The sequence below is a fragment of the Mucilaginibacter sp. OK098 genome, from assembly GCF_900142915.1.
Classification (GTDB): Bacteria; Bacteroidota; Bacteroidia; order Sphingobacteriales; family Sphingobacteriaceae; genus Mucilaginibacter.
Map to the genome: position 1 here is coordinate 57,672 of NZ_FRCM01000011.1, position 57,671 is coordinate 115,342.

The 57,671-nt window shown below is 41.7% G+C and carries 57 protein-coding genes (2 of these 57 cut by a window edge); 29 read left to right on the forward strand and 28 right to left on the reverse strand.

Going from position 1 to position 57,671, the window contains the following annotated elements; all coding sequences use genetic code 11:
• Positions 1–1,160: the 3' portion of an MFS transporter gene (locus tag BUE31_RS28370; RefSeq protein ID WP_073407253.1), read on the forward strand. The gene continues 223 nt to the left of window position 1, outside the view; 1,160 of the gene's 1,383 nt are visible here — the last part of the coding sequence; its start codon lies off the left edge, out of view; it ends in the stop codon at positions 1,158–1,160.
• Between the two features lie 59 nt (positions 1,161–1,219).
• Here the strand turns inward: BUE31_RS28370 and BUE31_RS28375 are convergent, their stop codons facing one another.
• Positions 1,220–2,374, reverse strand: a complete 1,155-nt coding sequence (locus BUE31_RS28375) for an alpha/beta hydrolase (protein WP_073407254.1) — start codon at positions 2,372–2,374, stop codon at positions 1,220–1,222.
• A 256-nt stretch (positions 2,375–2,630) separates the two neighbouring features.
• On the opposite strand from BUE31_RS28375, the gene BUE31_RS28380 reads away from it, so the two are divergent.
• Entirely contained in the window at positions 2,631–3,221 is a 591-nt protein-coding gene (locus tag BUE31_RS28380) for a TetR/AcrR family transcriptional regulator (protein WP_073407255.1), read from the forward strand.
• A 21-nt stretch (positions 3,222–3,242) separates the two neighbouring features.
• Positions 3,243–5,354 (forward strand): beta-N-acetylhexosaminidase, encoded by a 2,112-nt coding sequence (locus BUE31_RS28385; RefSeq protein ID WP_073407256.1) that lies wholly within the window; start codon positions 3,243–3,245, stop codon positions 5,352–5,354.
• A 78-nt stretch (positions 5,355–5,432) separates the two neighbouring features.
• Here BUE31_RS28385 and BUE31_RS28390 read toward each other — a convergent pair whose 3' ends face one another.
• Positions 5,433–6,308 (reverse strand): TIM barrel protein, encoded by an 876-nt coding sequence (locus BUE31_RS28390; RefSeq protein ID WP_073407257.1) that lies wholly within the window; start codon positions 6,306–6,308, stop codon positions 5,433–5,435.
• A 311-nt stretch (positions 6,309–6,619) separates the two neighbouring features.
• Here BUE31_RS28390 and BUE31_RS28395 point away from each other — a divergent pair, with 311 nt between their 5' ends.
• Positions 6,620–6,952 carry an MGMT family protein gene (locus BUE31_RS28395; RefSeq protein ID WP_073407258.1) on the forward strand — a complete coding sequence of 111 codons (333 nt, stop codon included), beginning with the start codon at positions 6,620–6,622 and terminating at the stop codon, positions 6,950–6,952.
• 6 nt (positions 6,953–6,958) lie between these two features.
• On the opposite strand, the gene BUE31_RS28400 is transcribed toward BUE31_RS28395, so the two are convergent.
• The 3 genes from BUE31_RS28400 to BUE31_RS28410 form a co-directional block, all read right to left on the reverse strand.
• Positions 6,959–7,327: a hypothetical protein gene (locus BUE31_RS28400; RefSeq protein WP_073407259.1), complete on the reverse strand. Its 369-nt coding sequence runs from the start codon at positions 7,325–7,327 to the stop codon at positions 6,959–6,961.
• A 61-nt stretch (positions 7,328–7,388) separates the two neighbouring features.
• Positions 7,389–7,757, reverse strand: coding sequence for a VOC family protein (locus BUE31_RS28405; RefSeq protein ID WP_073407260.1), 369 nt, complete (start codon positions 7,755–7,757; stop codon positions 7,389–7,391).
• Positions 7,757–8,134 (reverse strand): VOC family protein, encoded by a 378-nt coding sequence (locus BUE31_RS28410; RefSeq protein ID WP_073407261.1) that lies wholly within the window; start codon positions 8,132–8,134, stop codon positions 7,757–7,759. Before BUE31_RS28410 ends, BUE31_RS28405 begins: the two co-directional genes overlap by 1 nt.
• A 192-nt stretch (positions 8,135–8,326) precedes the next feature.
• Between BUE31_RS28410 and BUE31_RS28415 the strand changes: the two genes are divergently transcribed.
• The 17 genes from BUE31_RS28415 to BUE31_RS28495 all read left to right on the forward strand — a co-directional run bounded on the left by BUE31_RS28415 (position 8,327) and on the right by BUE31_RS28495 (position 26,882).
• Complete coding sequence (locus tag BUE31_RS28415) at positions 8,327–8,674, forward strand: carboxymuconolactone decarboxylase family protein (protein ID WP_073407262.1); 348 nt, start codon at positions 8,327–8,329, stop codon at positions 8,672–8,674.
• Between the two features lie 43 nt (positions 8,675–8,717).
• A complete protein-coding gene (locus BUE31_RS28420; RefSeq protein ID WP_073407263.1) occupies positions 8,718–9,329 on the forward strand; it encodes an ExbD/TolR family protein in 612 nt (203 codons plus the stop codon).
• The gene (locus BUE31_RS28425; protein WP_073407264.1) at positions 9,329–9,883 is read left to right on the forward strand and encodes a DNA-3-methyladenine glycosylase I; all 555 of its coding nucleotides are present in this window, start codon (positions 9,329–9,331) and stop codon (positions 9,881–9,883) included. The genes BUE31_RS28420 and BUE31_RS28425 overlap by 1 nt, the downstream gene beginning before the upstream one ends.
• Before the next feature lie 194 nt (positions 9,884–10,077).
• Positions 10,078–12,888, forward strand: coding sequence for a DNA polymerase I (polA, locus tag BUE31_RS28430; RefSeq protein WP_073407265.1), 2,811 nt, complete (start codon positions 10,078–10,080; stop codon positions 12,886–12,888).
• A 104-nt stretch (positions 12,889–12,992) separates the two neighbouring features.
• Positions 12,993–13,544: a Uma2 family endonuclease gene (locus tag BUE31_RS28435; RefSeq protein ID WP_073407266.1), complete on the forward strand. Its 552-nt coding sequence runs from the start codon at positions 12,993–12,995 to the stop codon at positions 13,542–13,544.
• 300 nt (positions 13,545–13,844) lie between these two features.
• Entirely contained in the window at positions 13,845–15,266 is a 1,422-nt protein-coding gene (locus tag BUE31_RS28440) for a glycogen synthase (protein ID WP_073407267.1), read from the forward strand.
• On the forward strand, positions 15,263–16,525 hold the full coding sequence (locus BUE31_RS28445; protein ID WP_073407268.1) for a glucose-1-phosphate adenylyltransferase: 1,263 nt from the start codon (positions 15,263–15,265) through the stop codon (positions 16,523–16,525). Before BUE31_RS28440 ends, BUE31_RS28445 begins: the two co-directional genes overlap by 4 nt.
• A gap of 217 nt (positions 16,526–16,742) precedes the next feature.
• Positions 16,743–17,759, forward strand: coding sequence for an LLM class flavin-dependent oxidoreductase (locus BUE31_RS28450; protein WP_073407269.1), 1,017 nt, complete (start codon positions 16,743–16,745; stop codon positions 17,757–17,759).
• A gap of 146 nt (positions 17,760–17,905) precedes the next feature.
• Positions 17,906–18,781 carry a YicC/YloC family endoribonuclease gene (locus tag BUE31_RS28455; protein ID WP_234997928.1) on the forward strand — a complete coding sequence of 292 codons (876 nt, stop codon included), beginning with the start codon at positions 17,906–17,908 and terminating at the stop codon, positions 18,779–18,781.
• An 84-nt stretch (positions 18,782–18,865) separates the two neighbouring features.
• Positions 18,866–19,438, forward strand: coding sequence for a guanylate kinase (gene gmk, locus BUE31_RS28460; protein ID WP_073407271.1), 573 nt, complete (start codon positions 18,866–18,868; stop codon positions 19,436–19,438).
• Between the two features lie 61 nt (positions 19,439–19,499).
• Positions 19,500–20,075 carry a nicotinate (nicotinamide) nucleotide adenylyltransferase gene (gene nadD, locus BUE31_RS28465; protein ID WP_073407272.1) on the forward strand — a complete coding sequence of 192 codons (576 nt, stop codon included), beginning with the start codon at positions 19,500–19,502 and terminating at the stop codon, positions 20,073–20,075.
• 154 nt (positions 20,076–20,229) lie between these two features.
• The gene (locus BUE31_RS28470) at positions 20,230–20,829 is read left to right on the forward strand and encodes a MiaE family protein (RefSeq protein ID WP_200802000.1); all 600 of its coding nucleotides are present in this window, start codon (positions 20,230–20,232) and stop codon (positions 20,827–20,829) included.
• A gap of 665 nt (positions 20,830–21,494) precedes the next feature.
• Positions 21,495–22,682, forward strand: a complete 1,188-nt coding sequence (locus BUE31_RS28475) for a sensor histidine kinase (RefSeq protein WP_073407273.1) — start codon at positions 21,495–21,497, stop codon at positions 22,680–22,682.
• The gene (locus tag BUE31_RS28480) at positions 22,682–23,386 is read left to right on the forward strand and encodes a LytR/AlgR family response regulator transcription factor (protein ID WP_073407274.1); all 705 of its coding nucleotides are present in this window, start codon (positions 22,682–22,684) and stop codon (positions 23,384–23,386) included. The genes BUE31_RS28475 and BUE31_RS28480 overlap by 1 nt, the downstream gene beginning before the upstream one ends.
• A gap of 118 nt (positions 23,387–23,504) precedes the next feature.
• Positions 23,505–24,254: a dioxygenase family protein gene (locus BUE31_RS28485; RefSeq protein WP_073407275.1), complete on the forward strand. Its 750-nt coding sequence runs from the start codon at positions 23,505–23,507 to the stop codon at positions 24,252–24,254.
• Between the two features lie 79 nt (positions 24,255–24,333).
• Positions 24,334–24,873 (forward strand): hypothetical protein, encoded by a 540-nt coding sequence (locus tag BUE31_RS28490; protein WP_073407276.1) that lies wholly within the window; start codon positions 24,334–24,336, stop codon positions 24,871–24,873.
• Between the two features lie 92 nt (positions 24,874–24,965).
• Positions 24,966–26,882 (forward strand): T9SS type B sorting domain-containing protein, encoded by a 1,917-nt coding sequence (locus tag BUE31_RS28495; protein WP_073407277.1) that lies wholly within the window; start codon positions 24,966–24,968, stop codon positions 26,880–26,882.
• A 67-nt stretch (positions 26,883–26,949) separates the two neighbouring features.
• Here BUE31_RS28495 and BUE31_RS28500 read toward each other — a convergent pair whose 3' ends face one another.
• A complete protein-coding gene (locus BUE31_RS28500) occupies positions 26,950–28,554 on the reverse strand; it encodes an FAD-dependent monooxygenase (protein WP_083620473.1) in 1,605 nt (534 codons plus the stop codon).
• Entirely contained in the window at positions 28,555–29,268 is a 714-nt protein-coding gene (locus BUE31_RS28505; RefSeq protein WP_073407278.1) for an SAM-dependent methyltransferase, read from the reverse strand.
• A gap of 203 nt (positions 29,269–29,471) precedes the next feature.
• Between BUE31_RS28505 and BUE31_RS28510 the strand changes: the two genes are divergently transcribed.
• Positions 29,472–30,188 carry a hypothetical protein gene (locus BUE31_RS28510; protein ID WP_073407279.1) on the forward strand — a complete coding sequence of 239 codons (717 nt, stop codon included), beginning with the start codon at positions 29,472–29,474 and terminating at the stop codon, positions 30,186–30,188.
• A 141-nt stretch (positions 30,189–30,329) separates the two neighbouring features.
• On the opposite strand, the gene BUE31_RS28515 is transcribed toward BUE31_RS28510, so the two are convergent.
• Together BUE31_RS28515 and BUE31_RS28520 are read right to left on the reverse strand one after the other, a co-directional pair.
• Positions 30,330–31,382, reverse strand: a complete 1,053-nt coding sequence (locus BUE31_RS28515; protein ID WP_073407280.1) for a cobalamin-independent methionine synthase II family protein — start codon at positions 31,380–31,382, stop codon at positions 30,330–30,332.
• 112 nt (positions 31,383–31,494) lie between these two features.
• Positions 31,495–32,391, reverse strand: a complete 897-nt coding sequence (locus BUE31_RS28520) for a transglutaminase-like domain-containing protein (protein ID WP_083620475.1) — start codon at positions 32,389–32,391, stop codon at positions 31,495–31,497.
• Between the two features lie 43 nt (positions 32,392–32,434).
• Here BUE31_RS28520 and BUE31_RS28525 point away from each other — a divergent pair, with 43 nt between their 5' ends.
• Complete coding sequence (locus BUE31_RS28525; protein WP_073407281.1) at positions 32,435–33,220, forward strand: O-methyltransferase; 786 nt, start codon at positions 32,435–32,437, stop codon at positions 33,218–33,220.
• A gap of 86 nt (positions 33,221–33,306) precedes the next feature.
• Positions 33,307–33,789: an exonuclease domain-containing protein gene (locus BUE31_RS28530; RefSeq protein WP_073407282.1), complete on the forward strand. Its 483-nt coding sequence runs from the start codon at positions 33,307–33,309 to the stop codon at positions 33,787–33,789.
• A 41-nt stretch (positions 33,790–33,830) separates the two neighbouring features.
• Here the strand turns inward: BUE31_RS28530 and BUE31_RS28535 are convergent, their stop codons facing one another.
• Positions 33,831–34,970, reverse strand: coding sequence for a BamA/TamA family outer membrane protein (locus BUE31_RS28535; protein ID WP_073407329.1), 1,140 nt, complete (start codon positions 34,968–34,970; stop codon positions 33,831–33,833).
• 251 nt (positions 34,971–35,221) lie between these two features.
• Between BUE31_RS28535 and BUE31_RS28540 the strand changes: the two genes are divergently transcribed.
• The 3 genes from BUE31_RS28540 (at position 35,222) to BUE31_RS28550 (ending at position 38,103) form a co-directional block, all read left to right on the forward strand.
• On the forward strand, positions 35,222–36,202 hold the full coding sequence (locus BUE31_RS28540; protein WP_073407283.1) for a deoxyhypusine synthase family protein: 981 nt from the start codon (positions 35,222–35,224) through the stop codon (positions 36,200–36,202).
• 155 nt (positions 36,203–36,357) lie between these two features.
• Positions 36,358–37,200, forward strand: a complete 843-nt coding sequence (gene dinD / locus BUE31_RS28545; RefSeq protein ID WP_073407284.1) for a DNA damage-inducible protein D — start codon at positions 36,358–36,360, stop codon at positions 37,198–37,200.
• A 69-nt stretch (positions 37,201–37,269) separates the two neighbouring features.
• Entirely contained in the window at positions 37,270–38,103 is an 834-nt protein-coding gene (locus tag BUE31_RS28550; RefSeq protein WP_073407285.1) for an N-acetylmuramoyl-L-alanine amidase, read from the forward strand.
• A 68-nt stretch (positions 38,104–38,171) separates the two neighbouring features.
• Here BUE31_RS28550 and BUE31_RS28555 read toward each other — a convergent pair whose 3' ends face one another.
• The 14 genes from BUE31_RS28555 to BUE31_RS28625 all read right to left on the reverse strand — a co-directional run bounded on the left by BUE31_RS28555 (position 38,172) and on the right by BUE31_RS28625 (position 52,284).
• Positions 38,172–38,696 (reverse strand): hypothetical protein, encoded by a 525-nt coding sequence (locus BUE31_RS28555; RefSeq protein WP_143167297.1) that lies wholly within the window; start codon positions 38,694–38,696, stop codon positions 38,172–38,174.
• Between the two features lie 140 nt (positions 38,697–38,836).
• On the reverse strand, positions 38,837–40,495 hold the full coding sequence (locus BUE31_RS28560) for a glutamine--tRNA ligase/YqeY domain fusion protein (protein WP_073407287.1): 1,659 nt from the start codon (positions 40,493–40,495) through the stop codon (positions 38,837–38,839).
• Between the two features lie 238 nt (positions 40,496–40,733).
• Positions 40,734–42,947 carry a transferrin receptor-like dimerization domain-containing protein gene (locus BUE31_RS28565; protein ID WP_073407288.1) on the reverse strand — a complete coding sequence of 738 codons (2,214 nt, stop codon included), beginning with the start codon at positions 42,945–42,947 and terminating at the stop codon, positions 40,734–40,736.
• A gap of 175 nt (positions 42,948–43,122) precedes the next feature.
• Positions 43,123–43,905 carry an indole-3-glycerol phosphate synthase TrpC gene (gene trpC / locus BUE31_RS28570; RefSeq protein ID WP_073407289.1) on the reverse strand — a complete coding sequence of 261 codons (783 nt, stop codon included), beginning with the start codon at positions 43,903–43,905 and terminating at the stop codon, positions 43,123–43,125.
• Between the two features lie 348 nt (positions 43,906–44,253).
• On the reverse strand, positions 44,254–44,826 hold the full coding sequence (locus tag BUE31_RS28580) for an anthranilate synthase component II (RefSeq protein ID WP_073407291.1): 573 nt from the start codon (positions 44,824–44,826) through the stop codon (positions 44,254–44,256).
• Positions 44,827–44,990: 164 nt separating this feature from the next.
• Positions 44,991–46,400 carry an anthranilate synthase component I family protein gene (locus BUE31_RS28585; protein ID WP_073407292.1) on the reverse strand — a complete coding sequence of 470 codons (1,410 nt, stop codon included), beginning with the start codon at positions 46,398–46,400 and terminating at the stop codon, positions 44,991–44,993.
• 218 nt (positions 46,401–46,618) lie between these two features.
• The gene (locus tag BUE31_RS28590) at positions 46,619–47,059 is read right to left on the reverse strand and encodes a cytochrome B (RefSeq protein WP_073407293.1); all 441 of its coding nucleotides are present in this window, start codon (positions 47,057–47,059) and stop codon (positions 46,619–46,621) included.
• A 104-nt stretch (positions 47,060–47,163) separates the two neighbouring features.
• A complete protein-coding gene (locus BUE31_RS28595) occupies positions 47,164–47,610 on the reverse strand; it encodes a hypothetical protein (RefSeq protein WP_234997929.1) in 447 nt (148 codons plus the stop codon).
• Positions 47,611–47,620: 10 nt separating this feature from the next.
• Complete coding sequence (locus tag BUE31_RS28600) at positions 47,621–47,968, reverse strand: phage holin family protein (RefSeq protein WP_073407294.1); 348 nt, start codon at positions 47,966–47,968, stop codon at positions 47,621–47,623.
• Between the two features lie 84 nt (positions 47,969–48,052).
• Positions 48,053–48,319, reverse strand: a complete 267-nt coding sequence (locus BUE31_RS28605) for a YtxH domain-containing protein (RefSeq protein ID WP_073407295.1) — start codon at positions 48,317–48,319, stop codon at positions 48,053–48,055.
• Between the two features lie 210 nt (positions 48,320–48,529).
• Entirely contained in the window at positions 48,530–49,573 is a 1,044-nt protein-coding gene (locus BUE31_RS28610) for an AI-2E family transporter (RefSeq protein WP_073407296.1), read from the reverse strand.
• A gap of 205 nt (positions 49,574–49,778) precedes the next feature.
• Positions 49,779–50,003, reverse strand: a complete 225-nt coding sequence (locus BUE31_RS28615) for a hypothetical protein (RefSeq protein ID WP_073407297.1) — start codon at positions 50,001–50,003, stop codon at positions 49,779–49,781.
• Position 50,004: 1 nt separating this feature from the next.
• Positions 50,005–51,411, reverse strand: coding sequence for a sigma-54-dependent transcriptional regulator (locus BUE31_RS28620; RefSeq protein ID WP_073407298.1), 1,407 nt, complete (start codon positions 51,409–51,411; stop codon positions 50,005–50,007).
• Between the two features lie 276 nt (positions 51,412–51,687).
• Positions 51,688–52,284 carry an outer membrane beta-barrel protein gene (locus BUE31_RS28625; RefSeq protein WP_073407299.1) on the reverse strand — a complete coding sequence of 199 codons (597 nt, stop codon included), beginning with the start codon at positions 52,282–52,284 and terminating at the stop codon, positions 51,688–51,690.
• 259 nt (positions 52,285–52,543) lie between these two features.
• On the opposite strand from BUE31_RS28625, the gene BUE31_RS28630 reads away from it, so the two are divergent.
• Positions 52,544–52,963 carry a hypothetical protein gene (locus BUE31_RS28630; RefSeq protein ID WP_073407300.1) on the forward strand — a complete coding sequence of 140 codons (420 nt, stop codon included), beginning with the start codon at positions 52,544–52,546 and terminating at the stop codon, positions 52,961–52,963.
• A 141-nt stretch (positions 52,964–53,104) separates the two neighbouring features.
• On the opposite strand, the gene BUE31_RS28635 is transcribed toward BUE31_RS28630, so the two are convergent.
• From BUE31_RS28635 to pgi, 3 genes are all read right to left on the reverse strand, one after another.
• Entirely contained in the window at positions 53,105–53,887 is a 783-nt protein-coding gene (locus BUE31_RS28635; protein ID WP_073407301.1) for an enoyl-CoA hydratase/isomerase family protein, read from the reverse strand.
• Positions 53,888–53,898: 11 nt separating this feature from the next.
• On the reverse strand, positions 53,899–54,318 hold the full coding sequence (locus BUE31_RS28640; protein WP_073407302.1) for a cobalamin B12-binding domain-containing protein: 420 nt from the start codon (positions 54,316–54,318) through the stop codon (positions 53,899–53,901).
• A gap of 224 nt (positions 54,319–54,542) precedes the next feature.
• Positions 54,543–56,189, reverse strand: a complete 1,647-nt coding sequence (gene pgi, locus BUE31_RS28645) for a glucose-6-phosphate isomerase (RefSeq protein WP_073407303.1) — start codon at positions 56,187–56,189, stop codon at positions 54,543–54,545.
• Positions 56,190–56,475: 286 nt separating this feature from the next.
• Between pgi and BUE31_RS28650 the strand changes: the two genes are divergently transcribed.
• A complete protein-coding gene (locus BUE31_RS28650) occupies positions 56,476–56,913 on the forward strand; it encodes a hypothetical protein (protein ID WP_073407304.1) in 438 nt (145 codons plus the stop codon).
• A gap of 176 nt (positions 56,914–57,089) precedes the next feature.
• Here the strand turns inward: BUE31_RS28650 and BUE31_RS28655 are convergent, their stop codons facing one another.
• Positions 57,090–57,671, reverse strand: partial view of a LutB/LldF family L-lactate oxidation iron-sulfur protein gene (locus BUE31_RS28655; RefSeq protein ID WP_073407305.1) — the end only. 804 nt of this gene lie beyond the right edge of the window; the window shows 582 of its 1,386 coding nt (coding positions 805–1,386); its start codon lies off the right edge, out of view; it ends in the stop codon at positions 57,090–57,092.

Sequence of the window (57,671 nt, forward strand, 5' to 3'; positions counted from 1 at the left end):
ACCCGTTTATTGCTTCGCTAAGCGATAAAAGCCACAACCCCAAAGGGCGCCGGATCCCCTTTATGAAATGGGCTATATTGCCGGCCATTATTTTTTGCGGACTTACGTTTTGTCCGCTGGTTAAAGCAGAAAGCACGTACAACGCGATATGGCTAACGTTTACGCTTATCTTCTTTTTTATGAGTGTAACCGCTTATATCATTCCTTATAATGCATTATTACCTGAACTTACCAGTACATCTGCCGAAAAAGTTAAGCTTTCTTCTTTACAGCAGGTTGGCTTTGTAATAGGTATTGTAATAGGGGCCCTTGTAAATAACTTTGCCGATCTTGTACAAAGCTCCTTTCATATAACCAACCGCGATACGGCAGTGCAGGACACCATTTGGGGGCTTTGCGCTTTTGCCGGCTTAATTATGTTGGTGCCGGTATTTGCTATCGACGAAAAAAAATATTCTGAAAGCAAACCATCACATTTACCCATATTCCCGGCTATCCGTAAAACATTTAGTCAACGGAATTTTAAATACTATTTGATCTCTGATTTTTCGTTTTATATGGCGCTCAGCATCATATCAAGTGGCTTATTGTTTTTTATTACCGTATTGCTGCCCCTGCCCAAATCAATGGGCGGGTTATTAATGGGTGTAATGGTAATGGTTTCGCTGTTGTTTTATCCGCTGATCAATTATTTATCAAAAAAGATAGGCAAGAAACCAATTGTGTTGTTTTCATTCGCATTGCTCAGCCTGATATTTGCTATGATCTACTTCTTAGGAAAATTCCCGTTTTTACCCGAAGTGCAGGTTTATACATTGGTGATTTGCGCCGCATTCCCGCTTGCCTCTTTAGGGATCTTGCCAAATGCCATACTTGCCGAAATTGCTGAAAAAGACGCCATCGACACCGGCGAAAATAACGAAGGGATGTTTTTTGCCGTTAAATACCTGTTTGTAAAGCTTGGGCAAACATTAGGCATTGCCTTATTTGCCTTCCTTACCGTTTATGGAATAGATGCGGGCCATGACTTTGGCCTGCGCCTTAACGGAATTTGCGGATTTGCGCTTTGCATGGTTGCATTTATTTTCTTTACCCGCTTTAGAGAGAAGAAACCAGGGATGGGGAAAGTACATGATCAATCGTCAGCAGAACATACATAGTAAATCATCAGGCAGTCAGCATAAATTAGGATAGATAATGGCTGTTTTGCAAACAACTCCTACTTTCTTACTTCCCCTTTAGGGGCCAGGGGGCAAACTGTATTTAAAAAAACATCCACAGCGTAGGTTGATAGTTGCCCGCCGGGACCGTTTAAATTAAAATCGAAACCGTGGGTTGCCCAGGGTAATTTCAGCCAGTAATGTTTTATCCCGTTTTGCTGTAGTTTTAAATTGAGGCGGCGGCTGTGCTCCGGCGAAACCAGCACATCGTTATTACCATGGATAATGAGTGTAGGGACAGCTTGTTTATTTACAAATTCTATTGGTGAACAGTCAGCGTATTTTTTTGGTGCCTGGCTGTATGAACCGCCAATATAATTTCTCATTACCTTCCTCGAATCCATTATCAATGGATTTGATGGAACAGAATATCCCCAAACCATATCCGCCGGTCCATAAAAATCAATCACACCCTTTAATGCCGGTTCATGGATAGTATATGCTGCCAGTAAGGCTATCTGCGCACCCGCCGAGCGGCCTAGTAAGACAAAACTATTGGTGTCAAGATGTAATTCCCGGGCATGTAGTTTTAAATATGATATAGCAGCCCGGAGGTCTTCAATGGGTGCCGGGGTTTGATATTTCGGGGCCATGCGGTAATTAATGGAGGCAATATTATAGCCTTTTGCAGCGAGGTAACTATTCAATTCAGGCAGTTGCCGGCTATCGCCCCCTGCCCACGAGCCTCCATGAATTATTATAACACATGGCCTGTTTCCTTTCAATTGCGATGGATAAAAATCAAGCGCCATTGAAGTATCCGGGTACTTTACATAGGTATAGGTTTTATAAGGCACCTCTTTCGTGCTTTTGAATAGGTTCCAAAAGCTGAAAGGCTGCCTGCTAGCCGGGAAATTAACAGGTGATCCGGATAATGATTGGGCCATGTCCTGCTTAACATCCTTTGCTGCCCAATATGCCCTAACAACGGGCGAAAGAAAAATTACCAGCGTAACAAGCCCCAGGATTGTGCCTGCCAGTTGATATTTCTGTACCCAAAAACCTGTTGCAGCTAACAACGCAGTAATTCCGGCAAATAACAATGGAAATTCAGTTACGCCAACTGCCAGTAACCATAAATAATAAGCAGGCGCCCTTAAAAAGCTTAACAGTGAAATAAGGAAGAAAATAAGAATAAAGTAAAAACGGATCATATAAATGTTATTTTGCCTGTACTTTTATGTTGCTAAGTATAGTAAAAGAAAGCTGTATAGCGGGTATTAAACCGGGAATTAATTTATTTCTCATTATGTAACATACGATGAATTAGTTGAATAGAGATTTATTCTAATTAATCTATGTTCAGCTATTGCCTGTGGATCTGTTAGTTGATATTGGAAAATATTTTACAATAAATATTTTCCAATATCAACGGGAAAATTATATTTGTAAAATATTTTCCTATCGTAAATGAAAGAAAAACTTATTGAATCATCCTTACAGCAGTTTTTAGCTAATGGCATTCGTAATATCACCATGCAAAAACTTGTACAAACGCTGGGCATCTCTACAAAAACCATGTACAGGTATTTTAATAATAAGGAAGAATTACTGGAGGCCTGTATCAATTTACACTATAAGGAATCTGATAAACAGGTGAAACAATTACTGGATGGTTCGCCAAATGTGGTTGTTTCGCTTTACCGCATTTATTCCAAATCCATCGAGCTTGATTTTGGCACCAATCACCTCTTTTATCATGATCTGAATTATTATTATCCTGCGCTGCAGGATAAAGTAATTAAACAATATACCAAAGGCGTAATGGAAACTTTAACCGGAATAATAAAAACCGGAATTGCCGAAGGACTGTTTTTAGCCCACCTGCATCCTGGTGTTGTATTGGAGGCGTTTTCTGTTTTATATACATCCATAACACGAAATGATACTTATAAAAAATTCGGCCTTACGCCGGATGAAATAGTTAATAACACCATTAATATTTATTTAATAGGCATATGCACCCATAAGGGGATGCAGCTATTAAATCAACTGAGTTAATTATCAATTAAACCTAAAGTTATGCATAAATTATTTACACTGTTGCTAATTTTTACAGGTATTTTATCAGCAAATGCCCAGTCGACAGATTCAATTTCCCTAATGCCCTGGCCGCAATCGGTTAAGCTTCAAAGCGGCCGGTTTGTATTTACTGACAAATTTACGGTAGGCCTTAACGGACCTGTAAGCGAAAAATTAACAGGTAGCATTAACCGGTTTTATCAGCAAGTGGGTAAACGCACCGGGCTTTATCTTCCGCAGGAATATATTACTGTAGCGGATAACAATACCAATGCACAGCTTGTAATCAACTTTAAAAAAACGATTTTACCGGCAATTGGTGTTGATGAAAGCTACACTTTAAGCGTTTCATCAGCAAAAATAACTATATCAGCGGCGACAGACCTTGGCGCTATGCACGGATTGGAAACTCTTTACCAGCTGGTGATGCCAGGTAAAACCGGGTATTACTGCCCTGTTATTGAAATAGCCGACTCGCCCCGGTTTAAATGGAGGGGATTGATGATAGATGTTGCCCGGCACTTTATCCCGCTTGAAGTTTTGAAAAGGAACATTGATGCAATGGCAATTGTGAAAATGAACGTACTTCACCTACACCTTTCGGACGATGAGGGCTTCCGGGTTGAATCAATGGTTTACCCAAAGCTTCAACAAAAAGGTTCAAACGGATTATACTATACACAGCAACAAATAAAAGAACTGGTTAATTATGCGCATAACCGGGGGATAATAATTGTACCGGAGTTTGATCTTCCCGGCCATTGCTCGGGTATCCTGGCCGCATATCCTTTTTTAGCCAGTTATCCTGCCGATTATAAACCTGCCAAACGGTATAACCTGGATACTGTAAAAAATCTGAATATAATGAAGGTGATGAGGCTGATAAACGAGGTGCAAACCCCAACTATCGACCCATCAAAAGAAAGCACCTATACGTTTTTCGACAAGTTTATTAAGGAAATGAGCGGTTTGTTCCCGGATGCCTACCTGCATGTGGGCGCCGATGAAAATAACGGTGTTGCCTGGAAGCAAGACCCGGCCATAACAGCGTTTATGAAAGCAAAAGGCTTTAAAAGCACGGATGAATTGCAGGCTTATTTTGTTAAAAGGATGTATGCCATCGGCAAAAAGTATAATAAGCGGCTGATAGGTTGGGAGGAAGCGTTTAATCCATCGTTACCCGAAGATGTGATCATACAAAAATGGAAGCCTGCCCCTATTGATAGCTTATCAAACAAAATAATTCGGCACAACAACCAGTTGATAATTTCCAGCGGTTATTATCTCGATCTTTATTTTCCGGCTTATATTCATTACTTAAACGACCCGGTTTCTGCCGGGATAAGCCCAGCCGATGCAGATAAAGGCATATTAGGTGCCGAAGCTGCCATGTGGAGCGAAATGGTGAACGATGAAAATGAAGAGATCAGGGTGTGGCCCCGCGCGGCTGCCATTGCTGAAAGACTCTGGTCGGCAGCAACGGTAAATAATGTTGACGATATGTACAGGCGGTTATCAAAAACAAATTTTGAACTGAATGACCGTGGTTTGCTGGAGAGCAGGAATTATATTAATATGCTGTCGCGATGGGTTAACGGAGCAAACGCGGGAGCAATAAAAACGCTTGCTGATGTTTATACGCCAATAAAAGGATATAGACGGCTAATGGCGGGTATGTTTACGCCTGTTGCCGTGCATCCAACCCTTTCAAGCCCCATGGTTAACATTGCCGATGCGGTAAGATGCGATTCGGAGCCACACCTGCATTTCAGGAAATTAGTTGCCGCCTACCTTTCAAAGCATGATACAGCCTGCCTTGCCCAAATAAAATGGCAATTGCTGCAATGGCAAAACAATAAGGTGAAGTTTGATGAGCTGGCTACAAATTCCCCTTACCTGCAAACAATAACAGACCTCTCAAATCAACTTACAGATGCAGCTGCCATTGGCTTGCAGGCATTAAACGGAGGCGGCAATAAGGATGATCAATTAAAGCAACTGCAAAAAGCAGGAATGCCTTTGCATGAAGTCCAGTTAGCTATCCTGCCAGAGATTGAGGCTTTAATTACCGGTAAGCTAAAAGATGAGCCAGCATCATACCCGTTGTTTTAAATCGTAAAAAATCAACCCATAAAAAAGCCAGACCTTCAGTTGAAGGCCCGGCCTGAGTTGATTGATTTATTAAGGTCTTTAAACTAAGTTACTTTTTATGTATGTAATGCTTTGGGTAATGCTGTCATAAGGGTTACCAGGGCAAATATCCTGTTCAACAAAGAAATATTTCATGCCTGCTTTATTTGCATGCTTAAATATATTTTTGAAATCAATTATGCCGTTACCCACCTCGGTAAACATGCGTTTTTCTGTTTTGTCCATATCCTTAACATGCCATAGCGGGAAACGGCCCGGATGCTCATTGATCAGCGCGATAGGGTCTTGTTTGGCCTTGGTTACCCAATAAAGGTCCATTTCCATTTTTACCAGGTTTTTGTCTGTAGTACCCAGCAAGGTTTCGTACGGATACTTGCCATCTTCTTGTATAAACTCAAAATCGTGATTATGGTAGCAAAGCTGGATGCCTGCTTTTTTGCAGATCTCGCCCGCTGTGTTCAGGTCTGCACCTATTTTTTTGTAGTGATCAAGATTTCCGCGTTCGGCAGGCGACAGCCATGCGCATACCATATATTTTACGCCAACGGCAGCTGCATCATCAACAGCTTTTTGCCAGTCGTTTAATATGGTGCCTTTCATCTCCTTGCCATCTTCGCCTAAACGGTAATGGCTGCTCGGCATTATCAAACCGTTATCTTTTAAAAGCTTTGCGAATTTTGCGGCATCCATGCCGTAAAACTTCTCGCTGCCTGTATAGGTAGCTCCTTCAACAGAGGTATAGCCTATTTGCGCAACCTTAGCCAAAGCTGCTACCGGATCAGCCCCCATAGCATCCCTAACCGTGTACAATTGTAGCCCGATGTATTTTTTGTCGTAAGCAAATAACTGTGGGGCAACTAATAAACCGGCTGAAAGAACAGCCGAAGTTTTAAGAAATGATCTCCTGGTACTCATTGGTTTTTAAATTGGTGAGGTAAATATAGTGTATTATCTACACTAAACAAGTAGGTAACAAATTTGAAACAATTATTTTTTTTGAACCAGCATTAGGACTTAAAGGCTGGTAATTGGTTTAAAAAATAATGTGTTTTATAAATATGAAAAGCAAAGGTTGTGCAGCTTCTGCCCCTGGGGATATGAGGGGTACATTTTTTAGGGTTACAGTCATTCCATGCCTAATAACAACACCAAAATGTTTTATACATTTGCTACAAGGGATCAATCTTTTACTGGCACATAAAAAAGTAAAGTAATTTTAGTAAATCATGGCCGAGCCTAATTTTTACGATAGTGTTTATGAAGTTGCAAGGCTGATCCCTAAAGGCAGGGTAACTTCTTATGGTGCAATAGCTGCTTATCTTGGTACAAAAGGATCATCCCGAATGGTGGGCTATGCTATGCAGGCTGCAGGCAGGGCGCATCCGCCTGTTCCGGCACACAGGGTAGTTAACCGGCAGGGGGTGTTAACCGCAAAATTTCATTTCGGCGGAAACCTCATGGAAACACTATTAGAAAACGAGGGTGTAAAAGTTATAGACGACCAGGTGCAGGATTTTAAAACCGTATTTTGGGACCCATCCATTGAGCTGGCTTTATAAAAAAGCTTATAGCTTAGCTAAGCTGTGTACGCTATCGCCTTTATAATCGGTAACCAGCCAGGTTAATAATAAACAGTTACCTAATATCACATAGTATAACTTACCATCAGCATTGTTATTGAAAAGCGTGTAGGCCAACACAATTAAGGCTACGGCAACAATAAACTCAACCAGCTCGTGAATGCTAACCGGGATGATCTTTACCAGGCCCATATTAAAATCGGTTAAAACAGTAAGCGCCAGGTGCGCTGCGCCCAATGCATAGGTAAATACAGCAAGTGTACCTGTAAAACCAAATATCAGCGGCGATGCCAGCAGAAATACAACTACAAGAATATCAATGATTCCGTGAACTTTTGGCGACATGAATTTCATAACTGTATTTTTTTAAGGAGTTTTAGACTAACTAAATTACAATTTATTTTTAATTACAAGGCTACAAATCAACCATTTGCAATAATTCCATCCTGTTGCCAAAAGGGTCAATAAAAGCAAGCCTTTTGCGGCCCGGAATTACAGGCTCTTCCATTAGTTCTACGTTATGTTTTTCAAAAAGTTTCAGTGCGATATCAACATTTTTTATTTCAAAAGCAATGTGCCGCACAGAGCGGGGCATCTGTGGTTCAACACCTATATGCAGCTCGATATCCCCAATATCAAACCAGTAGCCGGGGGTTGAAAACAGGTGGTCGGGGCGTTCAATTTGCTGCAGTCCGATAACATCGGCATAAAATCTGAGCGCTTCCTCCAGCCGTTCGGGAGGTACGCAAATATTTATATGGTCGGCGCGGATAAACTCAATCATTATTCATCTTCGGCAAAGGTAAGCACGTAGTTATTGTTATCCAATATAGAGAATTCGGTAGCCCCATAAAAAGTAGTTTCCAGGCCCTTTAACACTTTTACTTTATCCTTTATCAGCTCAAAAAATTCTCTTATTTTTTTTAGTTTGATATAAAGCAGCTGCGATGCGCCATTTTGCCGGCTAATCTCGGGCAGCTCTTCACCCAAACTGGCAAAAGTTTGGAACATAAAAGTAACATTGCCATTCATCATCATGGCCCAAATTAAATCGGGGCCGGTTTCGGGAACGGTAACTACCAGCTGAAACCCTATCGATTTATAAAAGGCGATGGTTTCATCCATACTGGTAACAAAAATATTAGGCGATAAGCTTTCCATAAGTTTTTTTATTTCGGAATTCGGATGTTCGATTTCGGATTTGGTAAATATTTAATTATTGAAAGAGGAAAATTACAAAAATGAATTTAATCTGATTGTAACTTGCACTTTAAATAATCACATTTACTTTTTAATTCCGAAATCGAACATCCGAATTCGAAAATTCACTAACTCGCTAAATCACTAATTAAAATGTCACTAATAGAAGATTTTGAAAGCTATCGTACAAAAATGAACGCCAGGATAATGGAGTCGTCCAATACCAATATAAAGCGTTTTTTTGCATTGGATACCACCACTTATGCCGATGGCGCACTTGATGTAAAAACCAAGGAAATGCTTGGCCTGGTAGCATCAATGGTTTTACGCTGTGACGATTGTATAAAATATCATTTAGGTAAATGCCATGAAGCAGGTGTAAAACATGATGAAATGAACGAGGTGTTTATGATAGCAAATTTGGTTGGGGGATCTATTGTGATTCCACACTATAGGAGAGCCGTGGAATATTGGGATGAGTTGAATGGTGTTGGTTTGTAGATTGAGACAATTAAACTGTAAATTTATGCTTTAACCCAAAGCCATGTATAACGGAAAATTACGGCGAAAAACTTTATCAGTTGATATGACAGCCATGTGCGATGTCGGTTTCCTGATATTGATATTTTTAATGTTGTTTTCGAAGCCTAAAATATTAACGCCTTATCAAATTGAAAGACCAAAGGCCAATGGAGTTGCGGTATATGATCCAAGTGGTGACGAGGTTATTATTACAATAGTGCAGGGACGGGTTATGTATGAAATCCCGACTGAAGAAGACCGGGCATTGATATTGGCAAAAATAGGCGCCAGGCATCATATTAACTTTACACCAGAAGAACTTAAGAAATTTAAAAAAATTAGCGTTATTGGTGTCCCCATTGATAATTTAAAGCAGTTTATCGACAGTTATTACAATGATGAAACATTTGCCAATCAACCAGGGATGCATGTAAACCACACACATAATGAACTGGTTGAATGGATAAAAGCAACACGGGCTGTTTCTATGGAAAACCATGGGAGGGATGTGCCTTTCATCATAAACGCTGATAAAAAAACACTTTACCCAATTGTTGAAACGGTTATGAACATATTGGGGAGCCAAAAGATATTTAAGATGAGCCTGTATTACGACGTAAAACATAAAATTTAATGACCAAACAATTACACCGCTGCCGCTGGGCAGGGACTGACGAGCTTTACATTAAGTACCACGATGAAGAATGGGGGAAAGAAGTTCATGATGACCATACTCTATTCGAATTCCTCATACTAGAATCCGCACAAGCTGGCCTAAGCTGGATAACCATACTGCGCCGCCGGGAAGGTTATAGAAATGCATTCGCCAATTTTGATGTAAAAAAGGTAGCCGCCTTTACTGATGCAGATGTTGAACGTTTAATGCAGGATGCCGGGATTATCCGCAACCGTTTAAAAATACTGGCCGCGATAAGTAATGCAAAGCTGTTTATCGGGCTCCAAAAGGAGTTTGGCTCATTTGATAAATATCTTTACAGCTTTATGCCCGATGGTAAACCAATCAACAACCATTCAGGCCTGACACCAGCAAGCACCCCTATTTCCGATACTATCAGCAAGGATATGAAAAAACGGGGCTTCAAGTTTTTTGGGACAACTATTTGTTACGCCCACATGCAGGCCACCGGCATGGTAAATGATCATGTGCCTGAGTGCAGTTTTAAATAAAATGAAGCACTAATTTTCACGAATTTATTCGAATTTCACGAATTGAGGTGGGTGTAAATTTTTCGAATTAAATAGAATTTCGAGAATTAAACTATCCCGTTAATAATTCTATTTTTGCATATAATCATTTGCATCAGAACCTTAAAAAAGAATTCGTGAAATTCGAATAAATTCGTGCAATTAGTGTAAATATCATGAAAAAACTATTTCTTCTGGATGGCATGGCCCTTATATACCGGGCGCATTTTGCATTGAGCAAAAGTCCGCGGTTTACATCGGGCGGGTTAAATACATCAGCCATAATGGGCTTTACCAACACCCTGCTAGAGGTATTGCGAAAGGAAAGACCTACACATATGGCTGTGGTATTTGATACCGAAGCGCCAACAGAACGCCATACTGAATTTGAAGCATATAAGGCGCATCGCGAAAGCATGCCCGAAGACCTTTCCAAGGCATTGCCCTACATATTTAAGGTTGTGCTTGGCTTTAATATCCCATTGATCACCTCCGATGGTTACGAGGCTGATGACATCATCGGTACGCTTGCCAAAAAGGCGGAAGCTCAAGGCTACCAGGTTTACTGTATGACCCCTGATAAGGACTTTGCACAGTTGGTATCTCCTAACATTTTTGTTTATAAACCCGCCCGCATGGGGAATGAAATGGAGATCATGGGTGTAAAAGAAGTGCTGGAGAAATGGGAAATTGAACGCGTTGAGCAGGTTATTGATATTTTAGGCTTATGGGGCGATGCGGTTGATAACATCCCCGGAATCCCGGGCATTGGCGAGAAAACAGCCAAAGCGCTTATTAAGCAGTATGGCTCGATGGAAGAGATCATCAGCCATAGTCACGAGTTAAAAGGCAAGCAGCGCGAAAATGTGGAAGCTTTTGCCGAGCAGGGATTACTTTCAAAAAGACTGGCCACCATAAACCTGAATGTACCGGTTGAGCTTGATGAAGCCGGACTGGAAATGTGTGCGCCAAGCAAAGACTTGCTGGAACCTTTATTTGCCGAATTGGAATTCCGTACTTTAGGGAGACGTGTTTTTGGTGATGATTTCAGTATTACAGAAACAAGAGCCGTATCCATCCAAACGGACCTTTTTGGGAACCCTGTTGCCGAAAGCCGCACTACGATGACCGTTGATGTAGAAGACATTTACGAGCCACCAACGCCGGCTGAAATAAAGAACATCCACACCGTTCCGCACGAATATCATTTAGCTGATACTTTCGGGAAACGCAGTGAACTTATTAGCCTGTTAAAACAACAAAAAAGCATTTGCTTTGATACCGAAACCACCGGCACAGATGCTAATCTTTGCGAGCTGGTAGGTTTATCATTTGCGATAAAAGCAGGAGAGGCTTGGTATGTGCCTGTACCTGTTGCCGATGAAGAGATCAGGAAGGTAGTTAATGAATTTAAACCTGTTCTTGAAGATGCTGCAATAGGCAAAACAGGACAGAATTTAAAATTCGATATCCTGATGCTGAAATGGTATGATGTTGAAGTAAAAGGCGACCTGTTTGATACCATGATGGCGCATTATATTATCGACCCGGATACCCGCCACAATATGGATATCCTGTCTGAGAATTATCTAAGCTACAAACCCGTTTCCATTACGGAACTTATTGGCGCTAAAGGCAAAAACCAGGGTAGCATGCGCGATGTGGAGATAGAAAAAATAAAGGAATACGCTGCAGAGGATGCCGACATTACCCTGCAGTTAAAAACAATATTTGAACCAAAGCTTAAGGAAGTAGAAAGCGAAAAACTGATCCACGAAATTGAGCACCCGTTGATCTACGTACTGGCCGATATTGAATACGAGGGTGTAAAAATTGACCATGATACGCTGAAAGAGTTTTCCAAAGAACTGGAAACTGATATAGCCAAGCTGGAGAAAATAGTTTACGAAAAAGCGGGAGTTCGCTTCAATATTGCATCACCTAAACAACTAGGCGAAGTGCTTTTTGAAAAGTTGATGCTGGACCCTAAAGCAAAAAAAACCAAAACCGGCCAATACCAAACCGGTGAGGATGTGTTGCTTTCCCTTGCTGCAAAAAGTGATATCGTGCGCGATATTTTAGATTACCGTCAGCTGCAAAAGCTAAAATCAACCTATGTTGACGCTTTGCCAACCATGGTAAACCCTAAAACGGGGCGTGTGCATACCTCCTATAACCAGGCGGTGGCTGCTACCGGGCGCTTAAGCTCAACTAACCCCAACCTGCAGAACATCCCTATAAAGACGGAACGGGGTCGGGAAGTACGCAAAGCTTTTATTCCGCGGGATAGCGGGCATACTATTGTATCTGCGGATTATTCGCAGATAGAGCTGCGTATTATAGCCGAGATCAGCAAGGATGCCAACATGATGGATGCCTTTGTTAAGAACCTTGATATCCATACGGCAACCGCTGCCAATGTTTACGGCATCGGTTTAGAAGAAGTAACCAGCGAACAGCGCCGCAATGCCAAAGCAGTAAACTTTGGCATTATTTACGGGCAGTCGGCATTTGGTTTATCACAAAGTTTGGGCATCCCCCGTAAGGAAGCTGCAGAAATTATAGAAAACTATTTTGCTCAATTCCCCGGTATAAAAAATTACATGAGCGATACCATGAACTTCGCCCGTGAGAACGGTTATGTATGCACGCTGATGGGTAGGCGCAGGTACCTGCGTGATATTAACTCCGCCAATCAAACTGTGCGTGGCTTTGCTGAACGAAATGCCATTAACGCTCCTATCCAGGGCTCGGCAGCTGATATGATCAAGATCGCAATGATCAACATCCACCGCGAATTTAAAGCCCGCAACCTTGATGCCCGCATGACCATGCAGGTGCATGATGAGTTGGTGTTTGATGTTCCGCACCACGAGGTGGAAATTGTAAAACCAATTATCATGGAGAACATGAAGAACGCCATAAAAACCACCGTGCCCATTATGGTTGAGATTGGGACTGGGGTAAACTGGTTAGAGGCGCATTGATCGTTTTGGTGAGTGGTTGATTAGGTTGGATTAAGTTGCTTTTTGTACAATAATTTTTAAATTGTATAAGTTATATTTGTATTGAAAGGTGCTAATGTAGTGATATGAACGATCAGCATAAATATAAAAATTTTATATCTGAAATCCCTTCAACGGCGGTAGAGGTTTACCGTATGTTACCGGAAGGTACCCGTTGTGAAGTTATTTTTAACGAATTGATTATGTCGCCATCACCGTCAAGGGAGCATCAGCTTGTCTTAATTAAGTTAACAACCCTGCTTTTCCAGTTTTTAGAAGATAAGCAAACCGGAACATTGCTTAGCGCACCTTTTGATGTGTATTTTGACGAGGAGCAATCAGTTGTTCAGCCTGATCTTTTTGTGGTGTTAAAAGACGATGAACAAATAATACAAAAGAATGGAGTACATGGAGTACCAGCTTTAATTATTGAGGTTGTATCCACTAACCGAGCTTATGATACCAAACGCAAAAGGGCTCTTTATGAAAAGGCCGGTGTTAAAGAGTACTTTATGATAGACCCGGAAAATAAAACAACAACACTGCTTACCTTAAATAATTCCGGGGCATATGAGCAAACCTATGAAGAAACAGGTGTGCTTACCTCTGCAATATTATCCTGCAAAATAATATTCTGAGAGATCTCCTTTTGGAGGCTCCGGCAGGAGCTTCCTGTTTATAGAAAAATCCTTTCCGCTTTCCTGGCTCCGTAGGCCTCTTTCTTTATCCATTCAATTATCATTTTCTTAAAAGCAATATTATAAACCATTCAAAAAATGCCATTATTATAAAAAACAAGGTTTAAGTTTTTTATTTTATAAATTAATAGCCGTATCGGCTAAACAAATAATAAAAATTGTTTTTTTAAACAGATTATGGGCCTTAGGGTTCTATATTTAAACAATTGTTTGCTTAAATTGAGCCAATAAATTCCCCCTATGAGAGTTTTTCACCTAAGTGCCGAGTGTTACCCGGTTGCCAAAGTTGGCGGCCTGGCAGATGTTGTTGGGGCATTGCCTAAATATCAAAACCAGGCAGGCTTACAGGCGGCGGTGGTAATGCCATACTATAACCGCAAATTTGTACAGGAAAACGAGTTCGATACCGTTTTTCAAAGTTCAACGCTGCTTGGAACGCGCCGGCTTTACTTCGAGATCTTAAAAGAAAAAACAGATAAGCTTGGCTTCGAACTATTTTTAGTAAAGATCCCCGGCCTGATTGACCGTGAAGAAATTTATAGCTACCCGGATGAAACGGAACAATTCATAGCCTTTCAGATAGCTTTTTTAGACTGGATCAGCTACTCACAACAAACGCCTGATCTGATCCACTGCCATGATCACCACTCAGGCCTGGTGCCATTTTTACTACAGCATTCAAAATTGTATACCCGGCTTGCGGCAACGCCAACCTTATTTACTATCCATAACGGGCAATATCATGGCGCTTTTGGTTGGGATAAACTTTCTTACCTGCCCGAGATTGATCTTTCAAAAACCGGCTTGCTTGATTGGGCGGGAGCTATAAACCCACTGGCATGCGCTGTAAAATGTTGCTGGCGATATACAACTGTTTCGCCAACCTATTTGGAAGAGCTTACTATTAACTCAAACGGGCTTGAGTATTTATTTTACCTGGAGAAAGCAAAAGGCGTTGGCATAATTAACGGAATAGATACTTCCATTTGGGATCCGAATAAAGATCCGATGATTACTCAAAAGTTTTCAATAAAATCGTTACCAAAAAAACAGGGTAATAAGGAAGCTTTATGTGCCAGGTTTAGCCTTGACCCTGAAAAACCACTAATTGCATTTATAGGTCGCCTGGTAATTGAAAAGGGGGCCGACTTGATAGCTACTGCCATGGAGGAGAGCTTTAACGAGCATCCGGGCCAGTTTAACTTTTTAGTTTTAGGCGCAGGTGAGAAAGAGACAGAAAAAGAGCTGATCCAGCTCCGTGATTTTTACCCGGAACAGTGCAATGTGTTTATAGGTTATGATGAAGCCCTTGCACATTTAATTTATGCAGGATCTGATTTTTTGCTGATGCCTTCGCGGGTAGAGCCATGCGGTCTTAACCAGCTGTATTCCCTGCGTTACGGAACTTTGCCAATGGTACGAAACACCGGAGGTTTACATGATACCGTTATTGATTTTGGCGATGAAGGTGGTTATGGCATCCGGTATAATAACGCCAGCGTTGAAGATATTTGTATTGCTATAAGCCGTGCCCTGCAATTGTATGCTAATGATAAACACCTGCAAACCCTGCGTAAATTAATGATGGCGCTAGATTTTTCGTGGGATCGGTCGGCCAAAGAATATATTACCCTTTATGAAAGTTTAAATCCAACTATATGACCTCTAAAGTAATTTGCATTGTTCTTGGCGGTGGCCAGGGTAGCCGTTTGGCTCCGTTAACCACAACCCGTTCAAAACCGGCTGTACCAATTGCCGGTAAATATCGCCTGGTTGATATTCCCATTTCAAACTGCCTGCATTCGGGCATTCACCGCATTTATGTGCTAACGCAGTTTAATTCGGCATCGTTAAATAAGCATATAAAAAACACCTATCATTTCAGCAATTTCAGCGAAGCTTTTGTTGATATCCTGGCTGCCGAGCAAACGCCAACAAATGTGGGCTGGTACCAGGGAACTGCCGACGCCGTTAGGCAAAGCCTTCACCATTTGGCCGTACATGATTTTGAGTATGTGCTGATCCTCTCAGGAGATCAGTTATACCAGATGGACTTTGAGCATATGATTGAGCAGCATATTGCTGCAAATGCTGATATCTCCATAGCTACCATACCTGTACATGCCAATGATGTACCGGGTTTTGGGATCTTAAAGACCGATGCAAACAGCATGGTTTCGGCCTTTATTGAAAAGCCTAAAACCAATTTCGAAAGCTGGGCATCAGAGGTAAGTCCGCAAATGGAAGCCGAAGGAAGGTTTTACCTGGCATCGATGGGGATCTATATCTTCAACAAGAAACTTTTATATGAACTGCTTGAAGGTAATGACCATACGGACTTTGGTAAAGAGATCATCCCGCAATCCATAACTGATCATAAAGTGTTAAGCTACCAGTACGAGGGCTACTGGACTGATATCGGTACTATTCCGTCATTTTTTGAGGCAAATATTGGCTTAACTGATGATATTCCTCAATTTAACCTTTTTGATAAGCACCCTATTTATACCCGTGCAAGGATGTTGCCTCCATCAAAAATGTCGGGCACACATGTTGATAAGGTTATTATTTCTGATGGCTGCATAATTAACGCCAGCCAGATAACCCGCTCCATTATAGGCATCCGTACCCGGATTGGTTTTGAATCTATTATTGAAAACTGTTACGTAATGGGGAGCGATAACTACCAAACATTAGAGCAAATTGCAGAATCGCACGAAAGCCAGGCGCCTATTATGGGTATTGGCGACAGATGCCATATTAAAAATGCCATTATTGATAAAAACTCCAGTATTGGCGATGATGTACAGATAAATTGCGGCGAAAAGCTTGAAAATGGCGATTACGGCGCATATGTTGTTCAGGATGGAATTGTGATAATAAAAAAGAGGGCTGTAATTCCTAATGGCACTATAATTTAAGTGGTTTAGTTTTTCATTATTTTCTATGCATCTGTTCTGGTTACAACGCAACAGGACATTAGGAAAAGGATGAAATAAAAGCCCCGGAAAATAAGAAAAGCATCTTTTTGAGATGCTTTTCTTATTTAATAACCACTTCTGAGCTTCTGACAATAGCCTATGCGTCTATTTACAATCACCTTACAATCCCTTCCGTACTTTTGTGTTTTATAACACTATGAACATAAACAAAATCCGCTTAAGCGTATTGGATCAATCGCCGGTACGCAAGGGCGTTACTGCCGAGCAAGCCGTTCAGGAAACTATTGAGCTCGCAAAATATACCGATCAGTTGGGATATACCCGTTTTTGGGTATCGGAACATCATAATACCGGCAGCCTGGCTGGTTCAACACCCGAGGTATTGCTGGCCTACCTGGCATCGCAAACAAAAGAGATCCGCATTGGATCAGGCGGGGTAATGATGCCGAATCACAGTGCTTTAAAGGTTGCGGAAAATTTCAGAATGCTGGAAGCTTTAGCCCCCGGTCGTATTGATTTGGGGATGGGCCGTGCGCCGGGGACTGACAGGATCACTGCCTCTATGCTAAATCCATCAAACCAGTTTCGCGAGCAGGATTTTATTGAACAGCTTTATGAGCTCAATAATTATTTTCATGACCGGGGCGAACCCGGTACTCCGCAGTTAAAGATTCGCGCAATTCCGCAGGTACAAACTACCCCTGATATGTGGTTGCTAAGTTCAAGCGGACAAAGCGGTTTATTTGCAGCTCATTTTGGAATGGGTTTATCTTTCGCTCATTTTATAAACCCTTTTGGCGGCCCCGAAGCCGTTGCCCTATACAGGCAGAAATTTCAGCCATCTGAAGATATGGCGGAAGAACATGCAAACGTTGCCATATTTGTTTTTTGCTCGGAAGATGAAGAAAAGATCCGCCAGCACCAGGCATTAATGGATTACCGTTTTAACCAGTTTGAAAAAGGCGGAGGTCTTAGTCCGGTTGGTTACGAGGATATAAAGGACGTTGAATATTCACCGGGAGAGCTGGACCGGATCAAGTACAACCGCGCAAGGGTAATAACCGGCACGCCTTCTCAAATAAAGCTAAAGCTTACCTGGCTGGCCGAAGATTATAAGGTTGATGAAATAATTGCCGTTACCATTACTGAAAGCTTTGAGGACAGGCTGACATCGTATAGGCTGCTTGCGGAGCAATTTGGGTTGAGAGATTAGTGGTTAGAGACCAGAGATTAGTTAAGAAACGTTTAATTACTTCAACACATTTTAACTAATCTCTAGTCTCCAGTCTCTAATCAACTGCCTTAAAAAAACCTAACCTCTAACCTCTGATCTCTAATCTCTAATTCCTATCTTTGCGCATGATAAAATCCATGACAGGCTATGGAATTGCCAGTGTCGACTCCGATGGAACAAAATATACGGTTGAAATAAAATCACTCAACAGTAAATTCCTTGAGCTGTCACTTCGCCTGCCCAAAACTTTTGCCGAGAAAGAATTTCAGCTGCGTAATGATTGCAGCAAGCAAATTGAACGCGGTAAAGTAAACCTTTCTATAAACGTTGAAAAGGCAAGTACCAAAGTAAATGCTGCCGGTATTGATAAGGAACTGCTTAAGCATTATTTTGAGCAGTTAAAAGCCGTTAGCGTTGATTTGAATGAGCCCACCAGCAATTTATTACAGCTTGCATTGGGCCTGCCCGAAGTTGTAAAATACGAAGAGGAAACGGCATCAGAAGAAGAGTGGAAGATGGCCGAAAAGGCTTACCAACAGGCACTAGCTGCATTTCAGCAATTCAGGAGTGATGAAGGTAACGTGCTGGAGCAGGATGTAAAATACAGGATCGGCATTATCCTTAAAAACCTGGAACTGGTTGAAATTGAAGAACCAAAACGTGTTCCCCTGATAAGGGAGCGGCTTAACCAGTTTTTAAGCGAAGCTGTCGGCAAAGAAAATATAGACCAAAACCGGTTTGAACAGGAGTTGATCTATTTTATCGACAAGCTGGATATTACGGAAGAAAAGATCCGCCTGAGAACACATTGCGACTATTTCATCGAAACATTGAAAAACGCTGATGCCAACGGTAAAAAGCTAAGCTTTATATCACAGGAGATCGGTCGCGAGGTAAATACACTCGGCTCGAAAGCAAATGATGCCAACATGCAAAAACTTGTGGTAGGCATGAAAGAAGAGCTTGAAAAAATAAAAGAACAGTTATTAAATGTTTTATAGCCATTAGTCATTATGTCATTAGTCATTGGTTTTAGTGGCTGTGAAATAATGCACAAATGACAAATGACAAATGACAAATGACAAATGACCAAAGAAGGAAAACTCATCATATTTTCGGCGCCATCGGGGGCAGGTAAAACCACCATAGTACATCACCTGCTTAAAAAAGTGCCTGACCTTGAGTTTTCCATTTCGGCAACTACACGCAAAGCACGCGGTGACGAACAGCACGAAAAAGATTACTACTTTATAAGCAAAGAAGAGTTTTTGCACCGGATTGCAAAAAAGCAGTTTGTTGAATTTGAAGAAGTATACAGCGGCACCTTTTATGGAACCCTGCGTACGGAGATCGAACGGATCTGGCAAAAGGGTAAAACCGTGATATTTGATATCGATGTGGAAGGTGGCTTACACCTTAAACGTAAGTATGAAGATAAGGCCCTTGCCATATTTGTACAACCACCCTCCCTTGAGGTTCTTAAAGAACGTTTAACCGGCCGCGGCACCGATAGCAAGGAAAAACTGGCCGAGCGCTTTATAAAAGCAGAAAAAGAATTGAATTACGCCCCACAATTTGATATTATCCTGAAAAATTACGATCTTGAGACTGCTTGTAAAGAAGCAGAGGATTTGGTTGTTAATTTTCTGAAAAACTGAAAAGTTTAGCGTTGTAACCGGTCGATTTTATTAGATAACAAAACCCAAACCATGAGCTAAAATGAAAATAGGCTTGCTATTCGGTTCATTTAATCCTGTACATGTTGGTCACCTTATAATCGCTAATTACATGGCGAATTATACTGTACTCGATAAAGTTTGGCTGGTGGTATCGCCCCAAAATCCTTTAAAAAAATACGGCGACCTGATCAATACTTACGATCGCCTGGAGATGTGCAAGCTGGCTACTGATAACTCAAAGAATATCCAGGTTAGCGATGTGGAGTTGAAGTTGCCGCAGCCATCATACACTATTGATACACTTGTTCATTTAAAGGAAAAATACCCGCAGCACGAATTTGCATTGATAATGGGATCTGATAACCTTGTATCTTTACCCAAATGGAAAAACTATAAGCTGATATTGCGCGATTACCAGATCTATGTTTATCCCCGCCCCGGCTATGAAAATAGCGATCTGGCAGCCCATCCGTCTGTAACCATTACTATGACCCCGTTGATGGAACTATCCGCAACATTTATCCGGCAGTCGCTCAAAGAAAAAAAGAATGTGCAGTACTTTGTGCCCGATGTTGTATTAGATTTTATTGAAAGCAAGAATCTTTATGGGAAGTAGATTATTACAAATAGTAAAGACTTACGAAGTTTTTAAAACTTCGTAAGTCTGAAATACACGTTTTCATTGCGGGATCTCTTGAAATTAAATTACAGGCACTATTAACTTAATCTACCTAATCCAACTCAATTAACAAATAACTAAATTTGCTCCCGTGAGCGAAAAAACCATACTTAAGCTGCAATTACCTACTGATCCCCTTTGGGTAAAAAATGTTGTTGAAAGCAATATCGAAGAGCTTTTAACCGACCATGCCTTTTGCGAGCAGAAGGCCGCCAGTAATGCCATCACGCTTATTGTCCAAAACCCCAACCTTTCAGACCTGGTGCAGGAAATGACCATGCTGGTGCAGGAAGAAATGGATCATTTTAAACGGGTACATGATATTATATTGGAACGCGGCTTTGTTTTAGGCCGGGAGCGGAAGGATAATTATGTAAATGAGTTGCGCAAGTTCATTATTATAGGCGGTGGTCGTGTAGTACAGCTGGTAGACCGTCTGCTTTTCTCAGCCATGATAGAGGCCCGCAGCTGCGAGCGGTTTAAGGTGCTGTCTGAAAATATAAATGATGAACGGTTGTCCGCATTTTATCATGAGCTGATGATCAGCGAAGCTACCCATTACGCCATGTTCATCCGCTTGGCCCGTAAATATGCAGGCGATATTGATGTTGAAAAACGCTGGACCGAGTTTTTAGCCTACGAAGCCAAAGTAGTGAAAAACTACGGCAAGGCAGAGACTATACACGGGTAGTTGATGTGCGGATTTCTGATGTGCGGATGTGCAGATGGGGAATCAGTAATGGTTTAAAGGTTAAAGAAACCCTCCTTATGTATACTGATAAATCAGGAGGACGATTTTTCCTGTTTCATCCCAGGGAAATCGCTTTTAGATGATAGATGTTGAATAATCATAGAATTTTAAATCTTTCTGCAGTGTAATTGCCTTTATAACGATGGGTTTTAAACTACGAGTATTCGAAAGATTGGTTGTCTCTTACAGTAAGAGCCCTCGGCTCGATACATTTTGTAACAGCGGGTTTCAACCCGTTGAAAACTAATACCACACTTACGGAGGGCCATCGGCACGATGCATATTGGTCTTAGGAAGTATTTACCATTTTGCATAGATTTATATGTGCCGAACCTATGGTTCTTTTTTATCTGCTTTTTATAGCCAACGGATTAAAATCCGTTGTTACAATATAGGTCGAGGCTACGCCTCTTGTAATTCTTTTTAGCTTTATAGCAATGAAAATAGAGAGGTATAAATCTTTTCGAATACTCGTAGTTTCAAACCTATCGCTATGGAAAAGCCCCGTTTGTTTTTTAAAAGCGATTCCTCTCATTTCATCCACACATACCACCCAATCACCGATACATTTTGTAAATTGTGATTTGTAATGCGTTGCTTTGTATATGTTGCGGGTTAAAACCTATTTAATAGTTGTACATATTGCCGGCTGGCTGTTGTTTATGGCTTTCCCTCTGTTGTTTTTAAACGGAGGGCAACAAGGCGGCAATGTATTTAAGCTGCTGCAATCTCCCTATTACTGGTTATTTTGCTTTACCTATATTTTCCTGTTTTATATTAACGGCTACTTTTTTATTCCAAAGCTGTTTTTAAAAAAGGGGTACCTTAAATATGCCCTGGTTACCATTATACTTTATACCGGGGTGTACTTTTTGCAGCCCTATGATAAGCTATTGAGGCATAATGAGCGGCGTGGCAATATCTACACACGCCAGCAGGGGCCATCGCCAATGCAAACGGACAATCCCGGCGAACATATGCCACCACCGCCTTATGACAGGATGTATGGCGAAGACCCGGGCCACAGGCCACCATTCGGTCATGGCGAAAAACCACCGCAATTTGGGCCTGGCCCTGGGAACGAACAATTTGCAAGGCATATGCCTTTTGATACCATTAGCCTGTTTATTTTTATTATGATAATGGCATTAAGCACCGCTATTAAAACCATACAGCAATGGCAGCTTACCGAGCAGCGTGCAACGCAGGCCGAGGCGGATAAGGCCAGCGCGGAACTCTCCTTTTTAAAAGCACAGATCAACCCGCACTTTTTGTTCAATACACTCAATAATATTTACACGCTGGCTGTAATAAAGGATGATAATGCGCCGGATAGCATCATGAAGCTATCAAACATTATGCGATATGTTACCGATGATGCCAACGAGGATTTTGTATCGTTACAAAGCGAAGTGGATTGTATTAATGACTATATTGAACTACAGCGTTTACGCGTGGGTGAAAAAACGGCCATAGATATTACCATATCAGGTAACATCGACCCTAAAAGAATTGCCCCGCTTATATTGATGACCTTTGTTGAAAACGTTTTTAAATACGGTGTTAGCAAGCACGAAACATCGGCCATCATAATAAGGGTATCGGCAACGGAAAAGGAGATAGCGTTTTTTTGTGAGAACAGGATCTTCCATGATGCGAATATGAACAACCGGACAGGCATCGGCCTGAAAAATACCCGTAAAAGGCTTGAACATTTATACGCGGGCAAGCACTTATTAGCTATAACCAACCAGGATAATTTATACACCGTTAACCTTACCCTGCAAACCTGATGAAAAGGCTAAGATGTATTGCCATTGATGACGAGCCGCTTGCATTGCGGCTGATAGCAAAGTATGTGCTGGAGTTCCCGGGGCTGCAAATGGTGCAAACCTTTGAGGACGCCATATCGGGTGCGGAATATCTTAAGCAAGGTACAACCGACCTGCTTTTTATCGACATCAACATGCCTGATATTACCGGGATTGATTTGGTTAGGGCGTTAGAAAAAAAGCCCATTTTAATATTCACCACCGCGTATAAAAACTTTGCTTTTGAAGGTTTTGAGCTGGAGGCTATAGATTATTTATTAAAGCCGATAGACATTAAACGCTTTGCCAAAGCTGTTGAAAAAGCCATTGATTATTATAAATATAAGAACAGTGCCATTGAGGAAAAACAGGATGAAAGCCTGTATGTATACTCGGAATACCGGATGGTAAAGATTGATCTTGCCGATATTGAATATATTGAAAGCATGGAGGATTATATCAAGATCCACATTAATAATGCTAAAACGGTGCTTACGCTGATGCCTTTAAAAAAAATGCTCGAAAAGCTGCCGGCCGGTAAATTTCAGCGTATTCATCGCAGCTATATTGTGCCGGTCGGCAAAATCAAGTCGATCCATAACCGCAAGGTACAGCTTACAGATGCCGAGCTGCCCATCAGCGACAGTTATATAGATTTTGCACGAAACTGGATGAAATTCAGATGAAAAAGACTGGTTTATCGGCACAAAAACACCATTCACCGACACCCGTTCGGCCTTCCTGCTGATCCGCGATAGTTTTACATCAGTTAATTGATTTATTGATCACCTTAATTTTTGTAAAATGGAGCGGAAAAACTTTTTAAGAACATTTGCATTGGTGGCAGCCACCGGGCCTATGATAATTGATGGCTGTAAAAAAGATTCTGCTACCAAAAGCACAACATCCACCACCGGGACAACCACGTCAACCACTACCTCAGCCAGTAGTGGTTGTGTAGTAACACCAACAGAAACAGAAGGCCCATACCCTTATGTTGGCGGGGAAGCAACAAACCCGCTTAACCGGGTTGATGTTACCGACGGCCAGACGGGGGTGCCACTTTCTATAACCTTTTTAGTAGTTAACACTAACGATAACTGCAACGTAGTTAGCGATGCAAGGGTTGACATATGGCACTGCAATAAGGATGGCTATTATTCCGGTTATGCTAACCAGCCTGGTTTATTGGGGAGTAAAAGCTATGTTGGGGAAACCTGGCTTCGCGGTTATGAGCTTAGCGACAGTAATGGTGCAGCCAAGTTTACCACAATTTATCCCGGATGGTACGGCGGCAGGGCTACACATATTCATATAGAAGTATATGTTAACAGCGTAATGAAGAAAACCAGCCAGGTAACCTTTTTAGAAACAATATCTGATGTTGTACATGTTTCAACACTATACGCTGCCCATGGTGTAAACCCTGTGCGCAATGCAAGCGATAGTGTTTTCGGCGATTCAGCAACTGACCTTGCTAATGAAATAATGACTTTAGTGGGCAGTGTTTCAGCCGGGTATGCAGGCACTTACACAATAGGGCTGGCATTATAAGGCTGCGATTGCAAATGTAGTAAGGCACATGCGTAAGGGCGTATTGCATACACCCCAATAACACGATAAATTTTAAATCATGTACAAGGCAAAAATAAAATTGGTTTACAAACAGGTAATTGATGCATCATCAGAAACCAGCTTTGAAAAGGCCATTATCCACGCATCTTACCAGGAGTTTCTGCTGAAATCGCAGGCTTACAACGCCGAAGGAAAGTTTAAAACCTTCAGCCGGATGAAGGCTAACGACGGCCGGGCAAATTCGCTGCATTATAAATTAAGCTTTTCGGTGCTGCATTTTATTGAGCAGCTTGACAATAAGATACCTGTTATAAAAGATAACCTTGGCAATAAGCTTTCGTTTGATACGGCCGCATTTGAACTGATAGAATCGCATATAGAAGATAGCTCTCTGCATAAAGTAGCCATCAATTACCAAACGGAAACTTTAACGTTGATTGATTTTATGGGCGATTACCTGCTGCTAACCTCAGCCGATGCCAAGAGTAATGAACCTTCGGAAACTTTTGTGGTGAAGATGCAACCTGGTCTTTCTATAATGAATTACCAGGAGATCAATCAGTTTGCAATAAACAACCTACAGTTGGAAACACCATAATAAATCTGCTAAATCAAATATATCAGCTAACATCAGTGATTAATAATACCCCTGTTTTCATAATAGATTGTTGTTTAGGCGTTTGCACAGAAATGTGCAGGCGCTTTTTTTATGTTATTGCTTTAAGTACATTAATTATTACCTGCAGCCCGCAAAGCGGAAATGCACAAAGCCTTGGCGACCCTGTAGTGCATATTACTTTTGGCGCAGGCACCTCAACACATGCAGGTGCATTACCTGCCGATTCAGGCAGCACCAGTTATACCTACACATCGGCTGATTTTCCAGGTGATGGCTCATATACTATTGAAAGTACAACCAATAGCCCCGGTATTTGGTGGACAACCACCGACCATACCGGCAACACCGGTGGTTACATGATGGTGGTAAATGCCAGCGTATCAAAAACAGATTATTTTTACAAGCGCGAGGTTGAAGGCCTTTGTAATGGCACAACTTACCAGTTTTCGGCATGGATAGGCAACCTGTTAAAAAGCAGGGATATAAGTCCGCCAAATATTACTTTTTCTATCGAAACTACTGGTGGTACAGTTATTCAGAGCTATAATACCGGTGATGTAGCCTTGCAGACCAGCGGTTTCAAATGGGTGCAATACGCTTTTAATTTTACCTTGCCGGCCGGTGTATCAAACGTTGTTATAAAAATGAGTAACAACAGCAACGGCGGCGCCCCGGCAAACGACCTTGCGCTCGACGATATTACCTTCAGCCCTTATGGCCCATCAATGGTTGCCAGCTTTAGCTCATCCTCAGCCACAACTTCTGTTACGGAGTGTGCCAGACAAACACAACCATACACATTAACAGCTCTGCCTGCCTCGGGTTATACTAGTCCGGCATATCAATGGCAAATAAATACCGGCGGGGTTTGGGTTGATATTACAGGCGCTACCACATTATCTTATACGGTTAATCCCACCACGGCGGGCACTTACCAATACCGCATAGCAAGCGCTGAAACGGCAAACATTGGTTCTGCAAGCTGCAGAGTGGTTTCTAATTTACTTACGCTGACCGTAAACACAGCAGGTACGGCTATTGCCGGTGCCAATACGCCTTTATGCAGCGGAAATACCTTAAACTTAACCGCATCAAGTGGAACAAGCTACAGCTGGACAGGCCCAAACGGTTTTACCTCAACCTTGCAAAATCCAACCATCCCTAATATTACTACAGCGGCAGCGGGCAACTATGCGGTAACTGTTACAAACGCAAGCTGCCCCGTAACCGCAACAGTTACCGTAAATGTGTATGCCCAGCCTGTTGCCAAAGCAGGCAATGATGTTAATATTTGCGAGGGAGATAACACCACACTTAACGCCAGTGGCGGTACAAGCTACAGTTGGTCACCAACAACAGGCCTATCCGATCCTAACATCGCTAACCCTCTGGCAAGCCCAACAGATACTACAGCATACGTTGTAACAGTTAGCAACAGCAATGCCTGCACATCAACAGATACGGTAATAGTAAACGTGCTTAAAAAGCCGGTTGCCAATGCCGGCGCTGATAAAGAGATTGCCCAGGGCCAAGGTGTCACGCTTAATGGTAGCGTAAAAGGCAGCAGCGTAACTTATTACTGGACACCTAACACTTATTTAAATAATAATACCATACTTAATCCGGTTGCCACTCCACCTGAAGATATAACCTACACCCTGCATGTGATCCCGACACTTGACTGCGGCACGGAGGCTACAGATGACGTTTTTGTACGGGTTTATAAATCAATAACCATCCCCAACACTTTTACACCAAATAACGACGGTACAAACGATACCTGGAACATAACGGCGCTTAACAGCTACCCCCAATCATTAACCCAGGTATTTGACCGTTACGGCGGCGTTGTATTTAAAAGTATAGGTTATTCTATTCCCTGGGATGGCATGTATAACAATAAGCAAGTACCAACAGGAACATACTATTACCTGATAGATTTAAAGAACGGCAAGAAGTTTTCGGGATGGGTATTGGTGGTGAGGTAGAGTTGGTTCATAGTTGGTGGTTCATAGTTCATAGCCGCTTCATTAGCTTCCGGCCATGAACCATGATCTATGAACCATGAACGCCGACTACATTCCTCAAATAATTATCCATCAAAACCATATCTATCTTATCATTAATAAAACCGATATACATATCCGGCCTTACAATAATGGATTTGCCCAGCTTTTCATTTACTTCAAAGGCATCAAATATGGGCTGATTTTTGGCTGATTTGGGCAGGTAGAAGAAATTTAAAATGCCCGGATACTTTTGGGTGATCCATTTGGCAATGGCGAACAGGTCAATCTCGGCTACTTTGCCTAGAACTATTAGTGTAAAGCCCGGCTTGCTGCACCATTCGTGCAGATCGGTTTCCTGTTGTTTCTTTTCGTCAAATACTTTCAGGTATGGCAGCCTGTCGCCGGCCTTTACCAGTGTTGATTGGCTGACATGCAGGTTAATGGCGCTGTCCCTGTAACTGATCCCGATTTGCGATACCTGCTTAAAAAATCCGGCCCTTATGGTTTTATTACCCCATGCCAGTTTTAATACTATTGGCATTACCCAACGTTTAAACAGCCCGGCAAACCAACTGTCAGACATTATCATTGTAAATAACTTGTCGGTTGTGCTTAGCAGCCTTCTGGCCACAGGCATTCGCTCTGTGGAATAGCTGTCTAAAATGCTTTCATTAAGCTGCCCATTTGCTACGCCTGCCAGTTTCCAGCCCAGGTTGTAGGCGTCCTGTAGGCCAGTGTTCATCCCCTGCCCGCCAACCGGCGAATGGATATGCGCGGCATCACCCACTAAAAAACAGCGCTGGACCCTAAAATTATCAGCCATGCGATGATGCAGGCGATAGGTAGTAAACCAATAAGTTTCTTTTATTTTTATAGAGAGTCCGCTTGTTTTATCAAGGCCGGGTAATATATCTTCAATCTTAAGGTCTTCTTTATGTTCCAGATCCTCAGGCAGGTTACCCAAGGCGCGGTAGCGGTTTGCCTCGGGCATCGGGAAAAACGCAGAGAATCCCTTTTTGCCAAGAAACAAGTGCACTTTACTGTCGTTCAGTTCGGCATTTCCCAGCTCAACATCTACCAAATAAAAATTATGGCTATAAGTTTCGCCATTAAAGGGAATTTTTGATTGCTTGCGTACCGCACTATGCGCGCCATCGGCCCCAACCACCCAATCGCAGGTAAGGGTGGTAAGCTGTTCACCGTTTTGCAGCTGAACAGTAACCTGTCCCGCGGTTTGTGTTATGGCTGTTAAAGTAGTTTCCCAGTAAACCGGGCAGCAGTTTACGGTTAAATAATCAAGCAGCAGGCGTTCGTTCTTACTTTGCTGGTATAAAAGGATGTAAGGGAAAGGCGTTTGCCCCTCGCCAACATTGTTCAATGCTAAACTGGCAACCTGCTTTCCATCTGCATTAAATATTACGCCGCCAGCTTGTTTGCCGTTCTCAATCACCCGGTCAATAACACCCAGTTGCCGGTAAATTTCAAGCGAACGCGCCTGTACCGCCAACGCTTTTGATTCGTCAGTTGGGCCTTGCTTAATATCAATAATTATGGGTTGAACCCCATTCCTAAGTAACTGGGCGGCCATCATCAGTCCGGACGGACCAGCGCCAACTATCAGTACTTTGGTATGAGGTTCGTTAATCGTCACTTACAATTTATGGAAAATTAAAAAAATTGTTGGGCGTTTATGAAGCTCCGGAACTTTCTTTTGCCATTCGGCGATGGTTTTTGTTTGGATAAATTCTGTTGATGCTGTTATATCACATGCTATACATAACCGCGTTTTTGGATTCGCAGTTTTCAGGATCTCTTCCAGCATGGGGTTATTGCGGAATGGCGTTTCAATAAAGATCTGCGTTTGATCATTCCGTTCCGACAGGCTTTCCAGCTCTTTGATCTTTTTGCTGCGTAATAATTTATCTATCGGCAGGTAGCCATAAAAGGTAAAGCTTTGTCCGCTAAAACCGGATGCCATCAGCGCCAGTAAAATAGAGCTTGGGCCAACCAGCGGCACCACTTTTATACCCATCCGGTGCGCTTTTTCTACTATCTCCGCTCCCGGATCGGCAATGCCGGGGCAACCGGCTTCGCTCATCAAACCAACATCGTTACCGGCTTGTAAGCCTTTAAAAAACTCGGCCGTACCATCGCTGCGGTTATGCTTGCCGTAATCATGGATCAGTAATTCGCTTTGCGGTGTTTTCAGTCCCGCCTCTTTTAAAAACCTGCGGGCGGTTTTCTCATTCTCCACAATATACTCCTTAATGCTGTTGATGGTATCAACCAGGTAAGGCGTGAATGACTTGGCCGCGGCTTCATCAGCAAGCGGTACGGGGATTAAATAAAGGGTTCCTAAAGGCATATTGCAAAATTGCTGTTTTTTGTTTAATTTAACGTGAGTTTGATTTTGGAATTATTCGCCTCGCCCTGCCCTCTCCAAAAGAGAGGGTTCTAAAGAAGCGCGAAGCTCAAGTCCTCTCCTTTGGAGAGGATTAGGTGAGGCAGGTAAAATGCATTTGGTGTGATTTTTACCCGGTTTATATTAATTGAAAGGAGCTTGAAATAATGAAGTCATTAGGCATTAACTGGTTTATTGAAGGATCGATAGATTTTGAGTATAAAAAATACATCCTGCTCGACTACCTGCAGGAGATAAACCGCCATTTCGATAAGAGTAAATTGTATCCCAACCTAACCGATCTGATCTTCCATTTCAACAACCTGCTGTATTTTAAAAAGAATAAAAGCATGCTGCAGCAGGCCTTTCCGCAGCGTTTAACCAAAGCCGACCTGGAAGCTGTAAAGCTTACCTACCAGAAAATTGTTGACGACGACAGCACCATGCAGCAAATTGAGCAGATAATAGCCTATGCGCTGCAAAAAATGGATCCGGCAATTCAAACCGGGAAAGAGATTTATGATTTTGTAGAAAGCCGGCTGAACATTGATCCTATTGGGATAGTGCCATTATTGCCTTATCATGGCTATTTCTCCCTTCGTAATGGGATGGAACGCACCAACTTTATCTATGAATACCAGATCACCATATTTGAAAACAAGGACGATAAATATAGGGGGATCAACATCAATTTTATTGATACCTGGGAGCAAAGCATCACCAATACCCCCGAAGCTGTAAAGCTAGATCTGATCCGCAGAAATAAATACCTGCCCAACCCGGCAGTTTACTATGTGCAAAGCGATATTACGTTCCCCCTTGAGCAAACCCTGCTGCCTGTAGCAAAAAGGAGTTTGGTGAAGTATATTTCAAGTGCAGCGTGATTTGATTTCGGAAGTCGGATGTTCAATTTCGGATTTGTTGGTGTAGTTTTAGTGAATGGAGTATATCATAACCAAGTATTAACTGCACACTGTCAACTCAAAACTGCCAACTTCCCTTTCGGCCCTCAACCATGAACTTCTTTACGCAAACAATTCCTTTTCCGCAAGCGCTGTACCTTCAATCCGGGCTTTAATTTTTGCAAAGGCTGTTTCACGGGTTGTGGATACATCATCACAAAATGGTGAAAACCCGCAGTCGTCAGTTGTACCGAGTTGGTTTAGCGGGATAAATTCTGCAGCCTCCAATACCCTGTCCTTTACATCTTGCTTACTTTCAATTATGGGGTTTAGCACATCAATTACACCTACAAATACGGTTTGGTTAGGTTTAAGATATTGTTTTATAGTTTTTAAAACCTTTGGTCTGTCCGGTTCACTTGCAAGTTGAAGGTAAAAACTGCCCACATTTAAATCAAAGAGCATCGGGATAAGATCAGCATAATCAATATCAGCACTGTGGGTAGAGTCGTGATCACCACCGGGGCAAACATGAACCCCTAATTTTTGCTGTTCATCTTTAGTAAAACGATCAAATACCTGGTTGTTAAGATCAATAAAGTGCTTTAAAACGCCACCGGAAGGATCAAGTTTAAGAGACAGGCGGCCTTCAGTAAAATCCATTTGAACCTTGTAAGCGCCTTGTTCCAAACAACCTCTTATGTCTTTTTCACATTCATTAAGCAAGTCAGCAATAAACGCCGCTTGTGAATAGCCTTCAATCCCGGCAGGAGGGTATATTAAACTTAATGCAGATGCAGATATAACTGCCTGTTTAACCGGAGTCTTGGTTAGTTTTTGAGCTGCCGAAAGATATTTAACTGCATAATTGCTATACCTGAACGGCCCACTAGTTAAAAGCGGGAGCTGTCGCGAATGGCCATCCTCAAAGTTTATCGTCATCCCTCCGGCTGCAAGATTGGTTAAACCCTCAAGCGGGTAAGTAACAAAGCTCGATTTGGTTTGCTCGCCATCTGTCATAACAGGCGAACCTGTTTTTTCCAATTCACTCAAAGTATCATGAATGGCATCATCATAAAGTTTTTGCAGATCGGCCGTATTTGACGGTGAAGTAATAGCGGCTATTAATTCCTGAGATCTGGGAATGCTTCCAATAGGTTCTGAAGGGATTTTCATAGAGGTTATGGCTTAGTTATTGTCGGTTAATGTTAACGCAATTTATGAAATCAAAAACTCACTAACAACTTCTGCAAGAAGTTATTCCGCCCCTAAAAACTAAATTAGCCTACTACATTTTAATCTCTCCGTTAGGGGGCCAGGGGGAGCTTCCTTCTATTATCAATAGCAACTCATTTAACTCATCAACCTTGTCTGATGACCCGAGGTGCTCATAAGAGCTGATGAGATTGCGTAATACCCTCCTGATGATATCGGTGTTTGAACAGGGTTCGTAAAATTGTTTATCAAACTTTAAATTTAGCTGCTTTAAAAACATATCCACGTCGCGGCGGCCAAAAATAAAGCCCTTGTTAAAAGCATTTATATAAAATAAAATGCCGCCTTCAAATTCGCTTTGCAGGCTATCGTCCAAATAAGCTAAAATAAAGTGCTGGGGCAGGTTTACACCATAAACCGGGATATCCAGCTTTTGGGCTATGATAGAATAAATAATTGCCAGCGAGATCTGGTTACCCTTTTTGGTTTCAAATACCTGGCTTATATAGCTGTTCTGCGGATCCTGGTGGTTGGTGGTATTGCCGCTAAAACCATAGATGTTGTAAAACACATGGTTAATAAGCTTAATTTGCTCCGCAGGACTCGCCTCATTCATCATCTGGATCCAGATGTCGCGTTTAATGGCTTCTATCTGGTTAATAACCTTTTGCTCATCAAGGTCGGGGTATTGATACCTGTTAATGATCAGGATGCCCTGCAGCAGATCGAATGCGCCGCCCTGGTGCCATAGCTGGAGGTCTTTTTTTACAATATCAAACTGGATCTCGTGTACCAGGTTGGCTATTCTTTCCTGTTGTATAGGATCAAAAGCCTGTTCCCAGGCCTGTTCTAAATATTCTATTGCTTCAGGGCCGTAAGAGAATAATTTCTGATGAACGTGTTCAAATATCTCCCCATCCGGATCGTCCAGTAAACGTATTAATGAATTTACTTCTGTTGGATTTATCATGTTATCACGCTAAAATACTAAACGTTTGTATATTTTTACAGCCATGTTTAATTTAAGGTTCGCGAAAGATTACCTGCTGCATCGGCTTAAAGCAAAAAACAGGCATGGTGTACACTCTCCATTTGTTTACCGGCTGATTGATAATGTAATTTACGATTTTGATCCCAAAAAAGTATATACCGATGTTGAGAACATCCGCGAAACGCTATTTAATGACACCCGGATTATAACCATAACTGACCTTGGCGCCGGATCGCATGTGAATAATAACCGTCAAAAAAAGATCAGCGATATTGCCCATAACGCGCTTAAGCCACCAAAGCTGGCACAACTGCTTTACCGCCTGGTTGCCGATCTTAAGCCCCGTAACGTTATTGAATTAGGCACCTGCCTGGGTATTACCACGCTCTATCTGCAAAAGGCATCACCCACTGCAAAAATTTACACCATGGAAGGCTGCCCTGAAACTGCCAAAATAGCCAAAGAAACATTTAAAAAAGGTGAAATAAATATAGTTGAACCGGTAATAGGCAATTTTGACGATACCTTCCCAGGTGTTATTAATGATATTGATCAGCTTGATTTTGTTTTTGTAGATGGCAACCACCAGAAAGACGCCACGCTAAAATACTTTGAATGGTGCCTGCCGAAAGTACACGAAAACACCATGCTTATTTTTGATGATATTTATTGGAGCACCGGCATGAAGGAAGCCTGGGAACAAATAAAAGCCCACCCACAAGTTACAGTAACCATTGACCTGTTTTGGATAGGATTAGTATTCTTTAAACCGGGCCAGGCGAAGGAAGATTTTTTAGTGAAGATTTGATCACTGATTTTAAGCTGAGTAAATTGATGAAGCTGATTTTTTGGAAATTAATAAAATGTACCGGGTTCAAATTGTCGTTATAAAACATGAGTAATTCATTTACCGCTATTGATTTTGAAACCGCACAGGGGAAACGCTGGAGCATTTGCCGGGTGGGGCTGGTAAGAGTAGAAGAAGGAAGGCTTGTTAACAAGCTTAACCTGCTGGTTTGCCCGCCTGGAAATATCTATTCCGGCATGAATACGCAAATACACGGTATTGGTGCAAGGCACACTTATAATTCACCAAAGTTTGCAAATATCTGGCCGTTAATTCGCCCTTATATAGAAAATGAAACCGTTGTTTCCCATAACGGCGCCTTTGATTTTAGCTGCCTTTCACAAACCCTTGGTTATTATAAGCTTCAGTTGCCCGATTACAAACAACAATGCACTTACAAAATATTTGGAAAAGGGTTGGCGGCATGTTGCTCAGACCATAGAATTGCACTTAAGCACCATGATGCTTTATCAGATGCTATGGCATGCGCACAATTATATCTTATACACCTCAATAGACAGACCGGGTAAATTCTCATCCACATATTTCCTCATCCGAAATTCGACACCAATCAGAAACTTTGCCCCAGCGCTATATAAAACCCGCTTTCCCGTTTCTCGCCCTGAGGCTTTTGCCCTACACCATAATCTAAACGGATAGCGAGGCCTTTTTCAACATCAAAAAAGTAACGTACGCCGCCGCCATAGTTGGGTTTTAACTGGGCTGTGCTAAATGTGGAATGAAATACTTCGCCGGTACCAACAAAGCCCACTATTCCAAAACGGTTATCAACGCGATAGCGCAATTCGGTTTGACCGGCAATATAATTACGATCGCGATAGCGGCCCTGGTAATAGCCGCGCATCATCTCGTCGCTGCCCATCTGCGGCAATAAAAAAAATGGCGAACGGCTGCCTGTAAGGCTTTGCTCCTGGATATCAACCCCTAAAACCAGTTTACGGGCCAGTAAAAAGAATTGCGAATATTCTATATTAAAAAAGCCGCCGGCATAGCTGTTATTGGCATAAACACCATGCATTATATTGTAATAGCTACTGATGATCATCCCTTTTGTAGTATAAGTATTATTATTGCGGGTATCAAAAGTGAAGCTGGGCCCTATATAAACATTCGCGCCGCCATGGCCGTCTTCAACCTCGGGATCGGAGTTTATGGTGCTCTTTAGATTAGGATCGTATTTGTAAAAGTATTTTATCACACCCGCAACATAACCGAGATAAAAATAATCGCCAAAACGCTTTTCGCCTGTAATGCCAAGCTTGTAACGTTTTTCTGCAACATGGTCTAATGCTGATAGCCTGGTATTATTGCCGATACCATAAAAGTTAAAAGGATAGTTGTAATAGCTAATTACCCCGGTGTAATGAAACTTGTTTTGCGGTGTCCAGTAATTGGCATTAAGACTAAGTTTTGCCTGCCCCTTTGTGGTGATGGTTGAATAGCCAAAAAGACTTGATACCCTGGTATTGTGACCGATGGTATCAGTATAAAAAGATAGCAATGCAGCGCCTCCAAATTCAACACCTGTTTCGGGAGCTGAACTAAGTGCGGGCAATAATACAAAGCTGGGCTTAAGGCTGCTATCTTTTTTAAAATACATTTGCCTGATAAACTTTGGCAAAAAATTCAGCTGTGCAAAAACACTCTGAATACTAAACAGGAATATAAAAAGGATAAAAAGTTTTTTCATGTAACGCAGATGTTGCGAAGATAAGGCCATTTTGGGTATAATGAATAAGAAAGGGTTAAAAAGCTTTTGTCTTGGTGTTTCTCCCTGTTGTTACCGTGGTAAAAAACTAACCACGGAGATCGCTAAGAAGGCACAATGAACACCAGGGTCGAATTACAAGGAAAAATTGAGCGGGGGCGAACTTTTGCTTGTTCAAGCCCATTATAATTCATCAAAATAGCTACTTTTGCACCAAATTTATTGATAGGAAAATGAGCACTACAAGAGGACCTATATCCAAGTTTATTGAGAGAAATTACCTGCACTTTAATGCAGCAGCGTTGGTTGATGCCGCAAAAGGTTATGAAACACACCTGCTTGAAGGCGGTAAAATGATGGTGACCCTGGCCGGAGCTATGAGCACCGCTGAGTTGGGTATTTCATTGGCCGAAATGATCCGCGCAGGCAAGATCGACATCATCTCATGTACAGGCGCTAATCTTGAAGAAGATATTATGAACCTGGTTGCACACTCGCACTATAAACGCGTTCCTAACTACCGCGATCTTAGTCCGCAGGATGAGTGGGACCTGCTCGAAAATCATTATAACCGTGTAACCGATACCTGCATTCCGGAGGAAGAAGCTTTCCGCCGTTTGCAAAAACATATTCATAAGATCTGGAAAGATGCCGATACCAATGGTGATCGCTTTTTTCCGCATGAGTTTATGTACAAGATCTTAAACAGCGGTGAGCTGGAGCAATATTATGAAATAGACCCTAAAAACTCATGGATGCTGGCCGCTGCCGAAAAAAACCTGCCAATTGTTGTGCCGGGTTGGGAAGACAGCACCATGGGCAACATCTTTGCATCATACGTTATTAAAGGCGAAATAAAGCCTACTACCATGAAGAGCGGTATTGAGTACATGGCCTGGCTGGCAGACTGGTATGTAAAAAACTCAGCAGGCAAGGGAATAGGGTTTTTCCAGATCGGTGGCGGTATTGCCGGCGATTTCCCGATCTGCGTAGTGCCGATGCTTTACCAGGATATGGAAATGCCCGAGATCCCTTTCTGGAGTTATTTCTGCCAGATCTCGGATTCAACAACCTCATACGGGTCCTATTCAGGCGCTGTGCCAAACGAAAAAATTACCTGGGGCAAGCTTGATATTCACACTCCTAAATTTATTGTAGAGAGCGATGCTACTATTGTAGCGCCGTTAATTTTTGCCTGGATTTTGGGGCAGTAGATTAAGATTTTTTTTATAAAAGCCTGGTGTTGTCGGTTGACAAATGCCAGGCTTTTTTGTTGGATGATATTGCGGCGATCGCCAAATGCCAATTTTTTTAGCATTTTATTTGATTCCTTATTCTCATTAAGTTATATTGCATTTTTATCACAATAATGAAAAAAGAAGTAATAGTTGAATTATTTAGGCAGTTTGAACAGGCTTGCTATAATTACAATGAGATAGAATGCTGGAGTGCACGGGAATTACAGGAAATCCTGGGATATTCCAAATGGACTAATTTTATAAATGTAATTGACAAAGCAAAGAAAGCATGTGAAAATGCCGATTCAAGCGTCTCAGATCATTTTGCCGACGTCGGTAAAATGATCGCGATAGCTAAAGGGGCCCAAAGAGAGGTTGAAGACATAGCGTTAACCCGTTATGCCTGCTATTTGATTGCACAAAACGGCGATCCCGCAAAGCCAGCTATTGCATTTGCACAAACCTATTTTGCAGTACAAACCCGTAAACAGGAAATTATTGAGCAACGGTTGATTGATGTTGAGCGAGTTTCTGCCCGTGATAAGCTTTCTAAATCCGAAAAAAAGCTATCTGGCATCTTGTATGAACGGGGTGTTGATGGTCAAGGATTTGCGATTATCCGTTCAAAAGGTGACCAGGCTTTATTTGGTGGATTTAGCACCAACGATATGAAGAAAAAGTTAGGTGTACCTGCAGCTAAACCCCTTGCTGACTTTTTACCAACGCTTACCATTAAGGCAAAGGACTTTGCCAATGAGCTAACCAGTCATAATGTAATTGAAAAAGACCTGAATAATCAAACATCTATATCAAAAGAACACGTTGATAATAACAAAGCGGTTAGAGATATTTTATTGAAAAGAGGCGTAAGACCGGAGGCCTTGCCTGCCGCCGAAGACGTAAAGAAACTTGAAAGGCGATTAGATAATGAAGAAAAAGAAGTAACTAAAACGGTTAATCGTAACAAGCTTTAACAATAAGCATCCTTCTAATGAAACAAAAATTGGGTTATTTGCTTAAATTAGCTTTATTGTTGCGTGCTTATGAAAAACTACTACCCGTATTTATTGCTTATTTGTATTATAGCTGTATCCGCCTGTTCACCTAAAGGCCCTTATGCTCTTACCAATAAAGTATACAAAGACAAAACAAAAGGCTTTACCGAAACCATAAAACAAGAGTTGCCTGCTGCACTGGCGGATAGTACCGGGGCAGTTATCCCTTCCGAGTTTGTAGGTACGGTAAACTTCGGCATCCGCAAGCCCAATTATGTAATTATCCACTTTACAGCGCAGGATTCGGTGCAGCAAACGCTAAAAACTTTTACCGTTACCCAAACACAAACCAGCGCACACTATGTAATTGCTAAAAACGGCAAGGTATTTCACATGGTGAATGATTATCTGCGCGCTAACCATGCCGGTTTAGGTAAATGGGGCAGCGTTACAGACATGAATAGCTGCTCAATAGGTATTGAGATCGATAATAACGGCCAGGAGCCTTTTACAGACCCGCAGATAAACAGCCTGCTTACATTACTGGCGCAGCTAAAAAAAGCATATAATATCCCTCCGGCGAATTTTATTGGGCACCAGGATTTTGCACCCAAACGCAAACCCGATCCGGGCCCGTTGTTTCCGTGGAAAACATTGGCGCAGCATGGTTTCGGCTATTGGAGTGATGACCTGCTTGAACTCCCGCCTGATAATTTTGATTATGCTATTGCCCTGCGCCTGATTGGTTATGATACTTCGGACATTAGTGCCGCTATAGTTGCATTTAAACGGCATTTTATACAAACAGACATCAGTCCGCAGTTAACACAGCTCGATTTAAATGTGCTGTATAATGTGTACGGAAAATACAGTTTGCAGTAGGCGGTAAGCAGTTTGCAGTAAGATATATTTAATATTGCAAACTGCGCACTGATAACTGCCCACTACCTTTAATTACCCCGTTTTGCAGTAAACGAACCGTTGGTTATAGTATAAAGCACTGTTGTGCCGGTAAAATCATTCTCGGCAAATAATTTACCTGAAAATGTTCCTTTAATACTTGTAGAAGTAACTTCAGTGATAGATACCGTACCTTGTGCATTCCCCGTCTGCGTATTAAAAACATCGCTCGCGTTAGTAAAATAGTACAATGTTGAGGCATCAAGCTGACTAAATGAGCTGGCAACAGGGTAGGTTTGTCCGGCTTTTAGGGTATTAATGTCGTGCGTTAATTCAACCTCGAAGCTGCTGGCTCCGGGTTTGGCATTAGTAATATTTATACCGGTTATTAATACTTCGCTGGTATTGCCAACAGTTGCAGAAATCGCTACACATGAGTTAAAGCTAACAGCAGCTCCGTTGGATGTAAATTTCATGGAAGTACCGGTAGGTGAATTACTGTCGCTCTTTTTACAAGAGTTGAATATAATGGCAACTAATAGCGCCCCTAATAAGAGTTTGGTTGTGTTTTTCATTGTGGGTTTGTATGTTTATTGTGAAATAATGGTTAGGGGTGGATCAATTGATGGTATGCAGTTTTCAGTTGGTAACGAACGAAAAAATTGGTTTACAGCCGACAAATTTTGACAGCCGGCTATAAACCAATAATCGTCAACTATTTTTTAACCCAGCCGTCTTTAAGCGTAACCGTTCTGTTGAACACTAATTTATCAGCAGTTGAGTTTTTATCAAGCGTAAAATAGCCTTTGCGCATAAACTGGTAACCTTTGCCGGGTATAGCCGTTGCCATATCGGGTTCTATATAAGCTTGAGTTAATACCTGCAGGCTATCGGGGTTTATATATTCTTTAAAATCGCCATCCTCGTTTGATGGGTCTTCAACCTTAAATAAACGGTCGTACAAACGCACTTCAGCAGTTATGGCATGTGGTACGCTTACCCAATGGATGGTGCCCTTAACGTGGATGCCACTGGTATCGTTTTGTGATTTTGATTCCGGGATATAGGTACAATGGATCTCGGTTACGTTGCCGTCAGCATCTTTTACAAAGCTGTCGCATTTAACAATATAAGCGCTTTTAAGGCGTACCATCAGCCCAACGCCCAAGCGGAAAAACTTCTTCGGGGGTTCTTCCATAAAATCATCACGCTCTATCCATAATTCATTGCTGAACGGGATGTCTCTGCCACCCTCGCCACCTTCAACCTCGGGGTTATTTTCGCTGAAAAGGTTTTCAGTTTGCCCTTCGGGATAGTTGGTGATCACCATTTTTATAGGATCAAGCACTGCCATGCGACGCCATGCCGTTTTGTTCAGATCCTCGCGGATACAGAATTCAAGCAAACCCACATCTATCATATTCTCGCGTTTGGCAACACCAATGCGCTCACAAAACTCGCGGATTGAACCAGGAGTATACCCCCTGCGGCGTAAACCGCTTATAGTTGGCATCCGGGGATCGTCCCAGCCGTCGACAAATTTTTCCTCAACCAATTGTAGCAGCTTGCGCTTGCTCATTACGGTATAGTTAAGGTTTAAACGCGCAAATTCATATTGTTTTGACGGGAAGATCTCCAGTTTCTCAATAAACCAATTGTACAAGTCGCGGTGCGAAACAAATTCAAGCGTACAAACAGAATGGGTTATCTCCTCAATAGCATCTGATTCGCCGTGGGCAAAATCATACATTGGATAGATACACCATTTATCACCCGTGCGGTGATGGTGCGTATGTTTAATACGGTACATCAACGGATCGCGCATCAGCATATTTGGCGAGGCAAGGTCAATCTTTGCGCGCAGTACTTTTGCGCCATCGGGATATTTGCCTGCTTTCATATCGGCAAACAGCTGCAGGTTTTCTTCTATGCTGCGACTGCGGTATTGGTTTGGTGTACCGGCTTCAGTGGGCGTACCTTTTTGTGAAGCTATTTCTTCCGCTGTACTGTCATCAACATAAGCCAGTCCTTTTTTTATCAGGGCAACAGCAAATTCATAAAGGTTATCAAAATAGTCAGACGCATAAAGCTCATTGGCCCATTCAAAGCCAAGCCATTTTACATCGGCCTTAATGCTGTCAACGTACTCAGTTTCTTCTTTGCTGGGGTTGGTATCATCAAAACGAAGATTAGTTTGACCGCCATACCGTTGTGCAAGGCCAAAGTTTAAGCATATAGATTTGGCATGACCAATATGCAGGTAGCCATTAGGTTCCGGCGGGAAACGGGTAAGCACTCTTTTACCGTTTTTGCCGGCCGCTAAATCCTCTTCAACTATCTCTTCTAAAAAATTTAATGATCTTTCTTCGCTCATGGTGTAATTAAGAATTGGCAAAAATAAGAAATTCAAGTTGGTTAGACTAACGTTATTGAAAAGTGGGCGTGTTTACCTCTCTATGGCGAACAAGTATGATTCATGTTCAGAGGACGACATATCAAACTACCAGTCATTTTGAGATTGGGTATTCTCTAATTAGAGTTATGCCCCATCCTTTGTATTATCAAAGGATAGGGCATAATTGACTTTCTGTGTGTTTATCCTTTAGGACTTATTATAAAGGGTTACCCAAATACCCCACTAAATTATTTATACTTTTTGCTACAACGCCCACCTGCTCTTGTGCTTCTTTCCAGTTGCGCTGTTCAATGGCTTCGCGGATGCCGGGAAGGGTTTTTACGCCATAGCCGGTATAAAAACCAGGGGCATAAATAGTATGCCTGTACCATGGGCGGCGGGGTAAGCCGTCTGCAGATAGTAATTGCTGCTCAGCATGGTACAATAGTTTGTTCAGCTTATCATTATTACCATTGGTTTGTGATGCAGCAGTCCAGTTTGCTGCCAATTTATCAGCAACTTTTTTAAGGGTATCAACCGCAGTTTTTAAAGCGGTAAAATCAAGCTTTGGCACACTATCCTTTGCAACCGGAAGCTGCTCATGTTTTGTTGGATCGGCAGCTAAGGCAAAGTCGTTTGATTTTATCAGCTGGTTATCCATTGCAGTGGTCTCTCGCATTTTATCAACCAGTTCATTTAACTCAGTAACATATTTATTAATGGTGGTTTGCAGGTTGCGGAAATCAAAAGGAAGCAGTTCGGCATCGGCCATGCGCAAAACAGCATGTCCGGCAGTTTGTGCTAAAGCAACGCCATATTTAAATGATGAATCTTTAAACCGGCGATAATCATCATATGAATCAAAGATTGAATGATACTCGCCACCGCCATCTTCTCCGCCAAAGCCCAGATCTAATGTTGGGATGCCCAGGTGTTGTAAAAAGGAAGAGTAGTCAGACCCCGAACCCAATGATTCCAATTTGCCACCCTTTCGGTCTAATATTTCTTTTTTATCTTTTACTGATGAGGCACTAATTAACTCATGCGCTTTTTTACGATCGAACACACTTGCATTGGTTTGGGGATCAATTACGTTTTGCGTTATCTCGTCCATAAAAGCTTCCAAAGCCTGTGAACCGCCTGCTCCTAAAAACCCACGCCCGTTACCGTCGGAGTTAATATAAACAACCGCTTTTTCCTGCAGTTCCTTATCATGCCCTTCTGCAAATTCTGTAGAGCCAATCAAGCCAGGTTCCTCGCCATCCCATGAGCAATAAACAATACTACGTTTTGGTTTCCAGCCGCTTTTTAGCAAATCGCCCAGTGCTTTGGCCTCATCAAGCATGGCTGATTGACCGCTTATAGGGTCTCCAGCACCATTTACCCAGGCATCATGGTGGTTGCCACGCATTACCCATTCATCAGGCCATTTGGTGCCTTTTATTTTTGCTATAACATCATAAGCGGGCACCATGTCCCAGTTAAACTCCATTTTTAAATGTACCATTGCCTTTCCCGGGCCAACATGATAGGTTATTGGTAAGCCACCTTGCCAAGCCTGCGGGGCTACAGCGCCATCCAATGCAGCCAGTAATGGCTGGGCATCGTGATAGCTGATAGGCAGCACAGGGATCTTCAATATGGTTGGGGCGTCTTTCCGGTCTAAGCGTTTGGCATCCTTAGTGGCGCCAACGCCTGGTGTAAGCGGATCTCCCGGATAGATGACCATATCCATCACCGAGCCACGCTGAACGCCGTATTCGTTCTTATACGCGCCTTTAGGGTACACATCTCCGGCAGTATAACCATCATCCTTGGGGTCTGAGTAAATGATGCAGCCCACAGCACCATGTTCATACGCTACTTTAGGCTTTATTCCGCGCCAGGAACGGCCGTACTTGGCTATTACAATTTTACCTTTAACATCAATGCCCAGCTTGGCAAGCGTCTCGTAATCGTCAGGCAGGCCATAATTTACAAAAACCAGTTGCGCGGTTACATCGCCATCTGCGCTCCAGGCATTATAAGTTGGCAGCTGATTAGCCTGGTTTGATGTTGCATCTTCGGCTAGTGAAGGCTCCTTTAATAAGGCTGTATATTTTGTTGGACCGGTGAGTTCCAGCACCCTTGTTTTTGGGGTAGGAAAAAGCACCGTGTAAGTTTCAAGATGTGCGTCAAGCCCGTAGCTCTTGTATTTCTGCAGGATCTTTTCGGCCACGACTTTGCTTCCCGGCGAACCCAAATTATGCGGAAACCCTGCAAGTTCTTTAATGGTTTCACCAATTCGTGGTGCACTTAATGAGGCATCAAAAGCTTGTTCTGTTTGCAACTCTTTAGCTGCCGAAGCCGCTGAAAAACCGCTGATGGTTTTTTGCTGGGCGATAGCTGCCGCTGTTATGGCTATGAAAGCTAGGGTAAGTGTTTTTTTCATATTTTACAGGAATGTATGTGATCCCGTGAAAATAGGAAATTTAAGGCTAATTAGCAATTTGGACCAGGATTAAAGGATTAAAAGGATTTTTAAGAGCCATGAATGAAGCGTAGCCCGATTATTAATCCAGCTGACAGGCATCCACATATCTGCACATCAAAAATCCGCACATCCACTACATCCCGGTCACAAACTCCATCATTGCTGCGCCCGGATCTTCCTGTTTCATAAAATTCTCGCCAATTAAAAAACCATTAAAGCCGGCAGTTTTTAATTGCTTAATAGTCTCCGGGTTGCTAATAGCGCTTTCAGAGATCTTTAAAAATTCCGGCGGAATATGTGGCGCTAACTTGTATGAAGTTTCTACAGACACTGTAAAATCAGCCAGGTTACGGTTGTTTACACCTATAGCATCCAGGTTTGGGTTGATGCTTCTTTCCAGTTCTTCCAGGTTATGCACTTCTAACAGTACATTTAAACCCAGATTTTTCGCCAGCGAGGCCAGTGTTTGGATCTCGGCAGGGGTAAGGATGGCGGCTATCAGCAGAATAATATCTGCCCCTAATGATTTTGCTTCAATAACCTGGTACTCATCAATCATAAAGTCTTTGCGTAATACCGGGATGGTATTTGCATTACGGGCAGCAACCAGATCTGCCTTTTTGCCCATAAAAAAATTGCGGTCGGTTAAAACGGATAATGCCGAAGCGCCGGCAGCAGCATACCCGTTGGTAACCGCCTTAACGCTTACTTTATCATTAATTATTCCTTTTGACGGCGATTTACGCTTAAATTCAGCAATAATGCCTGTCCGTGCGGGATCAAGCAAAAAGTCTTTGAATGAATAGCACTCCCGGTGGAAAAAGTCTGATTCTTCCAGTTTGGTATACGAGGTACGGGCCTTGGCAGCCTGTACTTCGCGCCTTTTGTTGATTACGATTTTATCTAAAATGTTCATTGGCCCCCCAACCCCCGCCAGCTGGCGGGGGAGTTTTTGATTTGCAATTTATAAATTATCTTTTTAAACAAGCCCTCTGCTTATTCCTCCCCAGGGAAATCGCTTTTAGTTTTCGCGTTTTTAGGGTAGTAAATAAGGCAAAAAGTGCGTTATTAATACAGAAACAAGCTTTTTATACGCTGGGTCGAACCGTTTGCTGTTCCACCGTGTTCACACTGTTTCACTGTGAACAGCAACGTAAAACTATACTACAGGTATAGGTTACATTGGGCACCGGTTTGCGTTTAATCCGCGCTGGCTAAAATGTTAAACGCGATTTCCGTGACTCCCCCCTTTAGAGGGACGGGGTTAGGCTAACCAGTTCTGCATTAATTCTTTCCCATACTCAGTCAATATTGATTCCGGGTGAAACTGAACGCCACGAACATCATATTCCTTATGCCTTAATGCCATTAATGAGTTATCAGCTTCATCAATTGCAGTAACAGTTAATGAATCAGGCAGTGCATTTCCATCTACCACCCAAGAGTGATACCTGCCTACTTTAAAACTTTCAGGCAAGCCAAAAAAAAGTTTCTCCTGTTTATCGGTTACCTTAATCGGTGTGGCAATACCATGCATGGGCTGACTCAAATTATAAAGCTTTCCGCCAAAAACCTCGGCTATTGCCTGCTGACCAAGGCATACGCCAAAGATACTTTTTGTTGGCGCGTACTTTTCAATTACCTCCAGCAGCAACCCGGCCTCGCTTGGAATGCCAGGGCCCGGCGAAAGGATAATGCGGTCATAAGCGGCCACATCATCAATATTAAATTTATCGTTCCTCCACACCTCGCATTGTAAACCAATCTCGTTAACCAAATGCACCAGGTTATAGGTGAATGAATCGTAATTGTCAATTATTAAAATCTTGTTGTCCATTATCTTGTTTTTTGATACTCCTCCACCTACACATCATCCAGGTTCCGTACCTACGGCACGGCTATATTTTGTTATGTTTTTTCTACCAATATTTGGCTCCGATGGAGCCGCCTTTCAACGGCTGTTTTCTACTGCCAACTACACACTCAAAACTGCCAACTTCTTCAAAGCTCCTCTGCCAATTCTATCGCTTTCCTCAACGCAGCTATCTTATTATCAACTTCTTTTAATTCGCTTTCGGCAATTGAGCCGGCAACTATGCCCGCACCTGCCTGGTAATGGAGGGTGCTGTTTTTGCTCAAAAACGATCGGATCATAATGGCATGGTTAAAATCGCCGTTAAAGCCCAAAAAGCCTATTGCCCCGCTGTAAAAGCTACGCTTGGTTTTTTCGTTTTCATCGATAATCTCCATGGCGCGGTATTTTGGTGCACCGCTTAATGTGCCTGCCGGATAAGTGTCGGCAACTACTTTAAATGACGATACACCCGGAAGCAACTTGCCGCTTACATGTGATACAAGGTGGATAAGGTGCGAATAGTATTGAACTTCCTTAAAAGCCTTAACCTCTACTTCGCCGCAATGGCGGCTCAGGTCATTGCGGGCCAGGTCAACCAGCATTACATGCTCGGCAGATTCCTTTGGATCATTTTCAAGCTGCCGGGCTATTTCGGCATCCTTTTCATCATCGCCGCTGCGCTTAAAGGTGCCGGCTATCGGGAATATATTGGCTACTCCATTTTTTACAGTGATCTGCGCCTCTGGTGATGAGCCGAAGATCCTGAAATCGCCATAATCAAAATAAAATAAATAAGGGGATGGATTTATGGAGCGCAGTGCGCGGTACACGTTAAATTCATCACCCAAAAACTTTTTAGAAAAGCCACGCGACGGAACAATCTGGAATACATCGCCGCGGTAAATATGCTGCTTCATTTTTTCAACCACCGCCATAAACTCTTCATTGGTAAGGTTTGATCGTTCTTGGTCCTTACTTTCAAAATGATATTCAGGGAAGTTTTTGTTTCGGATCAGGTCGGCTAATTTTTCGAGGCCGTTATTGTCTGCTTCGCCTTCGGGCTGGTTATGGAAAATATAAAGCTCATTTTTAAAGTGATCAATGGCGATAATATACCTGTAAATATGGTATTGCATAACCGGGATCTTGCGGGCGGTATCAGCACTTTGCTTCAATACGATGGTTTCAAAATGTTCCACCGCTTCATGTGTAAAATAGCCGAAGATGCCATTTGATATTATTTTACCCGGGATGGGGTTAGTTTCAAAGCTGGCAATAAATTCATTGATCTTGCTGATCAGGTCAAAGCTGCCGGGAGCAAAGTTTTCTACACCGCTATCCGGATAGGTTACCTTAAGTGCCCCATCATTCAAAACAAAGCCGCTTATCGGTTCGCAGCAAACGTAGCTCATGCTGTTTTCGCGGCTGTGATAATCCGAGCTTTCCAGCAGCAGGGAGTTCGGGAAAACATCACGCAGGCGCAGGTAGATGCTAACCGGTGTTGTAGTATCGGCAAGCAGTTTTTTTTGTGTTGTTATAATTTTATATTTCTTCATGTTCTTTAAAAATGCCTTAAAACAAAAAAACCCAGCGAATGAGGTTCGCCGGGTTTCCTATTTAGGTTTACAATTGATTAATCGATCAGATCAAAAAGTTAGCCGGCTGCCAAAATTAATTGGTGCCACCAGCTGTTAGTATGATTGATGTTGATCATTACGGTCACAAATTTATAAAGAAAATTGAATTAGCAAATTTTTTCTGCATTTTTTTATGATCATGAACCTAAAACAGGCAAATGACCGGCCATTATAGTCGCCACAATTATTAAAAACGCTATGATATAGTATATTGCCACAGTACGGTGTTTGCTCTCGGGCAATATTATCTTTTTTGATTTGCTATGACCAATTGTTATTAAAACAATGGCAATGATCATCCCTACCCAATGCTCAACGGTAAAATAACGGGTAACTTCATTTTTCATGGTATCACTGTTAAACGCAACAAGTGGACTCATGAAAAATAGTACAATGCCGATTAGCAATTGTGTGTGCGCCGATATAAGGGCAAATAAATTGATCTTGCGGTTAAGTGGCGTATAAGGTTTTTGGCCAAGCCAGCCAAGTAATGATTGTATAATGGCAACAAGTACCAATATAAATACGATATACCTGAATCCGGAGTGAAGTTCTTTGATTATGAGATAAGCATTCATCGAATAAATTTTTATTCGAATATACGTTTTTAGTATTAAGTCAATAAATAAGTATTAAATCATTGCTCAAACTAAAGACTTTTCACTACACGCCCGTGATTTGCCTAATACGTTTCGCTTAAAGGGGGGATGCTATTACGTTCAGGATTTTTTCCTCTTTTTTCTTTTTTCTCCTTTTTTTCTTTGGCGGCAAAAAGAAATTTAATTTTATCCCAAAGAGCCATAATAGATTCTTCAGATATAAAGTGCGAAGCTTTTTGTGAGATAAGGCCCACCAAAGATTTTATAAGGAAATTAGAATTTTTGAAAATGGTTTTATTAAGCATAAAAGGCAAAACAAACCTGGATATTAAACCAACAATGTCCTGTTCAAAAAAACCTTTGGCTCTTTCGCCATTAATGCCCGCTATTTTTGGAAATAATGAATATAAGGTTGAAAGGGTAGCGGAAAGACTATTAAAACGCATGCCAATTGCTACACTTTGCTCCTGCTCCAATTCCTTTAAACGATAGATCTCGCTCCGCAAATCGTCAATATTTTTTATAGGCATGTCCATTTTGTTAGTTTTTGAAAATTTTACCAATAATTGCGTTAACAATCGGTTTCTCCATTTTTTGCTTATATGCTTTTACAACCAGTGCAATTATTAAGTAAATAGCGGCAACACATCCAAATCCAATCCAGGTGGCGCCAAATAAACTACCCAACAAAAATGCTAAAGTAAAACTAGCGAACATGAATGCCAATACCATACTTATAAAAACAGCAACATCGGCAATAAGGCCCGCCGCAATTGATGTGCCGCCTTCAATGGCCTGGTACTTTGCCAGCTTAATACGTGTTTCAGCATAATCTCTTAGCTGATCAATAATAGGTGGCGGTGTCGTTGTTTCTTTTTCGGCTTCCATTTTTTTAGTCTATAGTCCATAGCCAAAAGTCGGAAGTCAGTAAATATTTACTAATGACTTCCGGCTTAAGACTCATGACTTAATTTATGCATGTTCCAGGTCATCCTGGTATTCTTCTTCGGCGCTGCTGATCTTTGATTTAATGTTATCAACAACCTTATCCTTTAAATTAATAAGATTTTCAATTTCGGCCGAAGCTGTTTCTTTAATAGAATCGCCGAGGTTTTTTAATGATTCGGCAAGTTTATCACGTGTTTCGACGCCTTTATCGGGCGCAAATAATATGCCTAGTGCCGCTCCTGCCGCCAGCCCTACCAGCAATGCGACAAATACTTTTGAGTTATCGTTCATATACTATAAATTTTTAAGTTGGATAATTGTTTTGATTATGATTAAATATCTTGCCAAATGTTACCAAACGGACTTTTTGTCGTTCAATTGCCCGTAATTACAAATATAGGCAGTTCATGGTTCATAGTTGATGGTTCATAGTAAAAAGTTAATGGTATCGTAGCCGAAACCGAAGCTACCATTAACTATGAACCATCCGCTATCAACTAATCACCCATCTGGCCCCGTCCTTATCCTTTCAAGCCTGTCGGCTGCCATGCGGTTGGTTTCATAGATCTCCAATAATAATAAAAAGTAGGATAATAATAATGGACCGAACACCAACCCCAAAATTCCAAAAAGCGGGATCCCTATAAAAACCCCTATGATTGATATGATTGGATGCGTATTGCCCACCCGTTTGTTAATTATCATCCTTAACACATTATCAATATTTCCGATGAACAGCAAGCCGTAAGCCATTAGTAAAATACCCTTTAAACTATGCCCGCCGGCTATTAAAATAATACCGGCCGGTATGGTTAAGGTAGGCGCCCCAACAACAGGTAAAAATGATATAAAGGTGCCTATAACGCCCCAAAAAATAGGATCAGGGATGCCAAAGATCCAGAAACCGTTAGCCAGCAGGGTTCCCTGTGTTAATGCAATTATACCCTGGCCCAATACATTTGAATAGGTGGAGTTACGTAAAGCAACGGCAAACTTTATAGCATGCTGCTCGCGAAATGGAGCATATTTTAACAATCCTGTTTCAAATTCACGCATCTGGGTGAACATAAAATAGAGCAGAAAATACATTACCAGCAGCGTAATTATAATTTGGGCCGCACTGCCTAAAATAGAGGGGAACAATTCGGTTGCATAAGCGCCCAGCTTTTGAAGTGTATTTTCGGCGATATGCGGCTGGTTAAAGTTATACCCGGCATAATCGTCAATTTTTGTAACCCACTCCTGCAAATTAAATGAATCTTTATTAATGCTCCCTATTTTCCCCACCACCATGATGCTCAATGCCATCAGGGGGATAATGATCACTATAAGTGATGTTAAAATGATCATTACGGTAACCAGCGTTTTGTTCCAGCCTTTATTTTCGACAAAATGCAGGTAAATAGGGCGAAATATGGTGAAAAGAACAATGGCTCCCAAAATGGAACTGAACAGCCCGCTTAGGGCATAAACCAAAAAACAGCCAAGTATTACAATAGCTGTGAGTATAATATTATTACGCTGCTTATAGTTAAAAATTGACATTAAGGCCTAAATTATACTTTATAAACGCAGGGGGAGGAAAATGTTTTGTAGAGGGGGGAATAAATTAGTTGATTGGGTTGAATAGGGAGTTTTTGTTGAAATGTGTTAACATTGAAAAGTTGCAATGCTAACACATACCTATCTTCGACTCTTTAGTTTGCAGCTTCTTCCTGACTTCCGGGCTTTTCCGACTTTCGGACTTCCCTCACTCCACTTCCCGCAGCAACCCATCAATCTTAGCCGAACTAAGTGATATGGAGTCAAGGTAGAAGATGCAATCGGCTGAGGGTTCGGGAATCTCGTAACGCAGCTGCTCAATGGCAAGTAAAATATTTGAAAGCTGATTTTTAACATCATGCTTTAATGCCCGCATTGCCTGATTATTAACGCCTGCGGATTGTGTTTTTTGAACATTTGCAGATCCCTTCATATCACTTAATATTAATAGCCTTCATTTTATTATACAAAGTTTTGCGGTCAATGTTTAATATTTCGGCAGCTCTGGTTTTATTGAAATTAACTTCCCTTAATACTCTTAATATAGTTTCATATTCGGCCTCAAGGGCTGCATTTTTTAAATCGTGCCTGTTTTCCTTTATTTCATGTATTTCGGCAACAGGTGTATAATCATATACCGGCATTTTAAAGTTCGAAATTTCCAGCGGCAGGGCCTTCATGGTTATTTCATTGCCTTCGGTAAGGAGGGTAGCCCGGCGTACCACGTTTTTCATCTCACGGATGTTACCCTGCCATCGGTAATTCATAAAGCTTTCAACTACCTCGGGCGAGAATGAATTCACATTACGACCAAGCTCATGGTTGGCGATCTTTAAAAAATGATCTGCAAGCAACATTATATCATTTCCGCGATCGCGCAGAGGGGGGATAAATATGCTGAACTCATTAAAGCGATGGTATAGGTCTTCCCTGAACTTTCCTTTCTGGATCCCGTCCTGCAGGTTCTCATTTGTAGCTATAATAATACGCACATCAAGGTTAATTTCTTTTGTGCTGCCTATTCTTTTTACTTTTCGTTCCTGCACGGTTCTTAGCAGGGCGGCCTGGATCTCGTATGATAGGTTACCTACTTCATCTAAAAACAAAGTGCCGCCATTAGCCATTTCAAAATGCCCAATCTTGGTATATAAAGCACCGGTAAATGATCCCTTTTCGTGGCCGAAAAATTCGCTTGCCGCAAGCTCTTTGGTAAGCGAACCGCAGTCCATTGCGATAAATGGCTGGTTATAGCGCGGACTGTTTAAATGGATGCTTTTTGCAACCGATTCTTTACCCGTACCGCTTTCGCCTAATATAATAACGCTGTAATTGGTTGGCGCAACCAGTTCAATCTGCCTTGTGAGCTCTTTGGATACCTTACTGGTGCCGGTTACAAATTCATTAGCAAAAACCTGCTTTTTACTTTCGCGGCTCGATCTGTCGTTACTTACAGGCTCCGCCTTATCTTCAACCAAAGCATAATGTGTTTCTATAGCTTTGGTAATGGTATTTAAAATTTCGTCGGGGTATAAAGGCTTCGTAATATAATCGTAAGCCCCCATCTTTATTAGTTCGACGGCCATTTTAATATCAGAGTAGCCGGTGATGATGATCACCCCGGTTTTAGGATATTGCGTTTTGATGTTTTTAAGCATTTCGCGCCCATCGGTATCCTCCAGCCTGAAATCACATAGTACCAGGTTAAAATCTCCGTTTTTCAGATACTCCATACCAATACTACCGGTTGATGCCGTAGTTACATCAAAGCCATTACGCGTTAAAAACTTTGAAAGTAATAACGCAACATTAACTTCATCATCAATGATGAGTATTTTCTTCATAAAGCAATTACTGTTTATTAATAAAGGAGCTTTTTATCAGGTTAAATAACGTGTTAGTCCGCTAATTTATAAATTTAATACCATCATACGTTTTTGAATGATAAAAAGTTATACAAACCAAAAAAAGGAGGCTTTCGGCCTCCTTTTTTATAGGTAGATGTTTAGGGGAAGAGAGTCAGGATTGCAAGAGTCAGGAATCAGGACAGAAAACTAATTGTTTAATTTATCTTGATTCTCAAACTCTTGATTCTTGCATCTTGATCTCTCGCTTCTTAATTATAGTCCAAAAGCATAAGCAACACGTAACCCAAAGAAATTTACTTTGCTGTCATCAATATTGCTGTTGAATTTAGTTGAAGCTTCGTACCTTACACCTGCATCAATAAAGTTTTTGCCACCAATCGGGAACTGGTAACCAATCTGCGGAGCATAAACAAATGCTGCTGATTTATCAAAACCAACATCAGATTTGTTTAAAGCAAAAGCAGCACCGGCTTCACCCTGTACATAAAAGTGAGGTACAACAAAGTATTTTAAACCGGCTTTTACTGGTAACAATTGAATGTTGGTAGCGTCAAGGCCTGAACCTGCTACGTTCTTTTTGCCTTGTATGCTGTTATAACCTGCGTTAACAGTAACAAACAAGTTTTGTGCAATAGGCAGGTCTGCCTGTACTGAACCACCAATGTTCCAGTTGTAAGAATCTGATAATTTACCTGTCGGGATCCCCGCGTCAACGCCTATGCTTAAAATTACCCCGTTTGATGAAGTTGAAGTTTTGGTAGTAGATGTGGTTGATGTTTGTGCTTTTGCGCCCAGTGTTAAACCGGCGAAAGCTAAAATTAAAGCTGAAATTTTTAATGTACTTTTCATGACTATATGTGTTATTAAATTGTTGTGTTTTTATAAACACGGAACAAAGTAACAGCACAAATTAACACGATTTTTCATCCTATTGTCACGATTATTCAATCGTTTGATTAACAGTGAATTAATTTTTGACCTATTTGTAGTTTTAGTCAGTTTTGTAATTTTTATCTCATTTTTTATACTGAAAAGGCACTTTTTGTAGCCGAAAGAGAGTTGTAATAAATGGCTTAAAACGTTATATTTAACGCAAATATTCCTATTCATGCCAATTCCATCAGTTGATTTTAATAAAAGCATCGAACGCAAAAAACTTGTTTACAACGAGGGGGACTCCTCAATATTTGACCGCCTGTTTACTTGGTTTATCGGGTTAACAGTAATTGTCGTCGTTATAGGCATTCTACTTAATAATGGTTTTGATAATGCCATACCCTTAATTGGTATAACCGCAGCCATTACTATCTGGATGTTTGCCAACCTGTTATTAATGGATAAATTGGTAAAAATTCCGGGAAATGATATAAATAGTAACCGTAAAAATATCCTGTCGTCCTTTAATGAACTGTTTGATGATCTTGAAATAAAAGATTCCGGGCAAAATATTATCAGGGATATAAAATACAGCACAAATTCAAAATATAACACGAATAGCCGGGTAATTACAATTTTATTTGATGATTAAGATGTATACCTTAATATTACCTCAATAATTAAATACAGCAGTGTTTCTCCTTTTAACGGATGGTTTAATTATTTAAAGTGCAAACAGGTTGCCCGGGCATTCATCCTAAAGCAGGATCATATGCTATCCAAATAATTGCTGCTATTTTCCTTTAAAATCCGGCTTTCTCTTTGCTAAAAAGGCTGCCACACCTTCTTTAAAATCCTGGGTTCCGAAGCATTTTCCAAACTCTTCAATCTCAGTTTCAAAGCCATTCACACCATCAGGTGTGCCTGCATTTACTGCTTTTATTGCTGATGCAATGGCCAATGGGGCCCGTAAAAGGATCTTATTTAAAATCTCTTCAGCTTTAGCCAATAGCTCTTCCTGGCTTACTACATGGTTTACCAAGCCGTATTCATGCGCTTCGGTAGCAGTTATCATATCGGCGGTCATTATCATTTCCAAAGCTTTTCCTTTACCAACAAGTTGCGTTAAGCGTTGTGTACCTCCATATCCCGGCACTAATCCTAAAGTAACCTCAGGCAAACCCATTTTGGCATTATCAGAAGCTACACGGATGTGGCAGGCCATGGCCAACTCTAATCCCCCTCCCAAAGCAAAACCATTAACTGCTGCTATAATAGGCTTGTTGCCATTCTCTATCAGGTCGAAAACGGTTGCTTGTCCATGTTGTGCCAACAAGCGACCGCCTTCGGCATCAAGTTCAACAAATTCGGCGATATCGGCCCCGGCAACAAAAGCTTTTTGCCCTGCACCTGTTATAATAATGCCGCCCACTGCCGGGCTATTAAAGGCGTCGGTAATTGCAGCATGCAAATCGGCAAGGGTGGCCTTGTTAAGCGCATTCAGTTTGCTTTCGCGATTGATAATAATATAGCGGATGCGTTCTTTATTTTCTATCAGTAAATTTTGGAATACCATAATGGGCAGGCTTAGAAATTACGGTGCTGATGCACCCAGTCGGTTATATATTTAACAATATCATGTGTAGTGGTGCCCGGCGGAAAAAGCTCGCCCACACCTATCTGTTTAAGCGCGTCCATATCATCCTGCGGGATGATGCCGCCACCGGTTAGCAGCACATCGTCCATCCCTTTTTGTTTAATGAGGTTGATGATCTTTGGGAAAACCGTCATATGAGCGCCTGAAAGAATAGAGATGCCAATAGCATCAACATCTTCCTGCAAGGCTGTGTTTACCACCATCTCGGGCGTTTGGCGCAGGCCGGTATAAATAACTTCCATACCCGCATCACGCAGGGAAGTAGCAATTATACGTGCACCACGGTCATGGCCGTCAAGCCCTACCTTGGCAACTAAAACACGAATGGGGCGATTAAAGGGTTTGCTCATTTAAGGCGTATTGGTTGGCTGTAAAAGTAAGAAGAAAATTGGGAAGAAATTGATAAGACTAAGCAGGGAGGACAATGGATTTATCTTTCGCTTTTTTCTACATTATTATCATTGAAAATTGGAGATGAACTCGTTGGCAATAGTATTAAACATAAATGCCCGGAATACTCCGGGCACTTTTTATAATCATACTTTTAAAAAACTCCCTTTTCGGGGGGTGAGGCCTAGCGCCATGCTTTATATTGATTGATCAATCCATTAGTTGATGAATCATGCGTATTCACTTCGTTGTTATCTTTTAGCTCGGGCAAGATCTTCCCGGCCAGTTGCTTGCCAAGCTCCACCCCCCATTGGTCAAAGCTATAAATGTTCCAGATAATTCCCTGTACAAATATCTTGTGCTCATACATGGCTATTAGCGAACCCAGGCTGTGTGGCGTTATTTTCTTTAACAAGATAGAGTTTGTTGGCCTGTTGCCTTCAAACTCTTTAAACGGCGCTATCTTTTCTATTTCTTCTTCGGTTTTACCAGCTTTTTTCAGTTCATCAACAACTACCTCGCGGGTTTTACCATTCATCAAAGCTTCTGTTTGTGCAAAGAAGTTTGAGAGCAGCATATTGTGATGCTCGCCCAGGGGATTATGTGATTGCGCCGGTGCTATAAAATCGCAGGGGATCAGTTTTGTTCCCTGGTGAATTAATTGATAAAATGCATGCTGGCCATTGGTTCCGGGCTCACCCCAAATTATAGGGCCTGTTTGGTAATCAACAGGCTTTCCGTTACGGTCAACATGTTTGCCATTGCTTTCCATATCGCCCTGCTGAAAATAAGCGGCAAAGCGGTGCATATATTGGTCGTAAGGTAAAATAGCATTTGTTTCTGCCTCGAAAAAGTTATTATACCAAATGCCAACTAAAGCTAATGTTACCGGCAAATTTTGTTCAAGCTCGGTTGATTTAAAATGATTATCCATAGCATGAGCGCCATCTAAAAGCTGGGTAAAGTTGTCATATCCTATGCTTAATGCTATTGATAAACCAATTGCGCTCCATAAAGAATAACGACCGCCAACCCAGTCCCAAAACTCAAACATGTTTTTAGTATCGATGCCAAATTTAGCAACACCTTCCGTATTGGTTGAAAGCGCTGCAAAATGTTTAGCCACATCAGCATCCTTACCACCGCCTGCAATAAACCAGTCGCGGGCGCTATGGGCATTGCCCATGGTTTCCTGCGTGGTGAAAGTTTTTGATGCTATCAGGAACAGCGTAGTTTCAGGGCTGAGGCCTTTTAAAGTCTCCACTATGTGCGTACCATCCACATTTGAAACAAAGTGCATGTTAAGATGGTTTTTGTAAGCCTTTAAAGCTTCAGTAACCATTACCGGCCCCAGGTCTGATCCGCCTATCCCAATGTTCACCACATCAGTTATTGTTTTGCCTGTATAGCCTTTCCATGTACCTGAAATGATGGCTTCGCTAAAAGTTTTCATATGTTCAAGCACGTGGTTTACATCAGGCATTACATCTTTTCCCTCAACATAAATAGGTGTATTGCTGCGATTGCGCAGGGCAATATGCAGCACCGGCCTGCCCTCAGTAACGTTGATTATTTCGCCGCTAAACATGGCTTCAATTGCCTTATTTACTGAACACTCCCTGGCTAGTTGCATCAACAAAGCTACAGTTTGCTCATCAATGCGGTTTTTTGAATAGTCAAGTAAAATGTCTTCAAATTGCAGTGAAAACTTAGTAAAGCGTTGATTGTCAATTTCAAACAGCTCTTTTAAGCTTTTTGATACAATATCAATGTAATGGTCAGCCAGGTATTTGTATGACTGGGTGGTGGTAAAATCGGTGTTTGGCAGCATAATTGAAATGGTTTTAAGCAAAAGTAATAAGTTAAATACTTAGAGCGGTATTAAAACCTAAAAGTATGACATCGAAGTGTTATTTTAATCTAAAAATTGTGACTTAATAGTGTTACTTAAACACACCATGCATAGTGTTTGTTTTACAATAAGCCAATTGTCATATTTTTAACAAAATTTGTATATTATTTTGAAACTCAAAATAATTATTTGATATATTTGCGTTGGTAATAAATAAATCGAGTTTTTTTATCAAATTATTAATCTGCTTTAACTACACTATACGATGTTTGAAAAACTGTTTATGCTTGTCAAAAATAACGCCGGGACGGCTGTTATCGACAATCCTGCGATCCCTGTAAAATATCATGAAGCGGTGATCAACGAGGCTTCAAGTTCTATTATCGAGGTTTTAAAAAACCAGCTGGAAACGGGTAAGATAAAGGAGCTGATCAAATTTTTTCAATTTTCGGGGATTTATAATAACTCGCTGGTATCAAGCATAATAAATAAATTTGCCAACAAGCTGAATAATTTTTACGGCATTGCGCCGGATTCGGCTTTATTTGCAGCTAACTCGCTGATAACACCTGTTATGGCCGAGCTGGTTAAGGAGTCAAAAGATGCAAAGAATATAGATTTTGGCTTAAGTAACCTGATTTCGAAGCTAAGCGGTAACCGCACAGATATGAGCGCGCTGGTTAACCAAATGATGGTAGCGTAAGGTTTTAATAAGTTATAAAAGGTTTAAGGGTTGTAGAGGTTGAAAGCTTTACAGCCCTTTTCTTTGATCCAAAACGTGATTGCATGGGGGAGTACTGAAGAAGTAACTCCGTGATAATGCATAGTGGTCACGGATGTTGACAAGATAGCCGGGGTTTTCCAGAACCGGTAATTTGACTAATCTTTAATTCCGTTTTGTTCCTTAAACATTGTGCTGAAGGATTTTTCTGCAACTTTTGGCATTTCTTTATAATGGCCCCAGGTTTTTTTGAAGAAAGTGCGGAGCATAATGTTTTTTGTTTTACCGCTCAAAAAATCTGTGAGCTTACGGCTAAGCATTCCTTTTTTCCAAAGCGACCAGCCCCATTGTTCTTTTGTAGTAACAAGGTGCTCCTGCACGGCATCACGGCGGTTAAGCAGCAGCATTTTATGGATTTCAATTTTCACAGGGCACACTTCAGTACACTTTCCGCAAAGGCTTGAGGCATAGCTTAAATGCTTAAACTCTTCCATGCCGGCCATATGCGGGGTTATAATGGAGCCGATAGGCCCGCTGTAGGTGGTTTCATAAGTATGGCCGCCTATGTTCTTATACACAGGGCAGGCATTAAGGCAGGCGCCGCAACGAATGCAGTATAAAGCCTGGCGCTGCTCCTTTTGGGCAAGCAGGTTGGTGCGCCCGTTATCAAGCAGCACCACATACATTTCATCAGGCCCGTCAGTTTCCTCAGCCTGGCGTGGACCGCTTAAAATGGTGTT

Coding starts and splice junctions, on each gene's coding strand:
- BUE31_RS28490 (WP_073407276.1), top strand. CDS start 24,334: ATGTACAAGGCAAAAATAAAATTGGTTTACAAACAGGTAATTGATGCA.
- BUE31_RS28485 (WP_073407275.1), top strand. CDS start 23,505: ATGGAGCGGAAAAACTTTTTAAGAACATTTGCATTGGTGGCAGCCACC.
- BUE31_RS28390 (WP_073407257.1), bottom strand. CDS start 6,308: ATGAGTACCAGGAGATCATTTCTTAAAACTTCGGCTGTTCTTTCAGCC.
- BUE31_RS28595 (WP_234997929.1), bottom strand. CDS start 47,610: ATGCCTATAAAAAATATTGACGATTTGCGGAGCGAGATCTATCGTTTA.
- BUE31_RS28625 (WP_073407299.1), bottom strand. CDS start 52,284: ATGAAAAGTACATTAAAAATTTCAGCTTTAATTTTAGCTTTCGCCGGT.
- BUE31_RS28385 (WP_073407256.1), top strand. CDS start 3,243: ATGCATAAATTATTTACACTGTTGCTAATTTTTACAGGTATTTTATCA.
- BUE31_RS28380 (WP_073407255.1), top strand. CDS start 2,631: ATGAAAGAAAAACTTATTGAATCATCCTTACAGCAGTTTTTAGCTAAT.
- pgi (WP_073407303.1), bottom strand. CDS start 56,189: ATGCTGCCAAACACCGATTTTACCACCACCCAGTCATACAAATACCTG.
- gmk (WP_073407271.1), top strand. CDS start 18,866: ATGACCAAAGAAGGAAAACTCATCATATTTTCGGCGCCATCGGGGGCA.
- BUE31_RS28650 (WP_073407304.1), top strand. CDS start 56,476: ATGTTTGAAAAACTGTTTATGCTTGTCAAAAATAACGCCGGGACGGCT.
- BUE31_RS28590 (WP_073407293.1), bottom strand. CDS start 47,059: ATGAATGCTTATCTCATAATCAAAGAACTTCACTCCGGATTCAGGTAT.
- BUE31_RS28560 (WP_073407287.1), bottom strand. CDS start 40,495: ATGAGCGAAGAAAGATCATTAAATTTTTTAGAAGAGATAGTTGAAGAG.
- BUE31_RS28635 (WP_073407301.1), bottom strand. CDS start 53,887: ATGGTATTCCAAAATTTACTGATAGAAAATAAAGAACGCATCCGCTAT.
- nadD (WP_073407272.1), top strand. CDS start 19,500: ATGAAAATAGGCTTGCTATTCGGTTCATTTAATCCTGTACATGTTGGT.
- BUE31_RS28565 (WP_073407288.1), bottom strand. CDS start 42,947: ATGAAAAAAACACTTACCCTAGCTTTCATAGCCATAACAGCGGCAGCT.
- polA (WP_073407265.1), top strand. CDS start 10,078: ATGAAAAAACTATTTCTTCTGGATGGCATGGCCCTTATATACCGGGCG.
- BUE31_RS28515 (WP_073407280.1), bottom strand. CDS start 31,382: ATGAAAATCCCTTCAGAACCTATTGGAAGCATTCCCAGATCTCAGGAA.
- BUE31_RS28505 (WP_073407278.1), bottom strand. CDS start 29,268: ATGCCTTTAGGAACCCTTTATTTAATCCCCGTACCGCTTGCTGATGAA.
- BUE31_RS28535 (WP_073407329.1), bottom strand. CDS start 34,970: ATGAAAAAACTTTTTATCCTTTTTATATTCCTGTTTAGTATTCAGAGT.
- BUE31_RS28480 (WP_073407274.1), top strand. CDS start 22,682: ATGAAAAGGCTAAGATGTATTGCCATTGATGACGAGCCGCTTGCATTG.
- BUE31_RS28445 (WP_073407268.1), top strand. CDS start 15,263: ATGACCTCTAAAGTAATTTGCATTGTTCTTGGCGGTGGCCAGGGTAGC.
- BUE31_RS28620 (WP_073407298.1), bottom strand. CDS start 51,411: ATGAAGAAAATACTCATCATTGATGATGAAGTTAATGTTGCGTTATTA.
- BUE31_RS28555 (WP_143167297.1), bottom strand. CDS start 38,696: ATGAAAAACACAACCAAACTCTTATTAGGGGCGCTATTAGTTGCCATT.
- BUE31_RS28510 (WP_073407279.1), top strand. CDS start 29,472: ATGAAGTCATTAGGCATTAACTGGTTTATTGAAGGATCGATAGATTTT.
- BUE31_RS28585 (WP_073407292.1), bottom strand. CDS start 46,400: ATGAAGAAATATAAAATTATAACAACACAAAAAAAACTGCTTGCCGAT.
- BUE31_RS28600 (WP_073407294.1), bottom strand. CDS start 47,968: ATGGAAGCCGAAAAAGAAACAACGACACCGCCACCTATTATTGATCAG.
- dinD (WP_073407284.1), top strand. CDS start 36,358: ATGAAAAAAGAAGTAATAGTTGAATTATTTAGGCAGTTTGAACAGGCT.
- BUE31_RS28425 (WP_073407264.1), top strand. CDS start 9,329: ATGACCAAACAATTACACCGCTGCCGCTGGGCAGGGACTGACGAGCTT.
- BUE31_RS28475 (WP_073407273.1), top strand. CDS start 21,495: ATGTTGCGGGTTAAAACCTATTTAATAGTTGTACATATTGCCGGCTGG.
- BUE31_RS28605 (WP_073407295.1), bottom strand. CDS start 48,319: ATGAACGATAACTCAAAAGTATTTGTCGCATTGCTGGTAGGGCTGGCG.
- BUE31_RS28530 (WP_073407282.1), top strand. CDS start 33,307: ATGAGTAATTCATTTACCGCTATTGATTTTGAAACCGCACAGGGGAAA.
- BUE31_RS28495 (WP_073407277.1), top strand. CDS start 24,966: ATGTGCAGGCGCTTTTTTTATGTTATTGCTTTAAGTACATTAATTATT.
- BUE31_RS28395 (WP_073407258.1), top strand. CDS start 6,620: ATGGCCGAGCCTAATTTTTACGATAGTGTTTATGAAGTTGCAAGGCTG.
- BUE31_RS28610 (WP_073407296.1), bottom strand. CDS start 49,573: ATGTCAATTTTTAACTATAAGCAGCGTAATAATATTATACTCACAGCT.
- BUE31_RS28435 (WP_073407266.1), top strand. CDS start 12,993: ATGAACGATCAGCATAAATATAAAAATTTTATATCTGAAATCCCTTCA.
- BUE31_RS28550 (WP_073407285.1), top strand. CDS start 37,270: ATGAAAAACTACTACCCGTATTTATTGCTTATTTGTATTATAGCTGTA.
- BUE31_RS28375 (WP_073407254.1), bottom strand. CDS start 2,374: ATGATCCGTTTTTACTTTATTCTTATTTTCTTCCTTATTTCACTGTTA.
- BUE31_RS28450 (WP_073407269.1), top strand. CDS start 16,743: ATGAACATAAACAAAATCCGCTTAAGCGTATTGGATCAATCGCCGGTA.
- BUE31_RS28525 (WP_073407281.1), top strand. CDS start 32,435: ATGTTTAATTTAAGGTTCGCGAAAGATTACCTGCTGCATCGGCTTAAA.
- BUE31_RS28410 (WP_073407261.1), bottom strand. CDS start 8,134: ATGGAAAGCTTATCGCCTAATATTTTTGTTACCAGTATGGATGAAACC.
- BUE31_RS28455 (WP_234997928.1), top strand. CDS start 17,906: ATGATAAAATCCATGACAGGCTATGGAATTGCCAGTGTCGACTCCGAT.
- BUE31_RS28520 (WP_083620475.1), bottom strand. CDS start 32,391: ATGATAAATCCAACAGAAGTAAATTCATTAATACGTTTACTGGACGAT.
- BUE31_RS28440 (WP_073407267.1), top strand. CDS start 13,845: ATGAGAGTTTTTCACCTAAGTGCCGAGTGTTACCCGGTTGCCAAAGTT.
- BUE31_RS28415 (WP_073407262.1), top strand. CDS start 8,327: ATGTCACTAATAGAAGATTTTGAAAGCTATCGTACAAAAATGAACGCC.
- trpC (WP_073407289.1), bottom strand. CDS start 43,905: ATGAACATTTTAGATAAAATCGTAATCAACAAAAGGCGCGAAGTACAG.
- BUE31_RS28405 (WP_073407260.1), bottom strand. CDS start 7,757: ATGATTGAGTTTATCCGCGCCGACCATATAAATATTTGCGTACCTCCC.
- BUE31_RS28540 (WP_073407283.1), top strand. CDS start 35,222: ATGAGCACTACAAGAGGACCTATATCCAAGTTTATTGAGAGAAATTAC.
- BUE31_RS28420 (WP_073407263.1), top strand. CDS start 8,718: ATGTATAACGGAAAATTACGGCGAAAAACTTTATCAGTTGATATGACA.
- BUE31_RS28630 (WP_073407300.1), top strand. CDS start 52,544: ATGCCAATTCCATCAGTTGATTTTAATAAAAGCATCGAACGCAAAAAA.
- BUE31_RS28640 (WP_073407302.1), bottom strand. CDS start 54,318: ATGAGCAAACCCTTTAATCGCCCCATTCGTGTTTTAGTTGCCAAGGTA.
- BUE31_RS28615 (WP_073407297.1), bottom strand. CDS start 50,003: ATGAAGGGATCTGCAAATGTTCAAAAAACACAATCCGCAGGCGTTAAT.
- BUE31_RS28400 (WP_073407259.1), bottom strand. CDS start 7,327: ATGAAATTCATGTCGCCAAAAGTTCACGGAATCATTGATATTCTTGTA.
- BUE31_RS28580 (WP_073407291.1), bottom strand. CDS start 44,826: ATGGACAACAAGATTTTAATAATTGACAATTACGATTCATTCACCTAT.